This window comes from Photorhabdus hindustanensis (assembly GCF_002968995.1).
GTDB classification, from domain to species: domain Bacteria; phylum Pseudomonadota; class Gammaproteobacteria; order Enterobacterales; family Enterobacteriaceae; genus Photorhabdus; species Photorhabdus akhurstii.
The window spans coordinates 1-57,671 of sequence record NZ_PUWT01000020.1; the positions used below are offsets into that span (position 1 = coordinate 1).

General features: G+C 42.0%; 26 protein-coding genes and 2 pseudogenes (1 of these 28 running past the window's edge). 1 reads left to right on the forward strand and 27 read right to left on the reverse strand.

Translation table 11 applies throughout. The annotated features are described in order from the left end of the window. From C6H66_RS08115 to C6H66_RS08215, 21 genes are all read right to left on the reverse strand, one after another. Window positions 1-5,296, reverse strand: a 5,296-nt coding sequence (locus C6H66_RS08115) for a filamentous hemagglutinin N-terminal domain-containing protein (RefSeq protein WP_248000631.1), incomplete at its 3' end; no start/stop codon positions are given. Between the two features lie 30 nt (window positions 5,297-5,326). Next, window positions 5,327-7,033, reverse strand: a complete 1,707-nt coding sequence (locus C6H66_RS08120; protein ID WP_105395302.1) for a ShlB/FhaC/HecB family hemolysin secretion/activation protein — start codon at window positions 7,031-7,033, stop codon at window positions 5,327-5,329. 793 nt (window positions 7,034-7,826) lie between these two features. Further along, window positions 7,827-12,287: a type I polyketide synthase gene (locus C6H66_RS08125; RefSeq protein WP_105395303.1), complete on the reverse strand. Its 4,461-nt coding sequence runs from the start codon at window positions 12,285-12,287 to the stop codon at window positions 7,827-7,829. 130 nt (window positions 12,288-12,417) lie between these two features. After that, complete coding sequence (locus tag C6H66_RS08130) at window positions 12,418-14,748, reverse strand: non-ribosomal peptide synthetase (RefSeq protein WP_248000632.1); 2,331 nt, start codon at window positions 14,746-14,748, stop codon at window positions 12,418-12,420. A gap of 259 nt (window positions 14,749-15,007) precedes the next feature. Next, window positions 15,008-15,466, reverse strand: a complete 459-nt coding sequence (locus tag C6H66_RS08135) for a GNAT family N-acetyltransferase (protein ID WP_046395321.1) — start codon at window positions 15,464-15,466, stop codon at window positions 15,008-15,010. 21 nt (window positions 15,467-15,487) lie between these two features. Beyond that, window positions 15,488-18,628, reverse strand: a complete 3,141-nt coding sequence (locus C6H66_RS08140) for a non-ribosomal peptide synthetase (RefSeq protein ID WP_105395305.1) — start codon at window positions 18,626-18,628, stop codon at window positions 15,488-15,490. Window positions 18,629-18,648: 20 nt separating this feature from the next. After that, a complete protein-coding gene (locus C6H66_RS08145) occupies window positions 18,649-18,978 on the reverse strand; it encodes a darcynin family protein (RefSeq protein WP_046395319.1) in 330 nt (109 codons plus the stop codon). 5 nt (window positions 18,979-18,983) lie between these two features. Further along, window positions 18,984-19,715 (reverse strand): thioesterase II family protein, encoded by a 732-nt coding sequence (locus tag C6H66_RS08150; RefSeq protein ID WP_105395306.1) that lies wholly within the window; start codon window positions 19,713-19,715, stop codon window positions 18,984-18,986. 60 nt (window positions 19,716-19,775) lie between these two features. Then, window positions 19,776-25,562, reverse strand: a complete 5,787-nt coding sequence (locus tag C6H66_RS08155; RefSeq protein WP_105395307.1) for a type I polyketide synthase — start codon at window positions 25,560-25,562, stop codon at window positions 19,776-19,778. 17 nt (window positions 25,563-25,579) lie between these two features. Beyond that, the gene (locus C6H66_RS08160; protein WP_105395308.1) at window positions 25,580-30,052 is read right to left on the reverse strand and encodes a non-ribosomal peptide synthetase; all 4,473 of its coding nucleotides are present in this window, start codon (window positions 30,050-30,052) and stop codon (window positions 25,580-25,582) included. A 60-nt stretch (window positions 30,053-30,112) separates the two neighbouring features. Then, on the reverse strand, window positions 30,113-31,525 hold the full coding sequence (locus C6H66_RS08165; RefSeq protein WP_105395309.1) for a serine hydrolase domain-containing protein: 1,413 nt from the start codon (window positions 31,523-31,525) through the stop codon (window positions 30,113-30,115). A 69-nt stretch (window positions 31,526-31,594) separates the two neighbouring features. Continuing rightward, window positions 31,595-32,959 carry an MATE family efflux transporter gene (locus C6H66_RS08170; RefSeq protein WP_105395310.1) on the reverse strand — a complete coding sequence of 455 codons (1,365 nt, stop codon included), beginning with the start codon at window positions 32,957-32,959 and terminating at the stop codon, window positions 31,595-31,597. A gap of 121 nt (window positions 32,960-33,080) precedes the next feature. Then, entirely contained in the window at window positions 33,081-43,364 is a 10,284-nt protein-coding gene (locus C6H66_RS08175; RefSeq protein ID WP_105395311.1) for a type I polyketide synthase, read from the reverse strand. 236 nt (window positions 43,365-43,600) lie between these two features. Further along, window positions 43,601-44,746 (reverse strand): acyl-CoA dehydrogenase family protein, encoded by a 1,146-nt coding sequence (locus C6H66_RS08180; RefSeq protein ID WP_046395313.1) that lies wholly within the window; start codon window positions 44,744-44,746, stop codon window positions 43,601-43,603. 9 nt (window positions 44,747-44,755) lie between these two features. Beyond that, window positions 44,756-45,013, reverse strand: a complete 258-nt coding sequence (locus C6H66_RS08185; RefSeq protein ID WP_105395312.1) for a phosphopantetheine-binding protein — start codon at window positions 45,011-45,013, stop codon at window positions 44,756-44,758. Window positions 45,014-45,024: 11 nt separating this feature from the next. Beyond that, the gene (locus C6H66_RS08190; protein ID WP_105395313.1) at window positions 45,025-46,083 is read right to left on the reverse strand and encodes an HAD-IIIC family phosphatase; all 1,059 of its coding nucleotides are present in this window, start codon (window positions 46,081-46,083) and stop codon (window positions 45,025-45,027) included. Window positions 46,084-46,099: 16 nt separating this feature from the next. After that, window positions 46,100-46,945 (reverse strand): 3-hydroxyacyl-CoA dehydrogenase family protein, encoded by an 846-nt coding sequence (locus C6H66_RS08195; RefSeq protein ID WP_046395311.1) that lies wholly within the window; start codon window positions 46,943-46,945, stop codon window positions 46,100-46,102. A 464-nt stretch (window positions 46,946-47,409) separates the two neighbouring features. Next, window positions 47,410-47,760 carry a type VI secretion system contractile sheath small subunit gene (locus tag C6H66_RS08200; protein WP_046395310.1) on the reverse strand — a complete coding sequence of 117 codons (351 nt, stop codon included), beginning with the start codon at window positions 47,758-47,760 and terminating at the stop codon, window positions 47,410-47,412. A gap of 610 nt (window positions 47,761-48,370) precedes the next feature. Beyond that, complete coding sequence (locus C6H66_RS08205) at window positions 48,371-48,661, reverse strand: DUF6137 domain-containing protein (RefSeq protein ID WP_105395314.1); 291 nt, start codon at window positions 48,659-48,661, stop codon at window positions 48,371-48,373. A gap of 23 nt (window positions 48,662-48,684) precedes the next feature. After that, window positions 48,685-52,446 carry a hypothetical protein gene (locus tag C6H66_RS08210; RefSeq protein WP_105395315.1) on the reverse strand — a complete coding sequence of 1,254 codons (3,762 nt, stop codon included), beginning with the start codon at window positions 52,444-52,446 and terminating at the stop codon, window positions 48,685-48,687. A gap of 424 nt (window positions 52,447-52,870) precedes the next feature. After that, complete coding sequence (locus tag C6H66_RS08215; protein ID WP_036809758.1) at window positions 52,871-53,326, reverse strand: Lrp/AsnC family transcriptional regulator; 456 nt, start codon at window positions 53,324-53,326, stop codon at window positions 52,871-52,873. A gap of 257 nt (window positions 53,327-53,583) precedes the next feature. Between C6H66_RS08215 and C6H66_RS08220 the strand changes: the two genes are divergently transcribed. Further along, a complete protein-coding gene (locus C6H66_RS08220; protein ID WP_105395316.1) occupies window positions 53,584-54,198 on the forward strand; it encodes a LysE family translocator in 615 nt (204 codons plus the stop codon). 77 nt (window positions 54,199-54,275) lie between these two features. Here C6H66_RS08220 and C6H66_RS08225 read toward each other — a convergent pair. From C6H66_RS08225 to C6H66_RS08250, 6 genes and pseudogenes are all read right to left on the reverse strand, one after another. Continuing rightward, window positions 54,276-54,635 (reverse strand): annotated as a pseudogene (locus C6H66_RS08225) (RNA-guided endonuclease InsQ/TnpB family protein); the annotation flags it as partial. A 61-nt stretch (window positions 54,636-54,696) separates the two neighbouring features. Beyond that, window positions 54,697-54,819, reverse strand: a pseudogene (locus tag C6H66_RS27605) (hypothetical protein); the annotation flags it as partial. Further along, the gene (locus tag C6H66_RS27610) at window positions 54,788-54,901 is read right to left on the reverse strand and encodes a transposase (RefSeq protein WP_082300882.1); all 114 of its coding nucleotides are present in this window, start codon (window positions 54,899-54,901) and stop codon (window positions 54,788-54,790) included. The gene C6H66_RS27610 and the pseudogene C6H66_RS27605, both read right to left, overlap by 32 nt. A 40-nt stretch (window positions 54,902-54,941) precedes the next feature. After that, complete coding sequence (locus tag C6H66_RS08240) at window positions 54,942-56,207, reverse strand: arginase family protein (RefSeq protein WP_046396919.1); 1,266 nt, start codon at window positions 56,205-56,207, stop codon at window positions 54,942-54,944. Next, the gene (locus tag C6H66_RS08245; RefSeq protein ID WP_046396920.1) at window positions 56,204-56,929 is read right to left on the reverse strand and encodes a cupin-like domain-containing protein; all 726 of its coding nucleotides are present in this window, start codon (window positions 56,927-56,929) and stop codon (window positions 56,204-56,206) included. The genes C6H66_RS08240 and C6H66_RS08245 overlap by 4 nt, the downstream gene beginning before the upstream one ends. Next, window positions 56,922-57,671, reverse strand: the 3' portion of a protein-coding gene (locus C6H66_RS08250) for an ABC transporter ATP-binding protein (RefSeq protein WP_046396921.1). 1,104 nt of this gene lie beyond the right edge of the window; only the last 750 of its 1,854 coding nucleotides appear in the window; its start codon lies off the right edge, out of view; it ends in the stop codon at window positions 56,922-56,924. The genes C6H66_RS08245 and C6H66_RS08250 overlap by 8 nt, the downstream gene beginning before the upstream one ends.

The window sequence follows — 57,671 nt, forward strand, 5'->3', positions numbered from 1 at the left end:
GGTTTGCCTTAATTGGTCCTGCCAACACGGATTGTGTAGCACCGGTAGCATTATTTAATACCAGTCCTAAAGCCCCAACATTAAACTCCTGATAATAGTTATGAGAAACACCATTGAGGTTAGGCGCTGCAATATGGACAATAGGAAGATTATTTCTCACGGCAACCCGTGCCTGCTTATCCGCCAGTTTAATCCCCGGCATTCCGCCTGCTATTTCTGGGACATGTATTGTCAGCCGGGGTACATTACCTAACCCGACATCAATCAGCGCAGAAGTCACCGGGGTATACTTCCTTTCAGCTGGGTGCAACTCAGTGCTATTTTTGGCGACTGCCGTCGCCCCTTCTGCCGATAATGTTGTATCTGTAATGTTGTCGCCTGCAATCATGGTTAAATTGTTACCGGCGGTGACCTTACCAATATCAAGCGAGTTGCCACTGGTCAGGGTAATATCTTTCCCTGCGGTCAAAGAAATGCCCCTCAGATTTACTCCTGCTCCAGCATGGAGCTCAATATTCTTATCCGCTTCCAATTGACTGAACTGGCGCAGACGCTGGTTAATGAGTTCTCTATCAGTGATGTTGTCGCCTGCAATCATAGTTAAATTGTTGCCGGCAGTAACTTTACCAATATCAAGCGAGTTACCACTGGTCAGGGTAATATTCTTCCCTGCGGTCAAGGAAATACCATCCAAATTCACCCCTGCTCCAGCATGGATCTCAATATTCTCATCCGCTTCCAATTGGCTGAACTGTCTTAAGCGCTGGTTAATGAATTCTCGTTGAGTGTCATCATTCTGTACATCACTATCAGTACTGCTCTGATTATCATTAAATTTAGCTAAATCCGGGGAGAGAAAAATCTTAATCCCTCCATTGCTAGCCAAAAAGATATTTTTCACCCGGTTAATCAACGTATTTACAAGAGAGAGTTCGCCATCAGCGGTCAAACTGATATCACCTTGCGTTGCGGTCAAATTGGCCAGGTTAACTTCCTTACCCGCCTCAGTACTCACCAGACGGATTTTATTGGCATACATTCCCCCCAATGACCCGGTATCAATCGCTTTCCAGGGGTTATCTCCTTCTCCGGCAATAGGGACAACAGTCCCATGTTTGAAATCAACCTGGTTGGCCCCCTGTGTCAACGTCAGGTTTTTCGCCTGTACTTTGCCATTTAATATTGCTGCCCGGCTGATAATATCGACATCATCCTGCGCCGTTGCATCCAGTCCCTTTTCACCGATAGTTATGGCGCCTTTTTTCACTGCTAAGGCTGCTAACGCTCCGTCTTTATCAAACACCGGTTTTCCGGTCAATAAGGTAACTGCCGGGGTATTAACAAAGCCACAGCCATCACAGGTAATGCCGTTCGGGTTGGCAATGAAGACACTGGCTTTTTGTCCCACGACTTCCAACAAACCTTGCAAATTTGAGGCTAAAGTCCCCACCACTTCATTAATAATCAGCTCCGCCGACTTACCATTAAAATGAGGGTTTGCCCCAATTGGTCCTGCCAATACGGATTGTGTAGCACCGGTAGCATTATTTAATACCAGCCCTAAAGCGCCAACATTAAACTCCTGATAATGGTTATGAGAAACACCTCGAGAGTTAGGTGCTGCAATATGAATGATAGGAAGATTGTTTTTCGAGGTAATTCGCGTTTTCTTATCCGCAAGTTTAATCCCTGGCACTCCACCTTCTATTTCTGGGATATTTATTGTCGGCAGGAGTGTATTGCCTAACGCGAGGTCAATCAACGCAGAGGTCACCGGGGTATACTTCTCTTTAGCTGAGTACAACACGGAGCTATTTTCAGCGACTGCAACTGCCCCTTCAGCTGACAAGATTGCCTTAGTATGAGTGATATCCCTACCGGCAATCATAGTTAAATTGTTACCGGCATCGACCCTACTAATATCAATCGAGTTGCCGCTTGTCAGGGTAATATCTTTCCCTGCGATCAAGGAAATGCCTTCCAGCTTTACCTCTGCTCCAGCATGGATCTCAATATTCTCACCCGCGTCCAATTGGCTAAACTGACGCAAACGCTGGTCAATGAGTTCCCGTCTAGTGTCATCATTCTGTACATCACTATTCGTACTGTTCTGATTATCACTGAATTTAGCTAAATTAGGGGAGAGAAAAATCCTAATCCCCTCATTGCTAGCCAAAAAGATATTTTTCACTCCGTTAGTCAGCACATTTTCAAGAGAAATTCTTCCATCAGCGATCAAGCTGATATCACCTTGCGTTGCGGTCAAATTGGCAAGGTTAATTTCCTTACCTGGTTCGGTGCTCACCAGACGGATTTTATTGGCATATATCCCCCCCAATGGCCAAGTATCAATCGCTTCCCAAGGGTTATAATCTTCCCCTGTCATAGGGACAATGGTCCCGCGTTTGAAATCAATCTGGTTAGGACCGTGTATCAACGTCAGGTTTTTTGCCTGTAGTTTACCGTTAAGCTTAGTGATCCGGCTGATAATATCGACATAATCCTGTGCCGTTGCATCCAACCCCTTTTGACCAAAGGTTATGGTACCTTTTTTCACTGCTAAGGCATCTAACGCTCCATCTTTATCAAACACCGGTTTACCGGTCGATAAGGTGACAGCCGGGGTATTAACAAAGCGACAGCCATTACAGGTAATGCCGTTCGGATTGGCGATGAAGACATTGGCTTTTTGCCCTACTACTTCCAATAACCCTTGCAGATTCGAGGCTAAAGTACCCACCACTTCATTAATAATCAGCTCCGCCGACTTACCGTTGAAGTTAAGATTCGCTCCAATTTGCCCCGCCAGCAAAGACTGCATATCATTGGTAGAATTATTGAATACCAATCCGGAAGTCCCAACATTAAACTCCTGATAATAGTTATGAGAGAGGCCATAAGCATTAGGTGCCGCAATATGAATAATAGGGCGATTGTTTTTAGAGGTGATCCGTGTTTGCTTATCCGCGAGTTTAATCCCTGGTACTTCACCTTCTACTTCTGAGAAGTTTATTGTCAATTGAGGAGCGCGGCTTAGCGCACGTGCAATCAGCGCAGAAGTGACTGGCGTATACTTCCCTTCAACTGAGTTATACTTTCCTTCAGGTGAGTGCAACTCGGTGTTGTTTTTGGTGAGTGCAATCGTCCCTTTTGCTAATAAAGTCGCCTCAGTATCAATAATGTCACCGCCAGCATTAACGGTTAAATTATTGCCGGCAGTGATGGTACTTTTTATTATCGGGAATTGAAATTGTGAGTAGGATTGTTCATCGTCATCGGTATCCTCATATTCATCTACATCATAATGCTTCTCATAGCCATTTCCATGTTCATTTTGATACTCATAGGAGTCTTCCGTACTAATATCAATAGTACCACCACTTGTCAGAATAATATCTTTCCCAGCAGTCAAAGAAATGGTTCGTAGATCAGCAACCTTTCCAGCATGAACTTCAATATTCTCATCCGCTTCTAGACGACTGAGCTTGTGTAGACGATCATTAATTATCTCTTGTTTAGTATCATCATCTAATTGAATACCTTCAGTGCTACTCTGCTCATCATCAAAATCAGTTAAATCAGCATAGGAAGAAATTTCAATCTTCTCATTGGCAGCCAAAAATATATCTCTCGCTCTGTTAATCAGAATACTTGAAATATTAATATGGCCATCGGCGATAATGCGTAATATGTTATCAGCAGAAATAGTTGTTAATGCACGTATTCCTTCCGGGGTATAGTCGTCTCCAGATTCAATAGAAAGAAACCCCTCAGAAAGCAAGGTCACATCTCGACCTGAGATATCATAACCATTCACATTAAGATGTGATTTGCCATCCAGCACGACATGGTTCCCTGCTTTTAAATTCCCTCGGCCTAAATATAATCCTCCAGCACCAATGGTTAGATTTTGTTCTGCCATCATTGATGCATTATTGACTAAACCTTCGGCGGTTAGAGTGATGTTTTTCCCTGCGATTAAAGCTAGCTCAGTGGGTTTCCTTCCTTCTTTAAAATGTTCCTTATCCAAATCAAAACGAAATGTATCTTTAAATGTCGCCGTCAGATCTCCACCAGCACTCAACTTACCAATGATATTTTCCTGACTGTCTTTTATTGCTTTCGCTGAAAACTTTTTACCTGTCAGGCTGAGATTTTGCACCGCGCTTAACTCGCCAACATTATTTATCTCGTTAGCTGTAATGGTGTTGTTTTTACTCGCGGTAATAATGGGGTTACTTTGCCTGGTAGGGTTTACGTTATCAAGTTTAGTCGCTTTAATGGTGACATCACCACCAGCACGGATTTGCCCTTGATTCCGCAGTGTTTCGGTGGTCAATATCAGATGTTGACCCGCTTGCACATTACTTTGTGCCGCCGTTTCAATGGCTTTGCTGTTGATATTGATGTCCGTCTTGGCCTGGACCTCCCCTAAGGTAATGTTACCATCAGCGGTTAAACTGATATCGTCTTGGGTTGTGATCAGATTGGTAAGATTAATGCCAACACCAGCCTCCGTTCCCACCAGGCGGATTTTATTAGCATACATTCCACCTACAGCCCGAGTATCAACAGCCAGTTGCGGCGTTTCTCCTTCTCCTGCTATAGGTGTTGTAGCCCCGCTCTTGAAATCAACCTGGTTTGCCCCTTGTGTTAGTGTCAGATTTTTAGCCTGTACTTTACCGTTAAGTATCGTGGCACGACTGATAATATCGACATAATCCTGGGTCGTCGCATCCAGCCCTTTTTCACCAAGAGTTATAATGCCTTTTTTCACTTCTAAAGCCTCTAACTCCCCGTCTTTATCAAACACCGGTTTACCAGTGGATAATGTGACAGCCGGGGTATTAACAAAGCTACAGCCGTTGCAGGTAATACCATTCGGGTTGGCAATGAGGACATTGGCTTTTTGCCCCGCCACTTCCAACGGGCCTTGCAGTTGTGAATCGTTGGTACCAATCACCTCATTAATAATCAGGTCTGCAGATTTACCCTCCTTAAGGTTAGGATTCGCCTCCATTGGCCCTGTCAGTATGGATTGAGCCTCACTAGTGGCATTATTTAACACCCCCCCGGCGGGTCCCACATTAAAGTCCTGATAAATATTATGTGAAATCCCCGCTCCATTAGGTGTTGCGATATTCACAATAGGAATTTCTCCTGGCTGGACGACCTGTGTTTGACTATTAGCAGCTGCAATACCCGCACCAATTGCTGGATGCATTGGATATACCGCCATCAAGTAAGTCAGCAGATAACTCAGATATTTCATTTTAGGGGGATGTTGTTCGGACATAATGGGATATCTTTTCTTATAAGAATTAACTTAAAATTCAAATGAAACGGCGGCATAAGCCGCCCACGCATCAGGCTTAAGGGTATGTGGATAGTACAGCGGCTTACCGATCATCAACTGGGATGACAACTCACGCCGTGTCAGAGTGACGCCAAAAGCGCTACCCAGTAAGTGGGCTTCTTCTACCCCATAACGGGATTGTCCAACCAGATAACCATAATCCAATGCACCAGTGAGTGTCAGCGCCCCGACCTTACCCATGTTAAGTTGATGGGTGACCTCCTGACGCCAATAAAGCCCTTGATTACCACTCAAGGACTGTGCTTTATATCCGCGTACCGAATATAATCCTCCGATTGACAATCGTTCAGGAGATAGCAGATTGTCAGGACTCAGTTGGCCATAAAATGAGGTCAAATAGGCGGTATTAGAAACAATTGGATAATAATAACTGCTACTCAAATTGAATTTACGAAACGCGTTTCGGGTTGCAACAGGAGGCAATGTTACAACCTGCCCATACTCAAATGAGGGGTTAAACGTGAAATAGCCACCTCCAAATACGGTACTGTACCGGGAACTCACATAGGTAGTTTTTACCACCGGACTACTCACTGCGAGTTTTTCACCGGCAATAGCATTTTTCACTACCTTATGGCGGCTGCCTAACTGCAAACTCAGCTTCTGTTTTCCATCTCGGTAAAGGGTACGACTGGTATCAACCTGGTGAGTTTGGTTTTCACTGTCATAGGGGTAAGTGTCATACATGGACATCAGCGCTTGCCGTGAGGTATTACGAAAATAGTGATAACGCACGGTCCAATAGCCATAAGGCACACTTACCGATAAGACCAGATTGCGACTGTGGTGTGCTGGCCTAAAATCCGTATCCTGTGTCCAGGAAAACGACCACTGTTCCCCAAGACTAAAAGGGGCATCCAAAACTAATCCAGCACTAGCCTGATATTCACCAGTACCTTTTTGACCACTGTTCTCTATGTTTAACTGTACCTTACCGGGAAAATGGCTGACTTGTCGCCGGATGTGCACTATGGAATAACTAGGCTGTATGCCGGGTTGTATATCAATGGTAAATTGGGAAGAAGTCAGGCGATTAAGCTGCTCCAACCCTTGCTCAACATCTCGCAAATTCAAGACCTTTCCCGCCATTCCCGGAAACAGCATCTTTGTCATACGCGGTGGTTCGCCATCAATTTCGACAGATTCAACCCTACCTTCTATCACTGCAATGTTGAGCTTACCATCCGCCAAGTTTTGCTCGGGCAGTTGCGCTTGAGAAGTGATATGACCATAAGTGATATAAGTATTAGTTACCGTCCTCACCAGCTGCTTGAGTGCAGCAAGCGTGACACAACGATGTAAATAAGGCTGAACTAGCGTGCTCTGTACAGAAGCGGGTAAAGACTGAGCACCTTGCAACGTAATTTCATTTATGATGACACACCGGGTATCAACAGTTGAGGTACCATCGACTGTCTGCTCAGGTAATGACAGGGATTTCTGCAAATCCTCACGTTGTTGCTGGGCATCTTCAAGTAATGTTTTTTGTTGCTGACGTTGGCTATCCAGTACCGCGGAAGAGTCTTTCAGATACTGCGCCTGCTGTTGCTGTTTTTGATGAATAAAGGATAGCTCATCTGCCTGTACGGATTGCATGGAAAATATAGCCCATCCGACCAGCCCTATTATTATTCTGCTGGGAATTACCATTGCCATTAATTGAACCAATAAGATTCTTAATCTTTACTGAATAGTTATAAGAAAAATTTGAGGAAGGTTATTATGGTTAATGCTGTTTAATCCTTAACCCACCAAATTAAAATTAAATTACAAAGGGATATTTTCAGTTTATTTCACCATAAATATAGCAAAAAATCAATTAATTAATGAAATTAACTATATATCGTATAACAATCATTCATTAAAAACAGGAGGCTATAAGAAAGATCAAAATATTGGCTCATGCTCAAAGAGCCATCATGTCACAGGAAGACTTACCGCTACTGGAGAATATCTCGGGATACTTTTTATCTTCGAAAAAAGATCTTGCAGCTGAGGGAGAAAAAAACTAATTAATAGCAAATCGTACCCCGAGAACCCAACTGTTCGAGTGGCACTCATTAATTGAAGAGAAAATTTTATACCTTTGTAAGAATTTGAAAATCTCTATACCTGGGGACTCTGTGTTCTATACAGTCACGACCTTAACAGGCTTCCTCAGAGTCCCAGAAAACGCTAAGTCAAATTGATTAAACGATATGAAAAGAAAATATCGGTGCATCAATTATATCGTTGAGAAACTCCCTTTTAGGATCAGAAACTCTACCCATGACTTAATGATAAAGGAGAAGTAAATTTGGAAGCCAAATTTGGCTGAATAGGAAGGAGGCGTTTTACCAATATCACAAACCACATATATGGCTTGAAAGGTAAAACGCCTTATAAGACTTTTGTTGAAAAAATGAAAGTTTAAAAACGCTCTGTCAGGAAAGGTCAGAAATCCGACCTATTATACTGCGTAATTAGCTGATTTTTTTACCCTCTTATTCTTCATTCTTTGTTTTGCAAGTTGGCTAGCTGAAGTTCGATGTTGTAATAATGCCGCTTCGTTTTCTTGAATGTTATTCAACTTAGATGCCACTGCATTTTCTAGTTTCGACACGGTGCTGTAGGTAAACATCATTGATATAGGAATATCGTGATAGATACGCTGTTTGAGCCTTTCATTGATTTGAACGATATCCAATGATGTGGCCCCAAGTGCAAAGAAGCTGCAATGCTCATCAATTTCAGAAAGCCCCAACTGGTGTTGTACTTCTTCTGAAATCACCTGTTTAATCGAAATATTTTTGCTTACGATCTCATTTTTAGTCTCTGCCAAAATATTGGCTTTTTCTCTATCCAGTGTATTTACTCTTTCCTCAATCGGTATTACAGAAACTAATAATCGTTGTTGCGTCGCCTGTGAAAGTGCTTGTAGAAATACGGCTTCACCTTGCTGATTGGTTAATCCTTCTGTGGATGCGTCAATTTTCATATTTCTTGACGCCATGCCAACTTCCAGCCAGCGATCCCAAGCGAGAGAATAGATCTTGAATTTTAGATCTCGTCTATCAGCAATCGCGTCGAGAAATGCATTTGCAGCAACATAAGCAGATTGCCCAGGGGCGCCACAGTAAGAGAGTAATGAAGAACATAAAATCATCGAACTTAGCGGTTTCCCTTCAAAGTACGATATCAGGTTCATCGCTCCTTCTACTTTAGCCGTCATGATTTTGCGATGTGATGATATATCAGGTTGCATAATCAACGCCCCAGCATCCGAGCCTGCGCTATGAATCACCATGTTGATGGCCCCATAATTATTTTCCAGATACTGTAACGTGTCGAAAAGTTGGGGTTTATCTGTCACATCCAATTGTCGCAGTATCACTTCCCCACCGAGTTGTTCAATCTTCTCCACACACTCAATTTGTTTAATCAATACCGATTGTTTCTCGTTTTCCTTGATCCTTTCCCATTGTGAACGGTCAGGAATAGCTGTTCGAGAGGCAAGCACAATACGGGCTTTATAGTGTTGTGCCAGACTGTGTGAGAGCTGCAAGGCGATTCCACCTAATCCACCACTGATTAAGACTAAACATCTCTCATGCAACCCATTACATTGTTGATGAGTTTCAACGCTTTTATTCGGCAGTGATTTGAACTCTGGCAACCAAATTTGGTTATGTCTTATTGCCATTCGATAATTAATATCAGAACTGATTAAATGACGAAATAAAGACTGGGTTGAATTATCCTGTGCTAATTCATCGAAGGAGATGTCAATTTGATAGCCATAGTGCTCTTGATGCTCATGGTTAATTGACTGTATTAAGCCTTTCAGTAATGAGATAGCGGCATCGGTGATTTCATAGCCGAGCACATTCTCAATTTGGGGCGTTAACAGAATAAACCGAGAGGCCGCGAGTGACTTACTGGATAATATATTTTTGATACATGCGAGCCATTCAAGATAATGTGCTATTGGATCACCAACAAAGTCTTCTGCATTAGGCATTAATACAAACGAACAACAGCCCGTTAGATTTAACGAAGGTAATTTATCAACCTCCTCGACAAAGATAATATTTTGTCCTGATAAAACGTTATCGACCAGCGCTCTATTGCTATTAGCTCCACGATGTGTGGTTAGAACATATACCTGACCTTCATGTGCCATTTTCTTAATATCATCACACGAACTTCTATACCACACCGGTCGATACAAGATGTTTCCTTTTATATCCGGTGATTTAATCTGTGGCGTTCGACCTTTTACCAGCCGATCTCTGATCTTTGTAAACTCTTTTTCAGCAAATGCGTACACAGGTAAATGAATGAGACGACCAGATTGGCTGCTCGGCACTTGCCGGTTTCCTAATCCAACAGTACACCACAACTTAGCAATTTGGCTGTAGAAATAGGTGATATCCCCCTCAGGTAAATTCGGATGCCTTAACATATTGGCAATATGTATTTGCTGATCCGATTTTTGTTTAAAGAATTTCTGTACACAACTAGCAAGAGTGTTGCCCGGCCCTACTTCGATGAAAACAAGATTTTGCTGCGAAGAAAGCGTCTCTAAACACCCTAAAAAGTCGACTTTATCTCTTTGATGAGACAACCAATATGCTGGTTTTCTAATTTCATTATTATCATGCCAATCACCAGATAGGTTTGACAAAATTGGGATATTTACAGAATTAAACGCGACCGTTTGCAATACCTGCTCATATTCATCCTGTATTTCATCGATCGTTTTAGAATGGAACGCGTGAGTAGTTTTTAGTTGACGCGAATGAATGCCCTGTAATTGCAAGTAAGATTTTAGGTTCTCGATATCTTCAATAGAACCAGACAATACTGTTGAATCTTTACCATTAACCGCCGCAATTTCTAAACTTCCCGCTAATAGTTCTACAACTTGCTCTTTTGACAGAGGTACACTCAACATGGCGCCTGGAGACATTTTCTCCATCAATTGTGCTCGCCTGCCAACCAAAAATAGAGCATCTTTTAGCGCAAAAACCCCTGAAATAGTCGCCGCAACATATTCACCCAGACTATGACCTAATAATATATCAGGCTGAATACCCTTTGATTCCATTAATCGCGTTGTCGCGTATTCAACGATGAATATGGCAAGCTGTATGATTTCGGCAGGAAACGCATTAGAACTTTCCGGTTCCATTAAGTAATTTCTTATCTGTTCCCTTTTTTCATCGTCCAAAAGTGATAAACAATGCTCTACTTGCTCTTTAAAAACCGATTCGCGGAGATATAAGCCTAGCCCCATAGTCTGATATTGCGAGCCTTGACCGGGATAGAGAAAAACAACACGTTTGTTTGCAGGTTCACACCGACCACGAACAAAGTCGGCTGTAGAGTATATCGCCCTGTCGTCTGAGCAAACCAATACAGATCGATAACCAAAATGCTCGCGACCATTTTGTAAGGTATGAGCGACATCAGCTAATTTATTGGGATTAGAGGCTAACCACGCGATTAACCGGTTCTCCATTTCACCTAAGCTCCATTCAGATTTAGCCGACAACGGGAGAAGTTTTACTGCATCGGAAGCTTGATCATCGTGAGGTTCACAGACATATTCTTCCAGTATCACATGAGCATTGGTTCCCCCAATACCAAATGAACTCACCCCCGCTCGCCTTACGGTTGCGCTATCCCAATCTTTGCTGTCGGTATTAACATAAAAAGGTGAAGAAGAGAGTTTTGTTTTAGGATTAGGATTCGTAAAGTACCGATTAGCGCACAGCTTTTTGTGTTTTAACATCAGCGCCGTTTTTATTAATCCGGCCATTCCAGCCGCACTATCAAGGTGCCCAATAATCGACTTCACCGACCCAATAGCAATGCTGTGCTGTGGGACGTTGGCGAAAACTTTATTCAGAGCGGTTATTTCTATTGGATCACCAAGCTTGGTCGCCGTGCCGTGGGCTTCAATATAAGAAATGGATTCAGCTTCAACCTTAGACATAGCCAAAGCACTTCTAATCGCTTCGAATTGTCCGTCAATGCTCGGCGCAGTGTAACCCACCTTTCTTGAACCGTCGTTATTAAGCGCTGATCCCTTAATCAAGGCCAAAATAGGCCGTCCCTGCTCCAATGCAATTTTGAGCGGCTGCAACACTATCGCACCAACGCCTTCGCCGCCGACAGTACCATTCGCCATTTCATCAAATGGTCGGCAAGTTCCATCTGGAGAAGTGATCATGCCATCTTGATGTAGGTAGCCCTGTTGACTGGGCGTCACTAAAGTCGCAGCGGCAACAAGCGCTGTCTGGCACTCACCTAATAACAAGGCTCTTGATGCCAGGTGTATTGCGGTGAGAGATGAAGAGCACGCTGTCTGAATGGCAATCGCCGGTCCTGTTAAACCTAATTTGTACGCCAGTCGAGTTGCCGCAAAGTCTTTCTCTACCAAGTTAAATGCAGAAAAAAGACTAGCGCCATCTTGTTCACATTCGTCATAAGCGGCCATTTGCCAACCAAGTTGAGCGCTTGACGCTAAATAACAACCAACCGCCCCTTTGTATTCAGACGGAACAATGCCGGCAGAACCTAACGCTTCAAAACCACATTCATGTAATTTACGAATTTGTGGCTCCAAAAACTCAGCTTCACGCTTGTTATAATCAAAAAAATCAGCATCAAACGTTAAAGGATTATCAATAACACCCTTAGCATTGACATAATTTTGGCTCGCATAATGCTGTTTAGACACGCCATTTTTCGCCAATGTTTCATCAGAAAAACGAGAGATACAATCCGTGCCCTCTAAACAATTTTTCCAGAAGCTCTCTACTGTTTCACTATTAGGTAAGCGACAAGAAACACCGACGATAGCGATTTCTAATCCCGTTAATTTTTGCCTGGTAAATTCGTGTGTATGATTATCTTTTTTCATAATTTTCAATATTAGCAAGTGCTAAATTAGCCATTAAATTATTGAGAGACGTTTAATTAAAATATCAATATATTGCAATTGATATTTTTCAATTGATATTTTTAAAATGGATAAATTAACGAAATTAAGCTTAAAGACCGAATATCTTTAACGCTTCATCAAACTGTTCTGTTGAATTAGCGCCATTATCGGAACTGTCTAATGGTTGTTGATTGCCATCTATATATTGTGCTTGTGACTGAATCGTAGTGTATTGAAATAAATCGACAATTTCTATTTCCCGCGCAAATACTTCACTTAATTTGAAACTAAGTTGCGCTAACTTAAATGATGAACCACCTAAATCAAAGAAGTTATCTGTTAAGCTGATATTCTCTTTCCGAGTAGTCAGTAAATCCGCCCAGATATCCAATATTTGCTGTTCCGTCTCGCTATTACATGCCACAATTTTTTTCTGCACCACGTCGCAACGAGGATCTGGTAATTTAGCGTTATCAATTTTACCACTACTATTTTGCGGGAATTTATCAACCGCAATGAAATATGCTGGTACCATATAATCAGGAAGATGGAACGCAATTTCCTTACGAATCGTACCAAAATCGATTTCTTCATTAGTACAAATATAAGCGATTAATAATTGATTACCAGATTCTTTATTATTGACTATCACATGAACATCAATAACTGGCTTAATATCATCCACGGAATTAAGTTTTAATATCGCTTGTTGAATAACTTTCTCTATTTCTCCAAGTTCTATTCGATATCCATTTATTTTCACCTGACTATCTATCCGCCCTAAATAAATCATCCCTTCCTCACCGATATATCTTGCCAGATCACCCGTTCGATAATAACGCTTACCATTGATGAAAATGAAAGATTCTTGAGATAACCGGGCATTATTAATATAGCCTTTTGCCAACCCTTTCCCAGATATAGCAATTTCCCCCACTGCCCCTTTGGGAAGAATTCGCATAAACTCATCAATCAGTACAATTTCCTCACCTGACATTGGCAGACCAATAGGAATAGTCTCAGTATTAATCTGGCTTGAAGCGTTAAATTCAAAAGAGAGTGATTGTACACAACATTCTGTGGGCCCATATGCGTTAGAGGCATTCGGAACCGACTCCCAGCAATCAGCGAAATTCAACCAATTTTGCTGATCTAATTTTTCGCCGCCAATCATCAGATGCTTTACCTGACAATCAATGCGCTGACCATTCATTTGTGACCTAATCATCCTTAAATGGGTTGGAGTACAATCGGCAATATGGATCTTTCTGTCACGCCAAAATTGACTGATTCTCCTGCCATTTTTTCTGATCTCATCAGGCACAATATGCAGCGTATGGCCCAGTAACAGAGCCGGATATAGCTGCTGTACCGACGCATCAAAACTGAGTGCTGATATCATTGAGACGTTCAAATCCCACGGGTAATTGCGATAAACCTTTTGATATAGCCCTTTGACCAAATTGACAACGGCACTGTGAGGAATTTCAACCCCTTTTGGATTACCCGTCGAGCCAGAGGTAAAAATAATGTAAGCGGAATCTTGACCATTAATTTCAGGCAATTGAAGGTTTTGTTTTATATCAAATCCATTGTGTTGCAAATTATCATAGGTAATCTGGCGGTACTCTTCCAACGCCAACTGGGTATCAATTGACGATATAACTAATCGCATCTCCGCAGTATCTAGCACATATTTCTTTCTGCCAACGGGCCAATTTATATCGAAAGGACAATATTTTCCGCCGGCTTTAAGCACCGCGAACATTGCTACTATTGCTGAACAAGATCGCGGCATATGTATACCAATCGTATCGCCTCTTTCGATACCTAACTCTATTAACCTGACGGCGCAGGTATCACTCAATTTATCCAGTTCAGCATAACTCAATTCCCCAACATCATCTGCGATAGCCGTTTTTGCAGGGTTCATACTGACCTGTTGCTTAAATAAAGCCAGTATCGACTGCTCGGTATTAATACCATTTTCAACTTCAACAGCATCTAAGAAAAAGGGATCAGCGATTAGCAACTCAGAAATTTTACAATCAGAGCGTATTTTATTCGCCCAAGACTCCACCATATTCATCATAGTGATGACATAATCTGAACCGTATATCGAAGTCACTTCACAGGATATCCGCTCGTTATCATGTTCAAAGAATAATTGCGATAAGGCGCGCTCAAAGAATTCATAAGACTCTTTTTGGCAATTTTTCAATATAACAGCTAAAGGGAAGGTGACTGTACTATCAAAAATGTTTTGAAAAGATGCTACGGCATACGCCAGCTTTTGCTGAATATTTGTTGAAGCAGCTACGATCACCTCTTTTAAGGTACACTCACTATCAAAGTTAAACGGTAGGCATAATACCTTTGGTCCAGTTGAATCTTCGAGATAATTTCCAGTAACAACAGTCACCTCAGAACTCTTCAACATTATTGCCTGCGCATAAGCGGCCAAAGACACGAGCAATATGCTCAACCGTTTATTTGAACCATTTGCAATTGAAAGTAAGGTCTTTGAAGTTTCTTCAGAAAAGCTAAACTTTGTTGGTTTAGATGAGATATCTTTACAATAAGAAATCTCGTACTCTGGGCTACGATATTCAGATAAAAATCCCTTCCAATAACTTACCGTAGCTTCACTAATTACATTACTATTATCAACCATTTTAATATCTCATCTTTAAAGTTAATTAGCCATTCCACTTCATCGTAATTTCTAACTCACCAGTATGTTCATCCACACCTTCTTTTTCCTCGACAAAGCCATTCATTTTATAAAAATCTCTCGCCAGTTTATTTTTTGAATAAACGTTAAGAACTAAATCACTTCTTTTACCGAAGGCATCGAATAGTAATTTCTTTCCAATCCCTTTACCTTGAAAATCAGGATGCACAAATATTGACGCCAGAATGTTATCAACCAAACTGATAAATCCAACAATTTCATCATTATATTTGGCAACTACAGTTTCAGCACCAGGAATATATATATTCATCATATCCTCCTTACATGAGTGCCAAAAACTCTCGCTAACAAAATGATGACACTTAATTGAAGCAAGATACCAAATATCTACAACCCTTCTTATCTCTTCCGCATCGCCATTCAACTCTGTTAAGACCACGTTTTTAATAGATTGTGAAGTCATGATTATTTATCTCCATATTTATTAATGAATAAAACTGACTCTTTTCTTCATTTTTCCACGACGTTCCGCTAGTCGGTCTCGTCTCGACATAGCCTCTTCTTTATTGACCAAATTTATTTCCTGTTTTTCACCGGACTCAATATAGGAAATAAGAGTCGCCATATTCGTGTATGTGAAGAAATCGACAACTTTTAACGGGAAAGGTAGGAACTCATTCAAAACATTTGTGATTCTAAGCAGTTTTATTGAGTTAGCCCCTAAATCAAAGAAACTGGTTTTAAGGTCTATTTGATCTACCTCTAAAATTGAGGAGAATACCTCAAGTACTTTATCTTTATAGCTTGAACCCTCTAAATCAGCAATATTTTTGCTCGTTAAATCAAGATCAGGCAGGCTTGCTAAATCGACTTTCCCATTCGTTGTCAATTTAATTTCATCCACCGCTTTGAATATGCCAGGCACCATGTAATTAGGAAGAGATTCAGATAAATAACGTCTTAGGCTATTCTCTTCAATATTTTGACTAGAAACGTAATAAGCAACTAGCTGATCTTCTCCATGAACCTTTTTGATAACCACAACGGCATTACGGCATGCGTCATATGACTTTATTTTTGTCGCTATTTCATCTAGCTCAATTCTATAGCCTCTCAATTTTATTTGATTGTCTACTCTACCGATATATTCAATGTCACCCTCACCGTTAAAAAAAGCCAAATCACCGGTTTTATATAGTTTTGATTTATGATCAAAGGGGCTATCAATAAACTTTTCAGCGGTTAAATCCGGCCGATTCAAATATCCTCTGGCAAGGACTCTTCCCCCGATATAAATCTCACCGGGAACACCTATTGGTTGAGGATGCAAGTTTTTATCTAAAATATATATTTTCGCGTTATTTATCGGTCTACCTATCGGAACAACCGGGTTTTCTTGTTGATCTTGTTGATATCGATAGATCATACAACCAACCGTAGCTTCTGTCGGGCCATATTCGTTACAAATAGTTACGCCAGGTTTCAGTTTATCTGTTATTTCTTTACACAATTGACTTTCTAATTGTTCGCCGCCGAGAATAAACGTCTGTAATGAACTTTTATTATCACAGATTTGATTAAGTAGATTTAATTGCGAAGGTGTGATCTTGACATGACTTAGATTTTGGCTCTTAGCCACATCTTGCAACGCTTCAAATGACTCTTTATCGATAATTTCTATTTCTCCGCCAGAAATTAGCGGGCACCAAATAGAAGTCACGGTTAAGTCAAACGCAAGACTGGTAAACAAAGGATAAACCGAACGATAACCCTCTGAATGGTAGGCGCTAATAGCCCAGTAGATATAGTTCATAACCGTGTGGTGTTCTAGCATCACTCCCTTCGGTTCTCCGGTAGATCCTGAGGTAAATATAGTATATACAAGGTCATTTTCAGAGTATGCCAAATTTGGTCGTTGATCGCCACCTTCGTTTACCTTCGATAAACTGAGCAAATCATCATGATAAATAATATGTTTAATCCCATTAGATAAAATCTTGTTTACCCGCTCTTCCGGAGTAGATATATCAATCGGAACATAGGCCGCACCTAATTTATTTATCGCAATTAACAGCGCTATCGTATGAATGCTAGCACGGCATTTAACTGCAATAAGCTCCTGATACTTAACACCTTTTGAATAGAGATTGTTTGCAATTTGGTTAGATAGCTCATCAAGTTCCGCGTAAGTGACGCTAATACCTTGTTGTCTAATGGCGATATCATCTTGATATTTTTCTACCGCCGCCTGCCATGCGAAAGTTAAGTGAGCAGGCCCAGGTAATGAAACATCATTATTATTAAAATCAATAATTAACTGATTATATTCCTTTTCATCTAAGAAACCGAGTTCAGATAATGTTTTTTCTGCATTATACGCTATCGATTTTAATATTCTGGTGAACTGTTTCAGGATGCTATTAATAAAATATTGTTCGTATTTTCCAGCATTATAACTGAGTTTTAAAATCGCGGAGTCAAGTAAATTGACTTCTAAGCTCAGATTGAAATTTGTGGTTTCAGACGTTGTATATGAAAGAATATCCACACTGGTTGACATCTGTTGTAACCTTCTCGAAATTGGGTAATTCTCTATCACCACAATACTATCAAAAAGATTATGTTTTATTTTATTAATGCTTTGTATTTCAGATATCGGATATTCTTTATAAGCATCTCGCTCCAATATCGTGGTTTGTACACTCTTCATGATACTGATGAGAGTCATTTGACTGGATAAATTATCAATTAACAAAGGCGGTGTTTGAATATATAAACCAATGCTATTTTCAATGCCAGAAATTAAATTATCTCTACCGGATACTGTGGTACCAAAGCAAATGGACTCAGAATCATTATACTTAGCTAAAACAGTTGACCAAGCTGCGTATATTGCAATAGCCAGCGTAAATCCATTATTTTTACAATATAACTCGACCGCGTTTATTAGATTTTTATCTAATGTACATTCAATTTTACCGACGCCTTTTGAGAGCAAATTTTGTTTACTTGGTAAACTCATTGCCGCTCCCTGAGATATGGCACCCTGCCAGAACTCTCTGGCTTTATTACATTGCTTCACTTTATTTAAATGAACAATATAATCTTGATAATCCAAAATGTTGCCAACACATTTTAATTGAGGATGATCATAATAATCCCAAAGTTGGGTTATTAATAGCCCCAGACTCCAACCATCCATGCAAATGTGATGATATTGAACATGAAGTATATAATTATCTTCGCCTGCTTTATATAAGTTAATTTTAACTGGGCAATGTTCTAAATCGATTTCAGTTTTCTGAGAGACTATTTGATTAATATTTTCTTGATCTGCCCTATAACTATTATTTTCAAATGTTCTGAAATCTATGTGAAGCGGTTTATTGTCAAAAATAATCTGAACTGGATGGCTTAACCCTTTCCAGCGATAAACTGTTCGTAATGCTTGATGTTCCGATACCACTCTGTTCCACGCAATTTCTAATTTCTTTTCATCAATCAGACCCGCAATGGTTAAGGTAAAGTTTGTCACGTAAACATCTTTACTGCCCTCTTCAATGGAATGATAAAGCATCCCTTCTTGCATTGGACTTAAAGCGACAATGTTATAATTCACAGGCATTTTCTAATCCATCCATTCCATTATATTTTATGTGACTTATATATTTCATGGGCATTTTCTATGCCCATTAATATATTGGAAATTTTCAAATACCCATCTGATATTACTGTTGTATTTCGCATATCCTGGAGCATACAGTAGTAATGTTCCAAGCTTTCCGTCTCAATAATGACAATATCTTGAAAATCAGCAGAAAACCCTTCCGAATCTACGGTTCTAAGACTAATAAAATCATGGTACTTCACCAGAATTTCAGGCAGCGATTCATTCTGCAATTGCTCTCTTTGAGAACGATTTAAAGCATTCCATTTATCACTAAAAACCAATGTCCAAATAATCACATATTTCATATAAATCACCGATTGAAATTCAGATCGCTTACTATTTTATTTATCAAGCTACTTGGGAAACTATTAAGGTAAAAATGATCTCCATCAAAAGTACTATGAAGGAATTTACCATTTATATAATCTTGCCAGGAAGAGATCATTTGAGGAGTGACTGCAACGTCATATAGGCCGGAAAAACTATGCACTACCGTTTTATCACTAATTTTCGCATCACTCATACGCCAGGACTCTATTATTCTAAAATCACTCCGCACAATATCTAACATCATTTTCATCACCACACGGTCTTCACAAAAGTCCTTCGAACCGCCCAATTTCTCAAGATATTCGGTTAACTGATCATCATTGAATGACGCACGCGATAAATTCTCTTTATTTTTTAAGTGCGGGGGTTTGAAAGCTGAAATACCTAACCAAACAGGGGATAAACCTAAATTCTGTAACCTTAGCGTTAATTCATACGCGATAAGGCCACCCATACTATGGCCGAAAATAGCAAATGGCTTATCCGTCTGAATTTGATTCAGAAATAACTCGATAACCTGCTCCATCGATTCCGGGAGCGGCTCACCAAAACCCATGCCTCTTCCCGGTAACTCAAGAGCGATACACTTTATCCAGCCCGGCAATAAATGTGACCAAGGTCGATAAAGCATGTGCGAACCACCAGCATGGTGAATCAAATAGAGCCGAACATCAGCATTTTTACTATTGTTAATATCTATAAAATTTTTCATATTTTTAAAAATGTCAATAAAATGGAGCGGGTTTCGGTTTCACTCCATTATATCAATCCACTAAAAGTTAAATTCTAAAAGGCTCTCATCTTTAGGAATATCCAAATTCACTTCTGCATGTTTAACGTATTCAGAAATAGGAACATCCGAATGATTTAAGATATTATTGACCAGATCAATATATCTCTCTATGAAAAATTTAATCTTTTCACTGGTAAATAATGCACTCTTATATTCAAAGCTAAATTCATATCCACCGCCGATCTCTTTCACAAAGAACGCCAGGTCAAATCTGGCACTTTCTTGTTCTATTTCATATCGGCTTAACTTCAAATTAGGCATTTCAAAATCAGCCATACCAATATTCATATATGAAAATACGGTATCGAATATCGGCATTCTATTTTTCTTAGGTTTTACATTTATTGCTTTAACGATTTCTTCAAATTGAATATTAGCATTATCAAATGATGAGATAACAACATCAGAAACAGAGTTAACTAAATCTCTAAAAGTCATCGTTTCATCAAAATCAAATGGAATTGGCAGAAGGTTGACAAACATCCCTATGACATCTTGCAACTCACTTTGTGGCCTACCTAATATGGGCGTTCCAATACAGAATTTCGCCTGCTTTGTTAAATCAGCTAATAGCAAATAGTAGGTAGATATGAAGATCATGAAATTGGTCGCACCATCTCTACTGAACATATTAACCAATCGTTCTGTAGTTTCATTTTCTAAATAAAAGTAAAGTCTCTCCCCACAATCATCTGTGATATGTTCCCGGTCAAAATCACATGGGAGTTTAATTTCTGGTATGTTTTTCAGCTTGTCTAACCAAAAATCCTTTTGCGCTAATACCCTACAACTATTTGCTATTTCACTTTGCCAAATAGTGTAATCTTTATATTGTATATTGAGAGGAGCTAATTCTACCCCCTGGTAGATATCCAGAAAATCTCTCACAAAAATATCCTGAGATAAACCGTCAGATATAATGTGGTGAATATCCAAGAAAAATAGATATTCATATTGTTTTAATTCAATAAGAATTGGCCTAATTAACGCGTCTTTATGTAAGTTGAATGGTTTTATTAACTGCTTTATCTGCTCTTTAACTTGAAGCGGATTTAATCCTGCTGTATTGAATTTAATATGCTTGAGTTCAACAGTGGGTTCTTTATGACATTTTTGTCTCGGTTCACCATTAACTAATATTATCGAAGTTCTAAGGGATTCATGTCGTTGGATTAATTTCTGTAGCGTTTCACCGAATTTTGGGATATCCAAGTGGCCGACAATATTAAAAACCGCAGTTTCATTATAAGCAACAGATCCTTTATCGAACATTTGTTGCAAATAGATACGTCTCTGACCGGGAGACAACGGATACGAATCCTGTTCAGCAACAGCTTGAATCACCTGATACCCTGATGTTTCAGATTGACTTCCGGCAAATTCGGCAATTTCTTTGACCGTTGGATGTTTGAAGAAATAGGTCAATGGCACATCAATATTGCAGTTCTTGTGTATTTGCGACAATAAAGTGATCGCTTTAAGAGAGTTGCCGCCTAAATCGAAAAAATCATCTTCTATGCCTAATGGCTTGATACGTAAAAACGCTTCCCATATTCCGACTAGCTGAGTTTCAATTTCGTTACCAGCGGTAACAAAGTCACATTCAAGATCTGGCCTGCCTGAATACTCTTTATTGCTATTATCATTCCCTTGCTCTTCAAGTTGGCTTGGTTTAGACCATTGCGCAATGCGGGCATTAATGTCAGCGGTCGAGATAATTAAAGCGTCTTTTTCTTGATAATTGAGTACATCAGCCAGTAATAAGATACCTTCTTCTTTCGTTACCAATAAGTGCGACAAACTGGTGCCAATTTTTTCATTAATGTCACTTTTTACCGCGACTTCCCAACCATCCCAATTGATCAATGTCCAATTATTCTGGTTATATTGGTTGTGCTGAATGACAAACGCATCTAAATAAGCACTAGCGGCGGCATAAGCATAGAAACCAAGTCCCCCCAAGATTGGCGCAAGTGATGAAATAACAACACAGAAATCATAATCAATTTCCGCTAACGCTTGCTCTAAGACTTCAATTCCTTTTTGTTTAGCTTCAAGGTGTGCCTGAATATAAGCCTTATCAGTTTCAATAATAGACCTTAGTGACGCCTCTCCTGTAATTCCCGCCAGGTAGAATACGCCGTCTATCTTGCCATGATCTTTAATGACGTTTTGAACAAGTTCAGACATGGCATCTAACTCTTTCGCATCAGCTTGGATCAGCTGCAACGAAGAAGCCTGTTTATCTATTTGTTGCCAAGAATTATCCAAATAAGCACTAGAGCGCGACGTAATAATTAAATTAGCTTGATATTCTTTAGCGAGGTAATTTGAAAACGTTTTACCAATAAAGCCCGCGCCACCAATCAATAAATAAGTCCCTTCCTTTTTCAGACTGACGTGATTTCGATCGGCTAAAGACACGTAAGGAACGAAATCCTCACACCATCTTCTGTTATTGCGATACGCAACGGTCTCGCTTCCACCATATGCAATTTCAGCAAGTAACTTGGTCGCTCCGCAATCTGTTGCCATGTCGCCAACGTCTATCGCACGACAAGATAAATCCGGAAACTCTTGACGAATCACGGTGCTTATTGCCATAACCGCCGCTGATGATGGATCAATGCTCTTTTCACTGCATACCACGACGGCATATTTCACCAGCAAAGTGATATTTCTAAGAGTACTGTTGGTTGTTTGCGCACGATATGACTTTAAGAGATGAAGAATTTGTGATAGCAATTCATCGACAGCCAGCGCTGAATCAATACAATCAACAACAATGTTCGATACAGAAACATGACTCTGTTCGAGTAACTTAAAGAGTTGATTAAAGTCTTCTTGGTTATCGGATCTAATTTGGCTTTCGCCATCCAGATCAAACACCTTCTCGTTGCTCACATGAATCTTTATTAATTTCTTGTAGTAACGTTGTAAGCGACTCTCCATACAGCATGTTGGCGCCGATGGCTGTCCGAGTCGTAGCAAGAGCGTTGTTTCATCACTTGATGGCGCATTTGATGTGTTCAACGGCTGTTGTTTCCAGCCATGTTGATAAAACCAGTCAGACATCCGCTCTTTCCGTTCAACTTTTTTCTCTGCTTTTACTGCGTTTGGCGCGTTAGAGAAAATATTCAGGAAATTTGCCTCTGTGGGCCAAAAAACGCTTCTATCGAAGGCATATCCTGGTAATGGAATACGTCTGCAATTATCGGTAAATCGTACCTTATGCCAGTCAATCTGAACGCCTTGTTGCCACAGTTTACCCAACGCTCCCCAATATGAATAAGGCAGTTCTGGCGCTTTGATCTCTTCTGGCAGTAACTGGATCAGCACATTAAAATCATCTTGAGAGAGATATCGCCGTGTGAGATTGATCAGATCGCGGCCAACACCCACTTCAATAAAAATAGAGGCTTTGTGTTTCTCAATCAGGTGCTCAAATCCCTTGACGAAGCAGACTGTACGTTCAGCCTGTGCTGCCCAATATTCCGCTGACACTGCCTGCGAGGCGGTTAACGGCAATCCCGTCACGGAAGAAATAAGCGGGATCTTTGGCGCACTGAGATTAAATTGAGCCATCACAGCCTGGAGTGCGCCATTAATTTGTTTCATCGCCGGCGAGTGCGCCGCATGTTTAGACTTAATTGGTGTAGTCAGAATACGCTTTTTCTTGAGTATCGCTGCGAACTCTTCGATATTTACTTCCGATCCTGATACGACACACGAGTCTTTATTGTCAATCGCCACAACTATTCCTGCCGGGCATATAGCGTTAACCTCTGCAACAGGCAGCGGGATACTCAACATCGCCCCCGTCGGCAAATCTTGCATGAGTTTGCCACGAGCAATCACAAAATTAATGGCATCTTCCAAGGAAAACACCTCCGCAATTGCCGCGGCGACCAATTCACCAAAGCTGTAACCGAGTAAGCTTGAGGGTTGAACGCCAAGTTCCATCAAGCAACGAGCGAGCGCATATTCAACAATAAAAATGGCCGGTTGAGCGTACTTCGTTTTCTGTAATTCATTTGCAACACCATCGGTAAACCATCTCTCTTTCAGAGATTCACCTAAATGGTGAGACGCTATCGCCAGGCAATGGTCAACAATATCCCGGAATTCTGTATGAGCGTCATACAAGGCACGCGCCATATTGGTATATTGCGCTCCCTGACCGGGCAGCAGAAACACAATTTGATACTCTGCCCCAGAAGCTTTTGTCGGTTGGGAACTGGGTTTTCGCAGGGCTTTAATTAAGTCGTCGCATGAGGAAGCAACCACTGATTTTCGATATTTATGATGTACTCGCCCCTCCTGCAATACGTATGCAACGTCAGATAACCTGATGTCCTGCTTAGTCTGGAGCAAGTCAGCTAAATTATGTTGATTATTGGTGAGTGATTCAGGCGTTTCACCGGAGAGTAAGAACACATTCGGTAATATCTCGGCCTCTGTTTTCAGAACGGTTGGTTCATCCGCTTCCGCTAAAATGATATGGGCATTCGTCCCGCCAATACCAAATGAACTGACGCCGGCAATACGTTTCTTATTTCCTGAAACTGCCCACTCCATTGGTCTATCTACAACTTTGAACGGCGTTTCTTCGATATGTAGCTTGTCATTAGGCACCTTATAGTGAAGGGTTGGTGCGAGTTTCTTATTTTTTAAAGACATCACCGTCTTTATGACACCGGCAACACCAGCCGCTTCATCCAGATGCCCGATATTACTTTTCACCGCACCAAGCATGCATAGATGATTCGAGTCGCCGAACACTTTAGATAGCGCTGATACCTCAATCGGATCACCTATCTCAGTAGCAGTGCCATGACACTCGATATAGCTAATCTCCTCCGGTTCAACGCCAGCCAACATTTGAGCGCTGGCTATCACTTCCGCCTGCCCTTGAACACTCGGAGCGGTAAATCCAACTTTGCGCTGACCATCATTGTTTATCGCGGAGCCTTTGATCACCGCATGAACATAGTCATTATCTTCGATGGCTCTATCCAAAGGCTTAAGCAACAAAATGCCGACCCCACTGCCGCCAACAGTCCCATTGGAGTTAATGTCGAAAGGTCGGCAGTGACCATCCGCTGAACGCACCATGCCTTGCTGATACAGGTAGCCAGACTCTTGAGGTAACGTTAAAGAAACCCCGCCAGCCAAAGCTAAGTCACAATCTCCACTTAAAATTGACTGACACGCCGTATGAATAGCAACCAGCGACGTTGAACAAGCGGTGTGGATCGCCACTACCGGTCCATTCAACCCCAGACGATATCCGGTTCTTGTGATGATGGACTCAGGTAAATTCCAATTCACCACATCGAATGTTTCAGAGGGAGTAAGCTTGCTCTTTAATAAACTCGATATCCAAGGAATGTTTGAAGCCGCCCCGGCAAATAGACCTATTCTTTCATCACTATTTTGGCCTATATAAGCAGCGTCCTCCAATGCATGCCAACAGCATTCGTGTAATAATCGACACTGCGGGTCCATCTTATCAACTTCGTCTTTTAAATATCCGAAAAGATGATTATCAAAGGATTTATAATCTTCAAGCGTCGCTTTAGCTGCTACAAAGTTGGGATTATTGATATCTTCTGCTTTATAACCATTAGCAAGGAGTTCATCTTGCGTGAATCTTTTAATGCTTTCTTTTCCTGATATTAAATTTTGCCAAAACTCCTCTGGGTTTTCAGCATCTGGAAATCGGCATGCCATGCCAACGATGGCAATATCAAATGAATCTGTCATAAGTTAATAACCCAAATTTAAATTGAAAGCATAGATAATTCAGAGATTAAGTGTTCAAGTTCAGTACTTGATAATGAAATAGTAGGAAAATCACTGGGTATATAAAAGTCCTTGAAATCATAATTATTTAAATCGATAAGTTCCTTGAGCTTACTCTCCATGACATTAATGATATTTTCAATTTTAGGAATATCTATCAACTGCTCAATGTAACTCACACTCACTTTACACCCTTGCTCCCAATAAATATTGAAATCAAAAGCTTCCGTATAGATATTATCCACACTGGAAATCGCATGAGGGTAAATTGACTTGATGTTCACAGCGCCCTGATGAACCGATCCGGAAAAATCACCTAAATAATTGAACTTCGGTACGTTGTGAATACGACTTAAATGTTTTTCTGTCGAGCAATGGCGAATGGATTGATAGGCCATACCATTATCATTAACCCGACGCATGGCTATTTTTGTTTTTTTCACATGGGAAGATATATTATCTTCACAATGGCATATTAATGGATAGATTGACGTGAACCAGCCGATATTATGGCTTAAATCCACTTCACTCTGTTGTGAACTTCTTCCGATACCTTCAAGCTCAACGGTAAAATTATTTTTATTAAAAGTTTTAAATAATGAGTAGGTAAACAGTGAGAAAAATAATTCATTGGGCTTGAGTTTCAATATTCCACATAATTTGGTAAAACTGTCAAAGTTAACACCGGCTATTTCACTGGTTAGCAAACCCACCGTTAATTTACGATTATATAAGTCTTGATACGTAAATAAAGAAGCGCCACTGATTTGCTGTTGCCAAAAGCCGATCTCATCAACACTGACTGTTTTTGCATAATGTTCAGTAAAATCAATCCATCTGGCGTAATTATTATTTTGTTGGCGTAATTTAAGCGGCTGATGATTTAAATGCTGCTCAACCAGTGTATTTAAGTCTGTTATCAAAATATGCCAGGATACGCCATCAATAATCAAATGATGGGCAATTAGCAGTAATTCGGTCTCGTTACCATCATCAAGGATAATTGCCTGAAATAGCGCAGATTCAGGCCAGCTTGACGCCTCCAGATGCGTTCTCGCCACATATTCCCGTTGCTCAAACCCCGTCACATTCACTCTGCGTGTTTTAACATGCCTCATCGCCTCCCGTACTTGTAAAGTAAAGTGTTTATCTTTTACATAGCTATTCAGGATTGGATGGAATGATACCAACGCATCCAAGATCTTATCCAACTCGGTTTGAGTTAAACATGATGGGAAAGATAAGGAGAGCATTTGGTGGTATATCTCTTTCTTTCCTAACAACAGGCCGCTAAACCATTTCATAATTGGCGTGGGCGAGAAAGTCGATATCTTGACAGCTTCTTCTGGCTCCATAAATATCGCCCGACTGTCAATATGGCGACACAATAATTTTGGCGTCGGTAACTGGAGCACTTCCTTCGCGACTACGCTAATGCCTTTTTTCTGGAGCAATGTAACCAACTGGATAGCTTTTATCGAATCACCGCCAGATTGATAAAAGTCACTGTGTATAGATAGCTCTGTACAACCCAATACCCGTCTAAACTCTTCGAGCACCGATATTTCTAAGGCACTCATTTTCTCATTGTCATTAGTACCTATTTTATCATCTTCAAGCTCAAGCAATTTGGCGCTATCAACTTTACCGTTAAAGGTTAAAGGAATTTCACGAATACATTTAATCAATTGTGGAACCATATAGTGGAGTAAATGACTCGATAAATACTGTTTTAATTCTTCTCCACTGACAGCCGATCCCTCCGACAAAACAACAAACGCTTTTAAGATTGAGGCATCAGCATTAGCTTCGTCGATCACTATGGCGACATCCTGAACGTCCTTGTACTCGAGTAGCTTTGTCTCGATCTCTTCGATCTCAATTCGATGTCCCCTGATCTTGACCTGCTTGTCGATACGGCCTAAATAAGTGACTTGCCCATATTCGTTGCGATAGGCGAGATCACCGGATAAATAGGCTCGTTGTCTTGGATAAAATCGATCAGTAATAAATCTGTTCTGAGTCAACTCCGAACGATTCCAATAACCGGCGGACACGCCATTTCCAGCAATAACCATTTCACCTTTCATGTAAGGAATAGAGTGGCGCCCATAACTATCGACAATATATATCTGCGTATTGTCGATAGGCTTGCCAATCGGCACGGACACGTCTCTATCTTTGGCAGGATCAAACTGGTGAATCATACAGCCAACCACGGTTTCTGTGGGTCCATATTCATTAAAAATATCGGCTTTACCGCCAAATTGAAGGTATGTGTGATTTGCAACGCTGACTTTTAAATTTTCTCCACCAACAATAAAGCGCTTAATTGTGCAGTGAGGGCCGATAATTTCATGTTGGATAGCGCGTAAATGTGACGGTGTACATTTCACGACGGTCGCCACGCCATCGTGAATAATATCGCTCAGGATAAAGTTTGATGTTTCTGTATATACCTTAATAGCCGAGCCGGAAATCAGCGCCGGGAACAGTGAAGTCACCGTTAAGTCAAAAGTCAGCGGTGTATAATATGCCGCGACATCAGATTTTTCGGGGTAATAAACTTGGGCGGCCCACCGGCAATAATTTACAAGCTCTGGTTGACGAATAATTGTCCCTTTCGGCAAACCTGTGGAACCAGAAGTATATATTAAATATGCCTCACTTGTAGGTTCACATCTGACTGGTAATGGTGATAAGTCATTTTGTGGCAAAGTTTCAGATAAAGCCGCACTATCGCAATAAACAATACCTGCCGGCAGTAATGATGCCCAATCCGGGTTTGTAATAACTAATGCACATTCGCTATCGGCCAAAATATATTTTATTCTTTCTTTCGGTAAATCCTTTTCAAGCGGAATGTATGTCGCGCCAACGGCCATAATAGCCAGTAAAGTTGCAATTTGTTCTGCGCTTTTAGGAAGCAAAATAGCCACTCTAGATCCGCCAGAAACCCCATGATTTAAGAGATTAGCGCTGATTGTGCTAACTAAGATCCGAAGCTCTTGGAAAGTCAGTGATCTATTTTCTTCAATGATTGCCAGCCGATCTTTATTACTTTCCACACTCTGTTCAAATAACGATATCACCGTTGCGGCAGTCGGTGCGGCATTGTTAGCCCCCGTTTCAATCAGTTGAAGATTATCTTCTTTTAATGGCGCAACCATCAGCAACTGACGATGTGGATCAACACTAACTTCATCTAGAATCTCAATTAATAAATTGATTACTGCATCAATCTGCGGCGGCGTATATTCTTCTACTTTATAGTCACAATATATTTTTGTCGTTCCCTCATTCAATAACTCTTTAAAAAGGAATTGAATTGAATATTGCTGTTCACCGGGGAATATATCCTCGACAATCAATGGGTATTCACCGAGAACCAACTCATATTTAGTGTTAGCATAGTTGTAGCTAACATCAAATAAATTATTAACCGATGCCCCGACTCTCGTCTCTTTAACCAACTCGGTGTAATCATATTTTTGGTGTCGGTATATCCGATTATTATTCTCTAAAGCTAATTTAATTAAACTGGAGAAATCGGTGTATTCATCCACTGCTATTTGTGTCGGAACAGTAGATACCGTCATTGAATTCCGCACAAGATTGGTCTTTTTCCTACCATGAAGTGGTATACCAAAAGAGACTTGTTTACTCCCTGAAAGCCGGGATAGCAAAAGAGCGATAACAGCATAGTAGAATACGTTTTCCGTACATCCTAATGTTGCGCAGACATGCTTTATTCTCTTTGATACCTGATGAGGAATATCATAAATTTTCCGTATGGCTTTGGTTGAAAGAGTTCTATTGCCCAAAATAAAGTTGCTATTTTCTCCCTTGCCAACCAGGAAATTACGCCAAAATAACTTATCTTTATCATATTGACGACTAGATGAATATTTTTCTTCTAATGACAAAAAGTAACTTTGATCATCGCTAAACTCACAATACACAACATCATTCAATGGATTATTATAACACTCACAAACCCTGGCGATAATATTTTGCATTGTCACGCCATCACAAACTAAGTGATGTATTTTGATTAAAAATCCACATTTTGAATCAGATACTTTATACAAACAAAAATAATATAAGCATGTCCCTAAATCCATTTTCCGAGACAGACACTCTTCGCGCCATTGTTCAAATTCTCTTTGTGGATTTTCTCTATTACGAAAATCAATAAAATCGATATTATTTTCCACTCGGCTATCTAAAATAAATTTCGGTGGAATCTCATCATTTAAAGTGAAATTTAGAATTTGGGTTTCTTTAATCACTCTCTGTATCGCATTAGTTAACCTTGTGAAATCCAATTCCGTTTCAACACTACAAGTACCACCAATATTAAACATGCTGGTCCCTTGGTGTTTCAACTCGGTTATCCAAACGCCTTTTTGAATCCCTGTCATTTCATATGATTTGCTACTAATAGACATAATTAAATCCGTATAAATTTAAATTCTGAACATTTTAAAAAAATCAAACCTCTATCAAACTCAATGCACTGAGCGGTGACGATATAAAACCTGAGAGAACAGAGAGAGACAAAGGAGCAAAAGAAGCACAAGAGAACAATACAAAACCCAAAAGCTATTAGGCATCCAAATCATAAATGTCGCCCAAGATAATCCAAGCAACAAATTTGGCAAGGTCAACACGACCAAGAGAGCAATAATAAATAAAGCAGATAAAATTGTCGCTTTCACAACGCCAAAGTTTGCAAGCCAACTTATATTTTTTCCTTTTAAATTTAAATAGATTAACAAGAGGCAAGCCAAAATCACAAATACACTGACAATGAGAAAAGTTCTATCAAAAGTATCAAATAACTCAAGCTCTTTAACGGTACTTAGCCCGGTAAAGTCACCGCCTTGAGCAAGCTGTTCCATTGCTTGCTTGCCAAGTTCAAAAGTAATATTGCTATTAACATTTGCCATCACAGCAACCGCAGCGCCAGAATCCAGATCAACGGCAACGTAACTAGAGAAGGTTGGATTCATTCCGGTATGAAATACCCTGTTCCCCTGTTTATACCATCCCAAGGTATATAGCGTTTTTTCGCTTTCGTTGGTATCAACACCCAACTTCCCTGAAAAGACCCGTTTTTTGGCATTAAGGAGAGTTGAATCCGTATTGCTGCCTAAAAATCTCAACCAGTTAAGCATGTCAGACGCATTAGTTTGTATATATCCGGCGGGTACATTAGCCAAGACAAATGGCGCATCGTATGGTCTGGCTTGCAAAAAACTGATTTGATGGCCGACTGCCTTTTTCGCCACATCTGGAAGAACGGAAGTCCCATTCATCTGTAGCGGCGACAAAATATAGGTTCTCAGCAGTTGTTGATAAGATTGCCCAGAAACTTTCTCCATCATTCTGGCTGCAATATCGTAATTGAGTGTGGCGTATGCATGTTGCTGCCCCGGCATCGTTTGCAGGTTAATTAACTTAATTTCATCGATAACTTGCGAAAGCCCTTTTTGAGGCTGGGAATAGAGCATATCAATGGTTTTAAAAGACAGACCCGATGTATGGTTGAGCAATTGCAAAAATGTCACATCAACGCTTTTACCATCGTAAATCGTTTTTATCGATGGCAATATTGATGAAACTTTGGTTTGGGGCAATATTTTGCCTTCCTCTATCATCTTGGCCGCAATTAAACCGGTAAAAGATTTACTTACCGATGCCAGCTCAAAAATAGTCTCTTTATTTAGATTTTGCGTACCGTTTCTATTCTCATTTGTTAACAATATTATGTTTGATTTTTTATTCTTGTCGACCGTCACCATAACTAATTCAGGTATCTTGCCAAACTCCATATATTGCAAAATTTGACTTTTCAAATTCTCATCTGCCGAACTCACGCCGGAAAATAGCAGAAGGAAAACCATAATAAAACACTTCATAACAGCCCCATTCACATTTAATATTCTATTTCACTTCACACCGGATATTTCGAATAACTAATACCACTCTCACAATCTATCTAAACATGCTCGTTTAGAAACTAAATTTCCTAGCGCGATGAGAGAAAGCACAACAGCCAGAATAAATACCAGTAAGTCCACCGAAAATAGAATCAGAGGAAAGCATTCAACACCAAACAAAAAAGACAATGAAAAAGTTAAAGCAACTTGCAAGAAAAGTTTAAGGAAAACCAATAACATCGAATATTTCTCTTTTTTTACGCTTTGTAGAAAGCCGATAAATACCAGCAACCCACCAAGGAAGAACAAACCTAAAAAAATAAAAAAGGAAATATTCAAAACCGTTAATAACAGACTTTTATCATCAGTGAATAAACCATATAGATGTTCCGGCAACGCAATAACCAATAAAGTCATTGATATTGAATAAAATGCAGCATATAACAATGCCACCTTCAATGACTTTATACAGCGATGATATTTTTCCGCACCAAAGTTATAACTTGATAAAGTTTGCAACGCCGACATCATGGCTATCAACGGTAAGACGACAAAGCTTAATACCCGGAAAACCAAGCCGAAAGCACTAATCATATCACCTGAGTTTTCAACTCCACTCGCTTTGATGAAATAATTGATAGTGAAAATAAGTATTCCATATGACAAATTGCCAATCAGTGTCGGCAATCCGATAAGCACTATATCCTGGCACTCTTTTATTTCTATCGTGAAATAAGTCGGTGAGAGAGTAAGGCGAGTACGATCACTATGAAAGAGCACGGCTGCACATATTAGCGCAACAGTATTTGCCAGTATTGTGGCAACCGCGGCGCCAAACATTCCCATGTCGAATATAACAATAACGATGGCATCAAAAGCAACATTAAGAATAGATGCACAGAGCATTATTGAGAACATGGCATTGGTTTTACCTTCTGCTCGTAACAGATCACCCAAAATAGTCGCTATCATGATAATAGGCGCGCATAAAGCCAATGGCATAGCATAATCCAAAGCATAATTAATTATGCTTTCCGTCGCCCCAAGAAATAATAAAATCTCTCGTGCCCATGTTAGAAATAATATGCCAAAACAGATAGCACATACTCCCGCCATAAATATAGCTTGTGTCGCAACTCGATTCGCCAAAGCAGGTTTATTCGCGCCTAGAAATCTCGCTACTAAAACGGCAGCACCCGCTCCCAACATAACCCCGACCGCACCGACTAATAACAGGATAGGGAAAAATATTGAAAAGCCTGCCATAGCATCTTTGCCAATATATTTAGTAATAAAGATAGCGTCAATTATTCCATAAAGCCCCTGAATTGACATACCAAAAAATACTGGAATTGATAATTTTAAATATGCAAATGACACGGAATCATTTGCCATGAAATCGGTATTTTTCAATGATATCTCCAATACAAAATGAATATATTTAAATATTGCTATATAGCGTGCGAGTGAAATTTTCCAACTTAAATTAATATAAGCGCCAGAGCTCTCATGACAAGAGCTCTGACCGCAAATATTACTTTAGTTTTTCAATCACGAGTTTTTCAATCACGAATTTGCCAATCACACTATCAAGCAATTGTTTAAATAACGTCATTGTGCCGATGACGTCGCCGGCATTGAGATTTTGATTATCAACGGCAATCAGTTTCCGAAGAGTTTCGGTCATACCCGCCACAGTGTCCGCCCACCATTGCGCATGATCAGGTATTGCCATCGCAAGGAAACGATGAAGAAGCTCCAACTGTGACAACCACCGTTTTACAAACTGCTCCAATTCACCGAATGTCATCGCCAATAACAACTCGGGGCTTTCCATCAATTTATTAACCGCACTTATACCAACATAATGGTGTATTGGCGTGTTTCCGTTCGTAATAGCCGTGTGAGTCTGTAATCCCGACAGAGTTTTATCTAGCGTCCCGCGTAATAGAGGGTCAGTAGATAAAAACGCTCCAGTTTGAATAACCGATATAGCAAGATAAGGACGAGATTTGTGATACACCTCGTGAGATTTCATAAACTCAAGTCCTTTGAAACCGATAACAGTTTGCGCGAACTCATGATCACTTATTTCACCAAAGTAATTAAAGCTCCCGTCATAGACTTGATAGCCTCCTGGCGTGCGCCCAACCAAAACAAATGCATGTGGAATAACCTCTTCCTCATCGATTTCCAGATTATCAAATAGAGGCCGGAGTAAATATTCACTATCACTCAAGCCGTAAGAAGGAGAAAACGGTAAGTGGTAATCTGAACCGGTGACAATAACCAGTTTTCCTTTCTCCAGTTCCTCTATGCAATACGCAGTGTAAGATGCCAAATCGTCAAAAAATTGCTTGTGATAGGAAAACGAGAAGCTTTCCTGCAACTGAGGCCAATCCAATAGCGCACCATAATTCTGATAGTCACTCAGGACATTGCCTTGTGAGTCTGAGGGCTGCACGCTAAAACCAAACAGTAAGCTTCCATCTGATGCTCGCATTAAGCTATTTGGACAATTCAATCCATAATCATGTTTTAGTTTCTCTCTCACTGCCGAATACATACAGCTCACATCATTGCCGTAAAACTCAGGTTTGAACTGTGTATTGTACTGCCAGCCGCTCGAGATAGATGGACGAGGCGTATCGATCAAATGGATGATCTCATTTAAGCTCTTTCGCGATAGCAACATATTCATATCAACGGGAATTTTTACAGACTTCGCTTTGGCGACGACTTGCACCGCTGATAGTGAATTACCCCCTAATGTGATGAAATCATCTTCCCCGTTCACATTACTGACACCCAGTACATCTTTCCAAATAATCTTGAGTTCTTCTGCCATACTCTTTGGCTGCGTAACGTCAGAAACTTGGCTTCTCGCTACACTTTGTGTAGACAATTGGGTTACGTCAGAACCGGCTTGACCCGAGAAAATGGCTTGTAGCCTTTTCACATCTTTAGGATATTCTTTACCTCGAATCGGCATAGGAGGAAGGTTTACCGAAGGTGCAACTGTCTCGTTCAATTCATGCTGCCAATCGACATTGACGTTCAACAGTGACAACATGCCCAGACTTTCCATGAGGCAAGTCTCCTCTTCTTTGCCACGACTAATAAGAGAAAGACAGACATGTTTTGCATTGAAATCCTGATGGTGTTTAATCAGCGACGACAAACCATTTCCAGGCCCCACCTCGACGAAAATAGCATCACCGCTTGCCAGTAATTCCTCCAGTCCTTGAGTAAAGCGCACCGGTTCACGAATTTGACGAACCCAATAGTGCGGTTCCACCATCAGATTTTTAGTACTCAATTCTCCGGTCACATTAGAGATGATAGGAAGTTTGGGTTCTGAGAGTTTCACGTCACCGATAACTCGCTCATAATCAGCCAAAATTGGCTCCATATAACGGGAATGGAAAGCACGGCTGACTTTAAGACGCTTCGTCTTGATTGAGCTGGATTCGCAGAGTTGCTCAAATGCGGTGATTTCCTCGTCTGAACCGGAGAGCACACAAAGTTCGCTGCTATTATCAAGCGCGATTTCCAAGCGGCCAAACAACATGGTTTGAGCCACTGTTGCCGAACACATAACAGATAACATAGCGGCGGCTTCAGTGGACTGCATCAAACGGCCTCTGGCACAAACCATCCTAACAGCATCTGTGAACGAGAATATTTCAGCAACCGCTGCTGCAACATATTCACCTAAGCTATGACCCAACATCACAGTCGGTTTAACGCCATAAGATGCGAGAACCTGCACCAGTGAATACTCAATAATAAACATTAACGGCTGAGCAAACTCGGTATTATACAATTTCTCATCATCTTCCCCTGCGAGGAAAAGCTGTTTTAAATCGATCGCGCAATATTCGCTGGCTATTTCAAATCCTCGATCACACCATGTTTTGAACAGATCATTTGTGTGATAGAGCGAAAGTCCCATCGCTGCATATTGCATGCCTTGTCCCGGGAACAAATAGACCACTTTTCTCTCTGACGTCATGCCGTTGTAGAGATAATCAGAAGATGGCGACGACAGTCGCTGCAATAAACCTTCACGATCCCTGCTATAAGCAACAAACAGATAAGGCATAACGTCTCTTTGCATTAGACTCAATGCCATCTCATTGAGGTGACTATCAACTACGTTACTTTGTATTGCTCGCTTTAACTGTTTCTTATAGCTGTCTAACGACTTTTCATCAGGGGCCGACAATACGATGGGCAGAACAACTGACTGCTTTTTGGTCAGTGTTTGTCGATTGACACTTGGCGCTTGTTCAAGCACCACGTGCGCGTTCGTACCACCGATACCAAACGAGCTAACACCCGCTCTTAGCAGTCCCTGAGAATCATCAAGTCGGCTGTATTGATTGCTGATAATGAATGGGCTGTTGACAATATCAATTTCCGGGTTGATTCTGGCAAAGTTGATTGTCGGCGGCAGCTCTTTATATTTAAGCGCCATTGTTGCTTTTATCAGTCCAGCAATACCCGCTGCCGAGTTCAAGTGTCCGATATTGGATTTTACACTGCCTAATTTGCAGAAGTTTTTCTTATCAGTAGCAAAGGCGTGTTTAAGCGCTTTGAATTCAATGGGGTCCCCCAGATGAGTGCCCGTACCATGCGCTTCAACAAAGCTTAACGTGTCTGCCGAGACATTCGCATCTTTAAGCGCGGCTTGAATCACGTCAATTTGCCCCTGATAACTTGGCGCGGTGTATCCAACCTTTCTGCCGCCATCATTATTAATAGCCGTGCCTATGATGGTCGCATAGATATTGTCGTTGTCTTTCAGTGCTTGTTGAAGTGGCTTTAATACCACAACGCCAACGCCATCACCAAAAACCGTCCCACTGGCTTGGATATCAAACGGGCGACACTTCCCATCTTTTGCATGGATCATTCCCTCTTCGGAGAGATAACCAGCTTTTGTCGGTAAAGTAATGGAGACGCCACCAGCAAGCGCAACATCACATTCTCCAGCCCTCAGGGATTTGATTGCCTCATTGACGGCAACCAGAGACGATGAGCAAGCGGTTGACAACACCATACTTGGGCCTGTCAAATTCAATTTATAGGAGACAATGGTCGCCATATAATCCTTATCCGCCACTGTCATTGCACTATATTGGCCCGCACTTCCCTCAGCGGTCGCCATCGCCTGAGCTAACCACTGCAAATTGCCTGACGCTGCCGCATAAAGACCAATTTTGTCTCTACTTTCTTTGGGCTTAATTCCAGCGTCTTGCAGTGCCTGCCAGCAACACGTATGGAAGGCGCGAACTTGCGGGTCCATTTGCCTTGCTTCGTAAGGTGTATAGCCAAAAAAGGTCGCATCAAACTCACCCGCGTTAGGAAACACCCCTTTCGCTCTAATGTAGTTGGGATTATTTAATAGCGCCTGATCTATCCCCTCTTCAAGCAGCTCTTCTTTGCTGAATATCGATATGGATTCTTTGCCGTAAGTGAGGTTCTGCCAAAAGTCGTAAATGTTTTCGGCTTCTGGGAATGTCGCGGCAATACCAACAATGGCGATTTTTTTACTGATATCAGCATCGAGATCTTGGCTCCGTTGACTATTCAATGGAGTATCAAATTCTGCTGCTTTATTATTTTCAACCGAATCTAATGATATTTCCCCCACCATCATGGCGTTTTGCTCAATAATAAAACCCGCAAGTAATTCCGATGTCGGATAACTGAACATATCCACCACGGACAAATCAATATAAAGCGCTTCAGTAATACGCTTATTGACCTGAACCAGATCCAGTGAATTTGCTCCTAATTCAAAGAAGTTATCACCACTATTAATCGAATGAATTTTTAAGAAGTCTTGCCAAATATCCATAATAGTGTCGACGATCTGTTGTTTTGAAAATATTTGCTTTGAGAATGTCTGCCTTGAATGTGCTGAATGGGATTGATTAGTAAAAGGTCTAATATGGGTGCCGACCCATTGTTCAAATCGCTTATTCAGATCCCCGGTAGAAACAATTAACTGTGCCTCAAGAGGTGACTGTAAAACACGCTCTAAAATATAAAGACCTTCATCCGGCTCAATTAATAGCTGTTCTAATGAAGAACCTATGGCGTCATCAGCATTTTTACGCTCAAATACCCAGCCATCCCAGTTGATACTAATCCAAGGTTTACCCAACTGATTTTGTTGTTTCGCAAATGCATCAGCAAAAGAACTCACTGAACTGTAAGCCGAGAAGCTTAATCCCCCCAAAATAGCCGCGATGGAAGAGCATAAAATACAGAAATCAATTTGTTTGTGTTCTAATAGTTCTGCAAGCAATTGGTAAGAGTAAACTTTTGTATCAAACTGAGGCTGACAGTTCTCCATAGTAATATGGTTAATGCCTTGGAAAGAATCTCCCCGCGTCACACCGGCCGCACAGATCACCCCATTTAACGAGCCATATTGTGCTTCAATGTGAGTAATGAGCGCTTCCATCTCCTGCCGATCACAAACGTCCGCCGCGTAGTAATCAATATCGCCTTCATTAATCAGAGATAATTGATGTATTCGATCAATAATTTCTGACTGAGGATGGGCTTTTACTTCAACATCACCCCACTGCGCTTTTTGCGGTAAATCCCTACGCCCCGATAAAATCACCTTAGCGCCATATCGCGTCACTAAGTGTTCTGCAAACAGCAAACCCAGATCACCCAATCCACCGGTAATCAGATAAACACCCTGTTTTTTGAAAAGCTGTTTTTTGGCAATAACGTCGGTAATCGGTTCATTATTCTCAAGCTGTTGGTAACGCTTTTCAAATCGCGCTTGTTGAGACCGTTTAACAATAAAGCGCATATCGCTTGCTGTTAATTCTTGAGCAAGAATATCGCATGCTGCCTCAATAGATTCAGCCGTATCTAATTCAATAATTCGAGGATGGCATTTCGTGACTTCTTGAGCGATAACCTTAATTAAGCCGTTGAGCAGACTGTGTTCCGGCAGTGCTGTAGTCGCCAATAATAAACGAAACTCAGATAAACGACCCGATTTCGCCCACGATTGCAGTAATAAGATGACAGAAAACCAAGATGTCGTTATGTCTTTGGTACCGGAAAGCGGCCAGGCAAAAATAATTGAGTCCGGCAAGAAACTCGAATTGACTAGTTCAGTCATCAAGTTATCAAAACTATTTTTATCTCCCGGTGTAACGCCGATTACTTGGCCGTCAACATAATACTCCGGCGACGGAATAACGAATTTAAGTTTTTGTCCCTCTTGGCTAAAACGCTCAGTAAACGCATCACACCACGCTAAACTCGGCACAAAACAGACGATATTATTTGCCTGTCCGGTGTTTTCAGTCGGTAATTCGACAGCCTGCCACTGTTCGGTATATAACCACTGCGTTAATTCTTTTTTAGTTATTTTGGTTTCAGATGTCCGACCGGTCGTGGTAGAGGAAATATGATACTCACTTAAACTTGGCTCTTTGATGAATTGATAGCCTGGAAGACTAATACGCCCCGGAGAGACATTTTGGTATAAGGCAGTCCAATCGATAGAAATCCCCAAAGACCAAAGCTCTCCCAATACCTTAAGCAGACAAGCTCGGTCACTCTCTTCCTCTAGTGGATGACGTAACAGATTAAACACGGAAATATTCGCGTGACTATCCGCTATTTGCTTCACAAAAGTCGAAAGAGTGCGTCCCGGGCCGACTTCTAAAAATACGTTTAGCTCCGGCGCTTGCAGGCAAGTTTCAATGCCTTGTTGGAATTCGACGGCTTGGCATAAATGCTTGATCCAATAATCGGCTGAACATGCCTCTTCCGGTTGTATCCACTGGCCTGTGACGTTTGATAAGAACGCCGCTTTTGGCGCTTTAAAATCCACTTTATCCAGTTCCGCTCGAAACTTATCGACGCCGGGCAACATCATCGCCGTATGAAATGCATGCGATGTCTTCAATAATCGACAACGGTAATTCTCTTGTGACAATCGCGCTTGTACCGCTTTAACCTCTTCCAAAGGACCCGCGATAACACACGAATTAGGCGAGTTAATCGTAGCCAGTGTCACTGAATCCGTCAGAAATGGCGCAATTTTTTCTCTCCTCGAAGCGACACTGAGCATGGCTCCCGGTTCACACGCCTGCATAATGAGACCACGTGAAGCAACCAATTTAAGCGCCTCTTCCAAGGTCATCACTTCTGCCAATGTCGCGGCGACATACTCTCCCACGCTGTGACCAATCATTGCACTGGCCCGGATGCCGAAACTTTCCAGACACTTCGCCAGTGCATAAGAGATAACAAAGATAACCGGTTGGGTGATGCGGGTATTTTGCAGTTCAATACTACGTTCTTCTGCATCCTCTCCATCGCTATACAGAAGCGACAGCAGATCAATATCAAATTGCTCACGTAGCAGTTGATGGCACTCATCCACTCTAGTTTTGAAGATGTCTAGCTCGTGGTATAAACCTTTCGCCATCTCGACATATTGCGCTCCCTGCCCCGGGAACATAAAGACAAGACCGGGCGCATTGTCTGAAATCTCACGCCCCGCTGACTTACCATTTGCCAAACGAGACAACATGGCGCTCAATGTTTCAATGCTATCCACAACCGCTGACGAACGGACATCAAACTCACCTCGCCCTAATTGCAACGTGTAAGCCAAATCGGTCAGATTGGGTTCTTGATCTGCATGCTGGATATGGTCATGCAGTTTACTCGCTATTTTAGCTAAACCTTGCTGGCTCTTGCTTGACAGAACGACGAGTTCTGAACGCTCATTATCCCTCTTTACCGACTGCGCTATCGATTTAACCGTCAAGTGCACATTGGTTCCACCAATACCAAAAGAGCTGACTCCGGCGGTTCTAATTTCACTGTCACACTTCCAATGCCTTGATTTATCGATCAAAGTGAATCGAGTGTTAGACAATGAGTCAGGGTTCGTTTCCGTAACATGGCATGACATCGGCAATATTTGGTGTTTAAGCGCCAATATCGCTTTAATAAAGCTTGCTACGCCCGCCGCTGTATTGGTATGACCGATGTTGGATTTAACACTCCCCAAGACACAATTTTTGTCACTTGCCCCAAGCGCTTCTTTGATGCCCTCAATTTCAATTTCGTCACCAACCAAAGTTGCGGTGCCATGCGCTTCCAGAAATTCAATCTCGTCTGGTTTAACACCGGCCATATTTAAGGATTGGCGAATACAATTTGCTTGTCCATTTGCATTAGGAGCGGTGTATCCCGTTTTGTCATGACCATCATTGTTGACACCAAAACCCGCGATCACACCATAGATGTTGTCATTATCCCTCAGTGCATCTTCTAACCTTTTGAGTGCAACCATTCCAAGGCCATCACTAAATACCGTGCCACTCGCTTCTTTGGTAAATGGGCGGCAGTGACCATCAGAACTGTTGACCATCCCTCGCGCATAGACATAACCGCTTTTAACTGGTGTGGTAATCGATACACCACCAGCTAATGCAAGATCACATTGATGAGTGTATAAACTCTGACAGGCTAAGGTGATAGCCAACGCGGAACTGGAACAGGCGCTTTGAACCGTCACAGCCGGTCCGGTTAGATTTAGTTTGTAAGCAACACGAGTTGTCAAAAACTCTCGGTCATTCAAAAGCGCAACACCAAACTGCTCCGTTGAATCCGTCACCTCTTTTTTTAATCGCTCTAACCATTGATGATTCGAGCCACAAGAGGCAAAAAGCCCGGTTATCGGTCTGTATTTTTGATTGCCATATCCGGCATCATCGAGTACCTGCCATGTCGCTTCATGTAACAACCTGAATTGAGGGTCCATATACTGAGCTTCACGAGCCGTATACGCAAATGCCTCTGGATCAAAATCAAATGAGCTCGATAACACGCCCTTGGCTTTGATGTAATTGTCCAACTGCAAAACAGCCGCAGGAACACCTGCTTCGAGTAACTCCTCATCTGAAAAAAAGCTGATACCTTCATGACCTTCTAGCAGATTTTGCCAATATTCTTGAATGTTCTCACTGCCTGGAAAGCGCCCGCTTATTCCCACAACAGCAACCGCATGTTGGGGGTAATGGTGCTTGGTCTCTTCGCTTGAAACGGATATTAGCGATGTATTCTGAGGTGTGCGTTTGCTCTTTAGTAACGTTTGGCTATTACCTAGCGAGCAAATATGCTGAGCTAATTTCTCACAGTTGCTATAACGATAATAATCACTGATTTTTAGGCTCAAGCCATACTCGGTGTTAACCTTATCATGTAATTGCGCAATATCGAGTGAGCTCGCCCCCGCATCAAAAAAGTTGTCTTTAAGGGTAATCGCATCTTTTGCAAAATGCGTTTTCAACATCTCAAGTAACGCTGTTTGTAAACTGGCCTTATCAAATGAATGCGCTTGGTGTACTTCTGCAACCTTCGCATGCTGAGCTGTCTCTTTTTGGGTATTCGAGACGGGTTTAAACTCAAGGCGATTCGGCAATGATTGATATTGTAGATCCGCCAACGCAGGCTGCGCCCTATTCTCATATTCCTGCAAAATGATGTGCGCATTGGTTCCCCCCACGCCAAATGCACTCACCCCTGCCAATCGCACGTCACCATTACTGATGTCCCACGGTTTAGTTTCGGTGTTTATATAAAAAGGCGTGTTGTCCAAATCCAGTTTTGGATTAGCTTTTTTAAAGTGCAACGTAGGCACTAATGTTCTGAAATAGGTGCAAAGCGCTACCTTGATAAAAGCCAAAACTCCGGCGGCTGCGTCACAGTGACCAACATTAGACTTTACCGAGCCTAACGCACATGAGCCATTCCCCTGAAAAATGCTTTTTAACGCGGATAATTCAATAGGATCGCCAAGTAAAGTACCGGTTCCATGCGCTTCGATATAACTAATTTGTTCCGCGTCTACTTCCGAATACTCAAGCGCGTCCTGAATCACACTCTTTTGTCCCAATTCGCTGGGCGCGGTAAAGCTGATTTTGTCACTGCCATCATTGTTTACCGCACTGCCCTTAACGATGGCAAAGACTCTATCGCCACTCTGGATAGCATCCTCAAGGCGCTTTAACGCAACAACGCCCACCCCGTTACTGAATACGGTACCGCATGCATTCTCATCGAATACTCGAGTTTTGCCGTCGGGGCTGTTAATCATCCCTTCTTGATATAGATAACCACTTTTATGAGGATGGGTAACACTCACCCCGCCAGCTAATGCAACGTCACACTCGCCGGCTTGTAACGCCTGACATGCCATATGTATCGCTACTAAGGATGTCGAACATGCAGTTTGAATGGTGACCGATGGCCCTCTTAAGTTCAGTAAATAGGAGATCCGCGTACAAAATGAGGGATCATTTAAAGTAGCAACATGGAACTGTTCAGCCGCTGAACTAAATTGTGTATTCAGCTCTTTAAACCAGGACCATTGGCTACTTGCTCCGGCAAAAACCCCCACCTTTCCTTGGTATGTTTTAGAGTCGATATTGGCATGATTTAAAGCTTGCCAGCAGTTTTCTATCATTAAACGGATCTGCGGGTCCATCCTTACGGCATCAGAATGGTTAATACCAAAGTAATCTGCGGCAAATTTAAATGGATGATTAATTATTCCCTTTGCCGAAATATAGTTTTCTCTCGAATACTCTTCTTTTGAAATTCCATTGGCTTTAAGTTCGTCTTCAGTAAATGAGCTGATACCATCTATACCGCCTCGCAACATTTCCCAGAATTCACTTACGTTATCAGCGCCAGGAAATTGCCCAGCCATGCCGACTACAGCAACCTCAAGTCCAGTAAAACTATTTTCCATAATTAACCTTTGTTTTCGTTGTTACACAGGCGAGTAATAGCAGGATATCAATGCTCATACGGAGCTTCGTTATTATTCAACGTACACTCCAAATCTGGAGCCAATAGAGAAGATCCTAATAGTCATGATTGAGCATCTCAGAAATAATATTTACTTTTCGAATAAATAGACTTCCAAGATACTCAAGACATCATCGCCAAATAAATTTGGCATGATGGTTTTGATATATCCTGATTTTAAAGAACGGATTCTTTACGATAAAACTGTCTTAATGCATGTTGTGCAATCAAAACTTGCTGGATTTGACTGGTGCCTTCGATAATTTCCAGCACCTTGGCTTCTCGGTATAACCGCTCCACAGGATAGTGATTACACAGGCCATTACCCCCTAAAACCTGTACAGCATTATTTGCAACTTGAATAGCAGCTAAGGAACTCTGATATTTAGCAATATTGGTTTCCATTATTGCATCATGGCTACCTTGGTTTCTTAATTCGCCAATCTTCTCGCATAAGGCTTTTGCCGCATAAAAAACCGTTGTTGAATCGGTAATTAAGCCTTGAATTAATTGGTGTTGAGCAATTTTTTTACCGAACTGCACTCTTTTACGGGCATAGGTAATCATTTCCTCCAGAGCCGCATGAGCAATTGCCACCCCAGCCCAAGCGATACTGTATCGGCCATAAAAGAGCGCGGTATTCGCCACAAAACTTAACCCTGCACCTTCTCGTCCTATCAGACTATCTTTAGGGATCTCTACGTTATCAAAGCTCAACTCGGATAGATAAGCACCACGACTAGCCAACAGTCCTGTCATGAGTGTCCGACTCAATCCAACTGCTTCTTTCTCGACAATAAAAGCGCTGATTTTGTCGCCATTCTTGGCAAAGACCAAAAACAAATCAGCAATTCCCGAGTAGGTGATCCACTTTTTATTACCATTAATGCGATAACCTGAATCAGTGGCTTCATACGTTGTCTGAATTGAGCCAGCATCTGTCCCGGCATTAGGCTCAGACAGTGCAAAACAGGCAATTTTCTCGCCTCTACACATTGCCGGCAGATACTTTTCTTTTTGTTCCGCGTTGGCAAGTCTCACTAACGTTTCACCCACCAAACTGGTGTGGACCGTAAGCAATGCCCTTGCCGAATTGCAGCCTTTACCGATTTCTTCCGTTAAATAGCCGTATGACAATGGATCAATGCCACCACCGCCATATTCTCGCGGTAGAATAGATCCCAGAAATCCTAAATCGGCTATTTGAGTAATAACTTCTCTTGGTACTCCACCTTGTTGGTCGAACACTCCGGCATTAGGTCGAAGTACTTCATTTGAAAACTCTTTCGCTAATTTAACCAGCCGGTCTATTTTATTATTCATAAATAAAATCTAACCTTTTATTTTTTGGACAAGTTGTTGCATTCTTTCAATCGAAACAAAATTCTCTCTTTCAATATATTCATCTGGAATTGAGATCGAAAACTTATCTTCGATAAAGCATAGCAGTCTCATAGAAAATAAAGAGTTAACCAGACCGCTTTCAAAAATATTCGTATCGTCCTTTAACTCTACATCATCATCTAAATTAGTAATATTACTTTCAATAAAATAACGAATTTCTGTTGATACAATACATGAATCTTTCACACTCTTATCCTTTAATTAATTTCAATTTTGACATAACGCGGAAAATCAGGAACTTGGCTCAGATCGTGAGAGAAAATTATTGTATCATCTGAAAGTTCCTGACATTTTTTAAAACCAGCAAATTGATAGGTGACATACATTTGTCTATTACGCTGTGTCCGTTTAAATTCAGCATGCAAATTATGTGATTTTTCTTTAGCTTGTTTCATAATATAAGTCAGAGCGATACTGCCAACACCTCTGGACAAGGTTCTACATGACATCAGCAAAAGCTTTATATAATCCGTGTCACCTTTATATTGAACCAGAGCAAGACCTATTTTTCCGTAAGAGCCATATTTATCGACTAACTCAAATACAAACAGGTCATGATCATCAGAAGCCATAAGCTCGGATAATTCATCACGATTGTAAGTAATGCCGGTAGAATTAAGTTGATTGGTGCGTTGAGTTAACTCTTCCGCTCGCAGCAAATCTTCCTCTTCGGCTTTAGCGATATAGAATTTCATATCTAATTGACTGAGGAAATCTTCGGGCGTGCCAACAAATTGCTCTTCCTCATTTTTCCTGAGAATATCATCTTGATAACGACTCCTTCTCAGCTTTGCATCATCAGATATTTCCATGTTCGCAATTCGCGGTAAGTCTAGAATTGTCTTATATTCTAAAGCGTCAATACAAACAACTTCGGGATGTTTTGAATTAACCTCATCCCTCTCCATTATTTGGTCATCAACAAAAATAAAAGTATCGGTTGAAATATTCAGGCTCTTCTGAATTCTTTCTATCGATAAAGACTTTGGTCCCCAATTGATTTGCGGATAAATAAAATATTCATCCAGTTCAAATTCGCGAAGTTTAGCCATCGCATCACTGGCATCATTTCTACTGGAAATAGATTGCAAAATGCCCATATTATCCAGTTTTTTGATAATCTGGGGAATATTTTCTTTGAGTTTCACCTCATCCTGCTCAGATAAAACCCCCTCCCAAATTGTATTATCCAAGTCCCAAATCACACATTTGACAGGTTTATTTGTTACTTCAATTTGTGTGTCAATATATTTCATTTTCACACTTTCCTAATTATTTGTATTTAAAGAAACCCATACCACTTTTTTTACCCAAATGCCCGGCATCGACCATTTTCTTAAGCAGTGGACAGCATCGATATTTTGGATCTTGATAGCTGTCATAAAGGACACGTAATGAATTCACCACGGTATCCAGCCCAATCAGATCGGCGGTTTCCAAAGGCCCCATCGCATGGCCATATCCATCTTTAAAAATCTTGTCTATATCCTTTGGCGTCGCAACGCCATCCTGCACCAAAAAAGCAGCTTCATTCATAAATAGGTGAGATAATCGGTTTGAAACGAAGCCGGGGTAGTCTTCCACCACCACCGCACTCTTATTAATACTTTGCAGCAAGGCTTGGGAAGCCTCTAGCGTTTTATCGCTGGTATGGAAACCTTTAATCACTTCTACACATTTCTTAAGCGCGACGGGATTCATGAAATGCAGGCCAATAACTTGCTCCGGATAAGGTAAGCACGAGCCAATCTTAGTAATTGAAATACAACTAGTATTTGCAGCGACGTATGTCTTCTCATTAATAATAGAAGACAGCCGTTCATACACATTTTGTTTCGCGGCCAGATCTTCTTTCACATTTTCAATGACCCAATCACTCCCTTCAATTTCTTGATAGTCACTGACTACTTTTACTCGTTCAATCAGCTCATTGATATTCACGGATTTAAGTGAAGGCTCAAGCATTTGATAGAGCCTAAACTCCTTTTTTATCCGGGAAGGAATATTCTCAAGTACTGTTGGATCAATATCTAAAATGACGACATCGTGACCAAAAGCGGCGCACACCATCGCGGTGTCTAACCCCATAACACCTGCACCAACAATCGATATTTTCAAAGCAAATCTCCTTTTTAAAATTGTAACAACAGACTAGAAACTGACGTACTTGAAATACGTACAACTTTGATGATTGAAATTGAGCTAATAATTGAAATTAAGCTAATAGTTGAAGGGATTTTCAATTTGCCTTTCAGCTCTTGAATATCTTTACAATGCAATTTTTAAACTGATGAATGTATCGTTGTCTTCCCTCTCCAGCAGCGAGAGTGTTCCATACGTTTTATTTTCTTATAGCTGATGACAAGTTTAGTACGCTACCGCCCCTCGCCGTGACCGATGCGCATAAGGTATGGTTGCTATTTTATGGGACGCTTTGCCGAACACCCGCCCTTGCAGACGCTCGGCAAAACGCAGCGGACAGTTAATTCTTCCTCTGCCGAATCGCGCCGTAACACAACACGTTCCAAAAATCGGAATGAAGTCAATTTAAGTAATTTTTTCGTAGGGCAACTCAACCTGTTTCAGGTGGTTATGTTTATCTTTGGTCGGGTCTTTAATGTTGTATATAACAGATTGGCTTTCACCACCTTATGCAGGTCATTGCTCGGCGTCGGCACTTTTAGAATAGTTTCTCGTTCTTTACAGAACGTGGCGTTGTCTAACAGGTTGGATGTCAGATCGTGGAAAGTCAGAGTGATATTTTCTTGGCTGCCATTAGCAGACAGGAGATGAGTTGTCTGCCCATAGCTAGAATCGCTCAAGAATAGCAATCTTAGCGGCCACTCAACTTTTTTCTGTGCACTACCAGTATGGAAGCTCCGTTTAATATTAACGTGTACTTTCGGCACTTCGTTCATAAAGCTTTCAAACATAGTATTTATCCTAAACAGTAGCTCATGAGAAGGAAGTCAGCCATGCGACATTGACGGGATGTACTTTGCTTCTGCTTTACAGAAAGACAGAGCAACAATGCTTATACATAAATTTCCATTAACAATAACACACAACAAACTTTCTCACTAAAGTAAATTTTCAATACATAATAGATAAATTATATATTTATTAGGTTTTTATCTCAGATAAGTTAATCCTTATAAATTTAATAAAACACTTTAGAAAAACTGATAATAATCATACATAATAAATATTGACCATTCAAATAATTAATCATTCTAATAATATTACTAAAAAGTAAACTTCTTACTAAAAAGTAAACTTCTGTGTACGGGATGACATGAAAGCCGTGACGCTAACGTTACAAAAACTGTCTATGGGTTATATGCACAGGCTTGACTAGCGCCTCGGGGAAACGCCCAAGGCATCATATCCATAGTGAGAAATGGCGATAAAATCGCTTATGATTCAGAGGGTAAGGATGAGGATGAGTGTAAAAGATAAACAGAGATAGCAACGCTTATCCGCAAAGTGCTAAACAGGCAGCCTGAAAATTCGCCGCCCGTGAAATAACAACTGTACAAAATTTTAAACAAGGTCTTCTTCGGGATGAGATAAGGTTGATACAGTAGATGCACGCACGTTAAGGGCATCACTCACGATTATCGAAAATTCATCAATCTCTATTGATAAAGGCTCATATCGCAACCATCCCAAAGTACAATCGAATAATGCTTCCAGTCGTACCACAAATTCAATCGCATCGCGGGCAGGGATCTCCAGTCGTCCACGCTCGATTAATTCTTCCGCGCTATCACCTGTGGTGTCGCAGGCAACTTTGATAATCAATCGCCGAATGTAATTCTCTGATATTGACATAATTTCTCCTTGAACAATCGTACTCAAGCCTTCGTCTCTATGGCTCGAATAATAGCAATAGGATTAACTTCCGCTAGTTTAAAACGGCCTTTCACCTCTGCTGCGGTGTAAGTCAGAGCACGTTGAATATAGGTTTCAATTTCCTCAGTTATGCCATAAGGCGCCAGCCCAAGTTGTTTGACCAATTGTTGGCATTGGCTATCAGAGAGTACATTAGAATAGTGGGCGACCAAGTATTCCTTGCAGCGCTTAAACTTTCTTTGCCAGACTGCAACTTCATTTGCGATTGTAGCGGCAGATTCTGCATTCACAGCAATTTCAGGCACATGGTGTAACACCAAATCGCGCAAAGCTGCATTTTCTGGTTCTGCAATTAACCGCTGCAATGTGAGAGTCAGGTCACGACGATGCAACAGACTGACGCCTATTCGCTCTGCGGCAATAGGTAATAGCGGCACTTGTACCATCCGCATCAGTGTCTGCTGCGGCCACACCGCTGAAAGCAGTAATCCCAGTTGCCCTGCTGTGGTGTAAAGGAGCTCCCACTGGTTTTGGTCAGCGTCTGCCCTCTCCAATTTTTCAGCCATATAATGAAAGGCTTTCCAGGCGCCTTCAAAACCAGCAATGTAAGCTCCAGTTACCTCATCACGTACAGACTGGTTCAGGCAAAGTGCTGCCAGCGTTGTGGCAAAAGGCAATGAATAGACGGTGATACGTTGGATAGAAAAATCAACCGCTTCTCGGTAAGCGGCATAAGCGCGAAACAACTCATGCCAGGGAGAATGACCAACCATTTCATACACATGTGAAACTTCATCGTTAGGAACATACGAGAAGTCGTAAGCTGTATCGAACAGCACCCGTAACCAGAGCACCAATTGATGGAGATCCTCGGCTTGCCAACGTGCGCCATCAGCACGCTGCATACGCAAGAAGAGTGTCCAAGTGCCTAACTGACAGACTCGATTCAGTGATACTCGCCATATAGGTTGCCATTCGACAATACGCAATGCCAACGCTTCAAATACATGTAAACGGCCAATATCCTCTTCCGGCGCATTTGGCAGTTCGGCAAATTCAACGATCAATTCTTCCTCATTGAAGAGGAAACTGGCTTTATGTACCACAAACGGTAGTGAAATCTCCAGAATGTTCCGTGTTAACCTCAACAGACAAGAACGTGCATCACCAAAACCATCTGCGATATTTATCAGTTTGCGTAAAGGTGCTGGGAGTTCAGAACCTGCTCCAGCTCGGAAGCGAGCCAGCATCCATTGATGCAAGAGATTGTGTAGTTGATGAGCATTTTCTATAGGCAGTTGATCAGGCTCCATATTGCCAGCAATGGGTATTAAAACTTGCCAGCGTAAGAAGTCGTCGCCCAACCATTCCGCAACGTTTTCTTTCAACTCAAGCAAAAAATTATCTGGCATGGGTTGATAGCGAGCACGCTCTATCCATCGCAGGAAAGAGCATAATGCTGCCTCCTCCGTGGCAGAAAGCGTCGACAGTTGGGCAAATGCGATCCAACCATTCAGAAGATCCAAGTAACGCTGATGTGTGATGGGATCACGTCGATCGACCACTTCGGTTAACACCGCTTTAAGCGCCTGATCATATGTATCCACCAAATCAATGCGACAAAGGCCCTGCAATGTCGGTAAGTTTGCTTTATGTAGAGTCTCCATTAAGCTGGCGGCGGCTTGCAGTAAATCGGCTGCTTCGCTAGCTCCAGCTAATGCACCGGCAGCTTTAAAGCATTTCAGCGGAGTTAAAAATACCAGATAAGCAGCAAACGCTTTTGGTGCACATACCAAGCTAGCAAGCGCAGTCGGCGCTAGTTGGCCGTGATGTATTATCTCTAATAGAGAGGCAGGAGAAAGCGTGGATTCTGTTGCACTGACCAGCGCATGTACAACATTTAGCCGTTCAATATCCTCATAAATGGGCAAAATTTCTGTATCTGCGAGTATATGGAGTACACATTCTAGCAACAAGTGTGCGTCGCTATATGGGGCAGTTATCGCAGCATCGACTAATGACGCCAGTTGGATGGTCGGCAATTTTTCAATCCATGCCTCGGTTTTAATTAACTGCATAATTAGGCGCAGATCATTGAGCCGGATAAGCCTGCCAGCAAGTGTTGGAATAGCTTTGCATAAGCGCGGTAATACAGATTGCGGATTGCTTTTAACGGTGAGAGCACAGAGATAATCTGCCGTTGCATCCGTTGTCGGCCAATCAGAGGGTAAAAACTTGGTCGCTCTCTCTCCTGCCTGTGCAAGGAGCCAACCTGTTAAACTAGGGCTTCGGACAGCATTACCATTTTGCAACCAAGTGTCGGTTGGGAAAATCGTGTGCTGTTTAAGTGTGGTATAGCTCTTTTCCGCTAACATCGGTAAGCCAGTTAACGCATTTTGCAGAATATCGGTAACACGTTGAGATGTAAGCTCGGTTATTAGCAGGGATTCACTGTCGTCAAACACACGTTGTACTGAGACAGGCAAATTAACCGATTCGGCTGTTTCCGTTTTCAGTTCGATAAACGGCTTTTGTGCACTAAAGTAGGCCAATTCCCCCATACTATCAATGATTACCCAAGCAACAGCGGGTATATCCGTTAGTTGGGCAAGAAAAACCGGCAAATTTTGTTGGCGGAACATGATGCCGGCGTGTTCACTAGCCACTCCAGACTCAACGAAGACAGCAGTAAGCGCCGTTTGCACAGACGGAGGGAGACATAGGTAACGAGACCAAGCATCATCCAATGTCGATGCACAAAGGAAGCTGCCTAAAGAAGGAACCGAAGGAGGCAGTAGTGCTGTCACCGGTATTGCTCGCATACAACGCGCCAGCTCAGTTCGTACTTCGGCGGTTAACCGTTGAACACGACGTTCAAGCGTGTAACCGGGGGCCGGGCGCACCTGTACTAACCAAAGTTTATCTACGTGCACCTGACGTAATCGTGTGCCATACCATAAGGGAGCGGATAACGTCGGCCAATGATAGGCGACTGAGTTTACCCTTGATCCGGGTGATTGTGCTGCCGCAAAGCCAAAACCAAACGCCAGTTCTCCCCGGACGCCATCAGAAGCGGCCAAAGTCAGTCCAGTGGCCGATACCAAGCCATGATCTGTTTCCAATACCCACTCAGTATCCAACGCAATTTCAGAAAAATGTTGATGCAACTGACTGATAATTTTATACAAACTACGACATGCATCGGCTGTCAGATAGGGCGCCTGTAAAGGTTCCACTCTGGGTGGAGTACCTTCAATCAACCGTTGAACGAAACAGGTGATTGGCTGTGGTTGATAATCAGGATTGATTAATCGTTGTTGTGCAATAGCTTGAGATTCAAACCCACTAAAGGCAACCTCCGCAACAGTATCGGCAAAATCTGCTGTATGACGGCAAATTACACTCGCATAGCCGCCTGCATTAACGAAAATTGCACCATCTTCCAGACCTGCGCTACGAACAATCCAGGGAGGCGGGCCACAGACTTCTTCTACTTGTTTTATCCAATCCTGATGCTCCGTAATATGTTTGTTGTAGATGGTGCGTAGCAAAGCAACATCAACATGTGGAGAAGCCTCCGTGATGGCAAGCGCCTCATCAGCAGGAAGCGCCAGCAAAGGGGGAATAAGAGCCGAAAAGTCGACGTGTCTGGCGAGCTGTTGTAATCGTTCAAATTTTGCAGTCATAGGTTTTACTTTCTTACCGTTAGAGTCAAAATCCCAAGTGAGTTTTCGCGTTAAATAAGTACGAGTCGCGACTTTCATACCAACCCTAATGCTCTACCTGATATCTCTATTATTGATATCAGGTTTTTCTAGGTAAGTTTTTGCATTTTACGGTGGATCAAAACAGTTAAATAGGAAGGTAATTCTCTTAAATGCTCTACTATTTTGGTGCGGTTATTTAGAGTGCTTCCTAAAAAATAGCGATATAACGCCCATGTCTAAACACAGCAAGAGGAATATAAGAGAACCAGGTATATCTCTCTGATAAGCAATTCTGTATTTCCTCCTAATCAACACTCAAAATAATAAAAAAAGAATATTTCATCACAAAAAAAGTTTTAAAAATATTATAAAGAAATATTTTAGACCTCCCTGTCAGTTATCGAATATTTATATGGCGGTTTATCAAATTAATCATCCGAACAAATCTGACACGTTTTTTTCATTGATAACCTTTAAATGCCTATGTCAACGGAAGAGGGCGATCTTGGATAACGGTTTTCATGACGAGGGTAGATATTAGGCGCTGAACGCCGGGCATGCTAGACAACCGTTCGTCATAGAGCTTCTGAAAAGCGGGCAGATCATGAGTAACGACGTGCATGAGATAGTCAGGATCACCGAAAAGCCTTTGCGCCAAGATAATCTGCGGTATTTCCGTAACGGCGTCTTCAAATGACCTGATTGCCAACCTGTCCCCTTCACGCAAGGTTACGAACACAATCGCGGAAAAGTTAAAACCAAGGCTGGCGGGATCAAGGTGGGCACGATAGCCCCTGATAATCCCCGATTGTTCCAGTGACCGTACCCGGCGATGACATGGTGAAAGGCTAAGTCCTACCCGTTCAGCAAGGTCGGTCACGGAAAGACGACCGTCCGCCTGTAGTTCAGCAAGAATCTTGCGATCAATCTTATCCATTTGGAAGGATCTCTCTTTTATTCGCATCAAAATAACCAAAGTTGGAAGCACATTTTAACGATAGAAGGATATTCTTTCCACTGATGTAAACAGCCCGGATGTACTTATATCTTTCATCAAAATGATAATCCGGAAAATATATAAGGTGGAAATAATATGCATATTTACTCATGTTGCAGGAATCTTTCAGACTGGAAGACGTTACAACTTGTGATTGTAGAAGCAGTAACCCTGCAATCTGATTGGGGAATAAAACTATGGAATTAAGTCTGTTTGCTGCATTCTGGGTTATCTCCGTTCTGCTTATCATCACTCCAGGGGCAGACTGGGCTTACGCCATATCTGCTGGTATGCATGGCCGTGTAGTACTTCCTGCGGTCACAGGACTACTATGCGGGCACCTCATTGCGACAATTGTTGTGGCAGCCGGTGTGGGAGCACTGGTTGCTGGTACGCCAGTCGCTCTGACAGTGTTAACAGTAGCCGGAGCGGGTTACCTGCTGTGGCTCGGCATTAACATGATCCGTCATCCTTCCGCACCTACAACAAGCGATGAGCGGGAGGTAGGTTCCAGGTCCCAATGGGCGATAAAGGGACTTTGTGTCAGTGGCCTGAACCCGAAAGTCTCCTTGCTATTCCTGGCACTGTTGCCGCAGTTCACCGATCCGACAGCCGGCTGGCCGATCCCGGTACAAATTATGGCATTGGGCCTGCTTCACATTTTAAGTTGTGGTGTAATTTATCTGATAGTCGGGTATGGTTCTCGGGCAATCCTAAAAACCCGCCCACAGGCCGCGCACATTGTCAGTCGGGTATCCGGCGCTGTGATGATTATCATCGCGGTACTCTTATTGGCAGAACAATTCATCTGAGAATGTAACAAATGTCTGATATCACAATCACACAAGTGACTGCTCCCTGCCGTAAACGGCAAGGCTTCCCACTTCTCAGCCGTCACCGTCGATATGACGGATTGACGCTGACCTCCGTGGGCAGAAACGACGAGTCCTGCCACCTGTAATTCTGTTGTGCCCTTGCTCTGGATGTTGATCGCCGCATTGATATCGCAGTCATGTTCGACACGACAGAAAGGGCATCGCCAGATCCGCTTATGCAGCGGCATTTCCGGCACTTTGTGACCGCAGCAATGGCAGGTTTTCGAGCTGGCGAACCACTGATCCAGTTTGACCAAGTGGACGCCCGCCGCCGCGGCTTTGTATTTCAGTTTCATGATGAAGCCATGCCAGCCCGCATCCCCGATAGCGCGGGCAATGTGGTGATTCTTCATCATGTTTGTCGATCTCAGCGTCTATAAAACACTTTGATAACATCATCTCATCCCACACCACAAATATTGAGGTTTTCATCTTCTTACGCATTGAAGTGATGAAAGTGACTTCACGCTTCATTAGCTCGTTCATAAGGGATTGGCTGATATACCCTTTATCTCCGGTCTTCTGCTCATTCACGAACAGGCTTGCGACCAGCCACATTGGCTGCGGTGATTTTGTCTGCCACGATTTCGCCTTGATGATTGACTATCAGATGTAATTTAAGCCCATAAAACCATCCTATCGTGGTTTTTTTCCATCAATCGTCCAAACAAACTGATGTATTATTTTTCACTTTGATGAAAAGGTGAATAGATACAGCGGTCGGCTACCATCGCTTTACTCAAATGGAAGAGATAGCGACTAAGCAACCGAGCAGCCACTGCGGCTGTCCCGTGGGCGCCTTGCGAAGCATCACCGATTTCGACAAACTCCATACCAACAATACGGAACTCGCTTAACAACCGTTCAAAGCAAGCCAACAAAGGATAAAAATTCAGCCCCCCCAGTACAGGTGTTGCTGTCTGCGGTACCTCTGTACCAAACAGCACATCGACGTCAAAACTGATGAACCAAGGTAAAGAGCGATCCATATTCCTGAATAGGCGCTCATAGCCCGCTGTTTCTGCTTCAAAAGCCGAAAGTATATAGAGCTTAGGATCTACTTCTAATTGGAGGTTCTCAGTCGGTTGATAAAAATAATCTCGAATACCAACCTGCCAAATTGATACAACATGCGGCATTCGACGAACCCAGTGCATGACATTAGCATGGTTAAGCTGCAAATCGCAGGGAGCTCCCATAGCATACAAATCAGGGTGTGCGTCAAACTGCAACACCCCCAGACGTGGATAACGTTCACCTAAAGCACTTATGCTGTAGAAAGCCTGGGCATGGTCACCCCCCAGGATAATTGGACACGCATCCCGTTCCACAATATTACGGCACACATAGGTAAGCCGTTCACCAACATCGGTTGCACTATCCATACTAGGACGGTATATGACATCACCGAGATCGAATAAACGCAGATGTTCTGGCTCCAACCGAGTACCGAAATCAAGATCCAGTAAAACCCCCTTTCCCGCGGTACCCAGAGGATGTTTGAAACACTGTACCAACTGGGAACGTACGTGCTGACCCCCACCTGCAACCGATATCTCTCCTCCCGTTGTCGTCAGGATAGGAGCATGCAATAACACGGCATCATCGGCCTGGAGTTCATCAAGATCAAAGACGCTAATTGACTGTCCCGCCGGTTCCGGAACAGGTATACAAAGCCCGCCTTCCAAAGCAGTACTCGACTCTTCCGGAAACAGAAAATGGTACTTCACCATAGCCTCAAATACAGAGGGCCCCAAACGCTGGGCTATCATCGCTCCGGTCAGAACCGCTTCTGACTTTATCTGTTCCAATAATGATCCTATTTTGCTGGACACACGCAGTCGCTTAGTTCCCAAGGGAATACTGATCTCTATACGCCCAGGTTCAATAGGATCGTAGCGCAGCCCAGGGTGAATACGGTATCTAAGGTTTGGTCGATCCTTCATGGGGTCATCCCTCCTTCCAACCAAGGGAGCAATTGGTGAAACTCTAGAGCTCGCGCGCAATTGGCTACTTTACAAGCAATTTCTGGTGATACAAAATTCCTAGTCAAGCTAATAGTTGGCCCTTCATTCACTACTTCATGCCACCAAGTTGCAGGAATGTATAACAAATCGCCTTTGTTGACCTCTAGGTAGCGCCACTCTCCCTGGTCGTAACGGGTTTCAAGCACTTGTAAAGCTTGGGCTCTCTGTTGCTCATACTCATGGTCCCAACAAGCCGGCGCATGTAAGGCTAATCGCTTCTTGCCCTCAATCACGGCCAGCCATGCATGAGTTTCCAACACATCGTAATGGAGAGCAGTGCCTGAACAATCGGCACCAATGAATATCCATAGAAGAGGCTTGAATAGCTTCTCTGGAATACTTTGCAGCAAATCACCAACAGCGGGTATAGGCTCATTGAAGTCCTTCAACATATCTGGATTATGCTCAAAGAATCTCCATCCAGAAGCATACAAGTTAGCCAACCGTCCTTCACCGCTTTTCAAAGCCTGAATATATTCACATACAGGAACTTCAACCTCGAACTCTCCATTTGCATTACTCAGTGCCAGCTTCTGCTCCTTCATCCCTGCAAAGAATTCCCAGGTCCAGCGCCGGTGAGCAACCCAGTCCAAAGTGACTCCCGTTAGCAAAATAGGTGACATCAACATCATTTCACTCATTTTTAGGGCCCATTGATGTTAGTTCCGGCACATATTGGTCTTCACGATGCAGTAAACGCTGAAAAAGGCCATTGCGTGCCTCCAATTCACTCGGCGTCCCCATATCGATAATCTGCCCTTGTTCCATGACCACAATCAGATCAAAGCGACTCAATGTCGCAACACGGTGGGTTACAACTACCACCGTACGTTCTGGCATTTTATCGAGCAAATAATTAAGGATATGAGTTTCGGAAATTGTATCTACCGAGGACGTTGCTTCATCAAAAATAAGTAATGGGGATTTCTTAAGCAAAGCGCGAGCAACACTCAGACGCTGCCGTTCACCGGTGGAAATTGACGCACCACGCTCTCCGACTAGAGTATCCAGGCCCTGAGGCAACCCTTCCACTAACATCATAGCTTGCGCCATTGTCAGCGCATGAGAGACCTCCTCAGCACTACTGACAGCAGAACCATAGGTTACGTTTTCCCGTACAGAACGGTTGAACATCAAAGCAGATTGCAAAGCTTCACTCGACACTCGATGCAAACTGCTCACCGAAAACTTGGCTAAAGGCAACCCATGCAATTCCACTGTTCCGGAATCCGGTACCAGATCGCCACGCAACACAGCTAACAGAGTCGACTTTCCTGATCCAGACGGCCCCACAATGCCTACTTTAGTACCCGGTTCGATACGCAGGCTAACATCATGAAGTACAGGTGTCGCACCATAACTGCTGCACACGTTGGATAACAC

What these genes read in the sequence shown, in the direction of transcription:
- C6H66_RS08165 (WP_105395309.1), bottom strand. Translation starts at nt 31,525, where the DNA reads ATGAAGTGTTTTATTATGGTTTTCCTTCTGCTATTTTCCGGCGTGAGT.
- C6H66_RS08120 (WP_105395302.1), bottom strand. Translation starts at nt 7,033, where the DNA reads ATGGCAATGGTAATTCCCAGCAGAATAATAATAGGGCTGGTCGGATGG.
- C6H66_RS08240 (WP_046396919.1), bottom strand. Translation starts at nt 56,207, where the DNA reads ATGAAGGATCGACCAAACCTTAGATACCGTATTCACCCTGGGCTGCGC.
- C6H66_RS08220 (WP_105395316.1), top strand. Translation starts at nt 53,584, where the DNA reads ATGGAATTAAGTCTGTTTGCTGCATTCTGGGTTATCTCCGTTCTGCTT.
- C6H66_RS08245 (WP_046396920.1), bottom strand. Translation starts at nt 56,929, where the DNA reads ATGAGTGAAATGATGTTGATGTCACCTATTTTGCTAACGGGAGTCACT.
- C6H66_RS08135 (WP_046395321.1), bottom strand. Translation starts at nt 15,466, where the DNA reads ATGACTTCACAATCTATTAAAAACGTGGTCTTAACAGAGTTGAATGGC.
- C6H66_RS08190 (WP_105395313.1), bottom strand. Translation starts at nt 46,083, where the DNA reads ATGAAATATATTGACACACAAATTGAAGTAACAAATAAACCTGTCAAA.
- C6H66_RS08215 (WP_036809758.1), bottom strand. Translation starts at nt 53,326, where the DNA reads ATGGATAAGATTGATCGCAAGATTCTTGCTGAACTACAGGCGGACGGT.
- C6H66_RS08175 (WP_105395311.1), bottom strand. Translation starts at nt 43,364, where the DNA reads ATGGAAAATAGTTTTACTGGACTTGAGGTTGCTGTAGTCGGCATGGCT.
- C6H66_RS08180 (WP_046395313.1), bottom strand. Translation starts at nt 44,746, where the DNA reads ATGAATAATAAAATAGACCGGCTGGTTAAATTAGCGAAAGAGTTTTCA.
- C6H66_RS08150 (WP_105395306.1), bottom strand. Translation starts at nt 19,715, where the DNA reads ATGAAAAATTTTATAGATATTAACAATAGTAAAAATGCTGATGTTCGG.
- C6H66_RS08210 (WP_105395315.1), bottom strand. Translation starts at nt 52,446, where the DNA reads ATGAAAGTCGCGACTCGTACTTATTTAACGCGAAAACTCACTTGGGAT.
- C6H66_RS08145 (WP_046395319.1), bottom strand. Translation starts at nt 18,978, where the DNA reads ATGAAATATGTGATTATTTGGACATTGGTTTTTAGTGATAAATGGAAT.
- C6H66_RS08140 (WP_105395305.1), bottom strand. Translation starts at nt 18,628, where the DNA reads ATGCCTGTGAATTATAACATTGTCGCTTTAAGTCCAATGCAAGAAGGG.
- C6H66_RS08200 (WP_046395310.1), bottom strand. Translation starts at nt 47,760, where the DNA reads ATGTTTGAAAGCTTTATGAACGAAGTGCCGAAAGTACACGTTAATATT.
- C6H66_RS08130 (WP_248000632.1), bottom strand. Translation starts at nt 14,748, where the DNA reads ATGTTGAAGAGTTCTGAGGTGACTGTTGTTACTGGAAATTATCTCGAA.
- C6H66_RS08160 (WP_105395308.1), bottom strand. Translation starts at nt 30,052, where the DNA reads ATGTCTATTAGTAGCAAATCATATGAAATGACAGGGATTCAAAAAGGC.
- C6H66_RS08155 (WP_105395307.1), bottom strand. Translation starts at nt 25,562, where the DNA reads ATGACAGATTCATTTGATATTGCCATCGTTGGCATGGCATGCCGATTT.
- C6H66_RS08205 (WP_105395314.1), bottom strand. Translation starts at nt 48,661, where the DNA reads ATGTCAATATCAGAGAATTACATTCGGCGATTGATTATCAAAGTTGCC.
- C6H66_RS08125 (WP_105395303.1), bottom strand. Translation starts at nt 12,287, where the DNA reads ATGAAAAAAGATAATCATACACACGAATTTACCAGGCAAAAATTAACG.